The sequence below is a fragment of the Streptomyces sp. NPDC014801 genome (assembly GCF_043082085.1).
Lineage (GTDB): Bacteria > Actinomycetota > Actinomycetes > Streptomycetales > Streptomycetaceae > Streptomyces.
Map to the genome: position 1 here is coordinate 1 of NZ_JBIBXG010000021.1, position 55677 is coordinate 55677.

Sequence of the window (55677 nt, forward strand, 5' to 3'; positions counted from 1 at the left end):
CTGATCGCCTCGCAGGGCGACGTGGTACGCCGCCACGCCCTCATCGCCGCCGGCTGGCCGCACGGAGCGCAGGTCAGCGACAACACCCTCGACTCCTATGTGCGCAGGCTGCGGGCCAAGCTCGGTTCGCTGGGTGTGGCCGAGCACCTGGCGACCGTCCGCGGCGTGGGCTACCGATGGCAGTGACGGGATTCCGTAAGCGGGTCGTCGCGCTCACTGTGCTGATCGCCACCGCCGTGGTCGCGATCCTGGTCGTCGTCTCGCACGTGCTGCTGAGCCGGGTGACGGACACCGACGCGCACGAACTGGCGCGTACACGCGCCGAGGCGGTCGCGGCGAACGTCACCGCCAAAGGCGGCCGTGTCGTACTGACGGAGAGCGGCAGCGAGGCGCTGGACGAGGTCGCCTGGGTGTATGCCGACGGCCGGCTGATCGACGGGAACGTGCCGCCGAACGTGGTCGATCGCGTCGAGGAGCTGGCGGACTCGGGGCGATCACAGACCGCGTCGGTCGGCGATTACCTCCTGTACGCGCGGAAGGTCCCGATCCACGGCCACCACGCCATGGTGATCGCCCGGGTGGACCTCACGCCCTACGAGACATCCGAGCGGCGCAGCCTGACCTTGTCCCTGATACTGGGCGGCCTCACGATCCTCTTCGCCGGCGGTGTCGCACACCTCGTGCTGCGCCGCGCGCTGCGGGTCGTGCACGAGATGGCCGCCCTCGCCGACGACTGGGGCCGGCACGAACCCGGGCGCCGCTTCAACCTCGGCGACCCCCGCGACGAGTTCGGGGAACTGGGGCGGACCCTGGACCACCTCCTGGAGCGCGTCGAGACCGCGCTGGCGGACGAGCGCCGGCTCACCGACGAGATCGCCCACGAGCTGCGGACACCGCTCACGGTCCTGCGGGCCGAGGCGCAGCTGGCGCAGCTGTCCGGCGAACCGGTTCCGACGGAAGCGGTGCTGAGCGAGGCCGACCGCCTCGATGCGGCGATCACGACGCTTCTGCGTGCCGCGCGCGCACGGACGGACAAGGGGACCCGGTGTGATCTGCGGTCCGCCGCGCGGCAGGCGATCGCCGGCCGCGCGGTCGAGGTCGCCTTCCCCGAGAAGATGGAGGTCGCCGTGGCGGCCGACGTCGCCGTGGCGCTGCTGTCACCCCTGCTGGACAACGGCCTGCGGCATGCGAAGTCCCGAGTGTGGATCACCGCCCGCCTCCAGGGCAAGGCCATCGTGGTCGACGTCCTGGACGACGGCCCCGGATTCCATGCCGACGACGTCGAGCAGGTCTTCGAGGCGGGGGTGACCGGCGGCGGCGGGTACGGGCTGGGGCTGCCCGTGGTCCGGCGCATCGCCGCCTCGGCCGGTGTGGGGGTCCGCGCGATCGCAGACGGCCGCGGTCATGTCGAAGTGACACTCCCGGCCGCGCGGGCGACCGCGTAGTCAGGTTATGTGCAGCTTCCCCGCGTAAACCTCCCCGCATGACAACGACAACGGAAGCACGCACCCGCAGCGGGCGCCTCATGCTCAACAAGGTTCCCGAAGTCACCGTCTGGTTCTGGGTGATCAAGGTCCTGTGCACCACCGTCGGGGAGAGCTTCGCCGACTGGATCAACATGAAGCTGGGCGTCGGCCTGGTGAACACGGCCTGGATCTTCACCGCGGTGTTCGTGCTGGTCCTGGCGGTCCAGCTGCGGCTGAAGCGCTACGTTCCGTTTCCCTACTGGCTGACCGTGGTCGTCGTCAGCGTCACGGGCACCCTGTACACCGACATCCTGACCGACCAGCTGAACGTTCCGCTGTGGATCAGTTCCGCGGTCTTCTCGGTGCTGCTCGCGGTGGTCTTCGGCGTGTGGTGGGCGTGTGAGCGCACGCTGTCGATCCACTCGGTCACGACGCTTCCGCGGGAGTCGTTCTACTGGCTCGCCGTTCTCGTCACCTTCGCGCTCGGCACCGCGACCGGCGACTGGACCCTCGAGCTCACCGGCTGGAGCCCGGGCGTCTCGGTCCTGCTGCCGCTCGGCCTCATCGCGGCGATCACGCTGCTGTGGAAGTTCGGCGCCAGCCCGGTACTCTCCTTCTGGCTCGCCTACATCCTGACCCGCCCGCTCGGCGCGAACATCGGCGACTGGCTCGCCTCCCCCAAGGTCGCCCAGAACCCGGGCGACCCGACCGGTCTCGACCTGGGCACGTTCACCACCAGCCTGATCTTCCTCGGTCTGATTCTGGCGACGGTGGTCTACCTGACAGTGACGCGCTCGGACGTGACCGAGACTCACGAGGCGACCCACGCCGCAGCGGTCACCGGCAACCCGCGCAAGGAGCGCACCGCGCTGGCCGGCTTCGGACTGCTCGCCGTCGCCACCGCGGGCCTGCTGGCCTGGGCCCACGGCCAGCCGCACGCCGGCCCGGCGCCGGAGGAGGACAACACCTCCGCCGTCCAGATGGATCCCGGCCAGGCGGTGAAGAAGTTCCCGCCCGCGAAGGTCGCCGCACTGAAGACCCTCGTGTCCACCTCACTCAAGGACGCACGCTCGGGGAACACAGCCGCGGCGCACGCTGCCGCCCAGAAGCTGCGTGACCTGTGGGACGCCGACCAGGCATCGCTGCAACCGCTGGACCAGACCGGCTGGACCTTCATCGACGCCCAGATGGACAAGGTGCTGGGGACCTTCGGCATCGATCACGCGAATCCGCCGATGCCGCCCGCGCAGCAGGAGAAGGAACTGAACACCCTCCTGACGGACATGGGCTGACACTGCCCGGCCGCGCGGCAGGCGGGGCAGATGACCTGGGCATGGGACCCATAGCGCACGGTGAGTCCCTGGCAGGGCGCGCAGTCGCCGACTTGGCTCGGTCGGCAGCCGAGGATCAGCGCCGCGGTGGCCCGGTCCGTACCAGTGGCAACAGCGGCCCGCGGGATGAACGGGTACCGCGCGCTTCTGCTGGCTGATGGCCTCCGCGTCGGGTCTGCACGCCTTGTGACTGCAGGGCGTTGGCCTTCGGCGCGAGGCATGTTCGCCCGGCTTCCCCGCCGAAAGGGAAGCCAGGCGCTGGCGCAGGCTATCTGGGCGTGCCAAAGGGCGGCTGGCAGTGTGCTGAGATCGGCTCGCCCGGCTCGTTCATCCCGCCGGCCGCTGCTGTGGGGTGAGCGCCGCAGCGGCCGGGGATCATCACACCTCTCGATTCGCTCTCGATCGCAGAACCAGGTCATTCCAGTTTATTCCGCCCATATGAGAGTGCCACCCCCTGCACCATGGCTGCGCGTAGCCCTGTGGGCTGTACCCGCCACTCGGACGCTGCCCTAAAAGAGGCACGTCAGGCGGGTGAGGGAAAGCATGGGCGGCATGGAGCCTCGGCTGCGCTGTGACGACGCGCTGCTCATCCTCGGGGGCGAGGAGATCGCCGTGGAGGTTGATCTCGGGCTCGTCCTGCCGGGCCGCGGCTTCTGGGGCGGTGTCCTGCGCCGGATCCCTGCCAGCCTGGCCGCCGAGGTGCAGACGGCCGACGAAGTGCGCCTGCGCCTGTCCAATGGCCAAGAGCGCCGTATCCGCCCCCTGACAGGCCGCGGCGACAGCTTGTCCGCAGTGTTTCTGGGGGAGGGGGGCTGTGCCGTTTTGATGCACAGGCGCCCGGCGTCGCTGTGACGACGTGAGGGTCCCGCTGGCCGCCGCCGTCGGGGACCGCCGTCGACGACGGCCGGGGATCTTCACACCACCCGGTTCATCCATGACAGAACGGGTGATTCCATTTTATTGCGGGCGTGGGGGAGTGCCAGCAGCGAACAGGCGGGGCGCTGAGGGTGCGGGCCCCGGGAAAGATCGGCCATGACAGCTCCGGGGCCCGCTGGTGTGGAGTTGCCCGTTCAACGATGCGGCGCTGCAAGAGGTCACACCCTGAGGGTGAGGACACATGCAGCCGGTCTTTGGAAAGCTCGCCGTCATGGATTCGCGGCCGGTGAGCGTCGAGCCGCCCAACGGTCAGGGCGGCCGCCTGGTGCGCATTGACGGTGCGCCCGTCGGTCAGGCCTACGGCCTGTGGGACCTGGTCGTCTTCCTCCACCGCGCCGGACTGAGCGACGGCCTCGCGAACGAGGACGAGATCGCAGCGTCCGACCAGGTCGAGTGGCTCGGCTTCGGCCCCGAGCGATGGGAGCCCTGACCCGCGCCTGCTGACCCCCTGAAGGCCGGCCCAACCCGGCCTGGAGCGTGACCATGCCCCCGCACCGAGGGTGCGGGGGCATGGTCATACGCGCGGACGGTTACGCGCGGCGGACTGGTGAAGAGGCAGTGTTCCACCCCTGCACTATTCGAGGCCGGAAGCGAGTGCTGAGAGTCTCGTCCTCTGCGGTCGCAGGGGACGGGCACCGTCCTGCCGGGCAGCCGTTACCGGGTGCCCGGCAGGGTCTGGTCAGTTCTCGGCCTTGATCTTCTTCATGGTGAGGTGGGACTCCAGGCGCAGGACGGCGGGGTGGCCGGTGAGCTTGTCCATGAGGAAGGACTCGTAGGCGGCGTTGTCGGCGACCGCGACGCGGATGAAGTAGTGCGGGCTTCCGTACATCCGGCGTAGCTCGACGACCTCGTCGTGGGCCGCGATCGTGGCCTCGAACTCCTCGATCGTCTTGCGGGTCTGGGCGTAGATCTCGACGTTGACGAGGACTTCCATGCCCCGGCCGGTCACCTCGGGGTCGATGACGGCCCGGTAGCCGGTGATGACGCCTGCGTCCTCCAGCCGCTTGACCCGCCGCAGGCACGGTGGCGGTGTCAGGCCCACTCGCCGAGCGAGTTCGACGTTGGTCAGCCGACCGTCCTGCCGCAGGTGAAACAGAATGTCTCTGTCGATCGCATCCAGAGGTACTTCATTGCTCACGCGAGCATTCTACGGGCCTGATCGGCAACCATATGAGGCGCATTTCTTCCTAGCATTGCGGCATGGGAACACATCCGGTCGGGGTCGCCGACCCTCTTCGGCCTGCCCGCGCACCGCACCGGCCGCGGTCCGAAGTCCTGGCCGCCTTGAAGGACTCCGCCTCGGTCGGCCTGGGCCTGTTCCCGATGGGACTGGCCTTCGGCATGCTGGCCACCCACTCCGGACTGCCCCGGTGGACCGCACCCCTCTTCTCCGCCGTGATGTACACCGGCACGCTGGAGTTCCTGCTCATCCCCATGGTCATCGCGAACGCCCCGCTGCTCACGGTCGCCCTGACGACGCTGCTGGTCAACGGCCGGCACGCGTTCTACGCGCTGTCCTTCCCCCTGCACCGCGTCAACGGCCGCCTCGCCAGGCTCTACAGCACCTTCGCGCTGAGCGACGAGGCGTACGCCATGACCACCGGCGGTCAAGCCGGCACCTGGTCCAGCAGGCGCATGGTGTCCTTCCAGGCGTTCAACCACCTCTACTGCGTCATCGGCGCCCTCGCCGGTTCCCTGCTCGGCTCGCTGATCCCGCCGCGCATCACCGGCCTGGACTTCGCCATGACCGCCCTGCTGGCCGTCCTGGCCCTGGACGCCATCCGCGACCGCCGCCACGACCTGCCCACCCCGGCCCTCGCCCTGCTGGCCGCCCTCATCGCCCGCCTGCTCGCACCCCAGCAGATGCTGCTGTGCGCCTTCGGCCTGTTCACCGGCGGCCTTCTCCTGCGCCACTTCACCACCCGCACCAGGACCAGCCATGCCTGACACCCGCTACCTGCTCGCCGTCGCCGCCGTCTGCTGCGCGATCACCTGGGGACTGCGGGCCCTGCCTTTCACCGCCCTGACCCCACTGCGCTCCAACAAGGCTGTGCAGTACCTCAGCACCCGCATGCCCGCCGGCGTCATGGTCATCCTCAGCCTCTACACCCTGCGCACCCTGCCCTTCACCGAGGCCCGGGCCGTCGCACCCCTGGCGGGCCTGACGGTCACCGTCGCCCTGCACCTGTGGCGCCGCAACGCCCTGCTCAGCGTCTTCGCCGGCACCGCGGTCTGCGTCGCCCTCTCCAGCACCCTCTTCGTCCCCTGACCGGCCCCCGGACCCGCTCGCCACGATGGCCAGCCCTTCCGGGACACAACAACCGCGACTCCACCCAGAATGAGGAGCGATTTCCCGTGCAGAACATGGCGGTCAAGGTCGTGGTGACACCCCTGCTCATAGGCGGTGCCAGCCTCGCCGGGCGCCGCTTCGGCCACCAGATCGGCGGCTGGCTCGTCGCCCTGCCCCTGACCTCCGGGCCCGTCGCGTTCTTCCTCGCCACCGACCACGGCACCACCTTCGCCGGCCACGCCGCCACCGGCATGCTCGCCGGCACCATCTCCCAGCTCGCCTTCGCCCTCGCCTACCGCGTCCTCGCCCCCCGCGGCATCCCTCGCGCGTTCACCACCGGCTGCGTCGCCTTCGCCGCGGCCACCACCGCCCTGGCCTTCCTGAACTGGCCCGCCGTCCCCACGTTCCTGCTCGTCGCAGCCGCCCTCGCCGCCAGCATCGTCCTCATCCCGCGCACCGGCCCCACCACCGATCCCGCCGAAGCCACGAACCCTCCGGGCTGGGACATCCCGCTGCGCATGACCGTGGCCACCCGTCATGGGCATCATCGCCCTCGCCCCGCTCATCGGCCCCCACCTGGCCGGACTGCTCTCTCCGTTCCCCGTCTTCGGCGTCGTCATGGCCGTCTTCACCCACCACGCCCACGGCCCCGGAGCCGCCGCAGCCGTCCTCGACGGACTCGTCATGGGACTCGCCGCACCCACCGTCTTCTTCCTCACCCTCGCCATCACCCTCCCCCCGCTCGGCCTGCCCGCCTTCGCCGTCGCATCCCTCGCCGCCCTGGCCACTCAGGCCGCAACCATGTTCGCCATCCCCCACGACGTCGGCACCGCCACCCGTTAAACAGCACGACATCCGCAGACGCGATCACCAGCCAGTCGTCGCTGCTGAAGACGTCGAGCCCACTCACGATTGAGACGACGTCAGGTGCCCGGTTGCGTGATTGCGCGAGCGGCGAGGTAGTCCGCCCAGCTGTCCTGTGCGAAGCGGGCCCACCTGTGCGCAGCGTCAGGGTGAATGCCGAAGAGGTCGCTCGCAATGATCGGGGGCAGGCCGGCGACCGCTTCGATCACGGAGGTGTTGCGTCCGCGTCAGCAGCAGGAGCGATGAGACCGGCGAGCGCCCCCGCCGCGACAGCAGCTGTCATCAGTCGTGTCATAACTGCTCCCCCACCTACGGGGACAGGGCACGGACGATCACCCGCAAGGGGTGCAGCACCTGGCAGCCACGCAAAAGGCCGGCGCCCTCAGTCCGCCGAAGCGGGTGGCACGGGCGCCGGCCAACCGAAACCCAGCCGAAGCAGGGAGTCACCACCCAGTGTACGGGGTGCGGCGCCCCCTTACCGCCCCCAAAGCGCATGCCACGGCCACAAGCCACCCTGCGGTGAGGCGCGGCGAAATTTGGACCCTCCCCGACGGCTGCGACGTTGCTGATCGTCTCCCTGAGCGGCCTCGAAGAGGCCTACGGCGCGGTACTCGCGATCGTCCTGCACCCCTCAGGCCGTTACCCCGATACAGCCATGTCCGTCGTGGTGGGTGATCCCGTCCCGGCGACCGCCGTCGCCGTCAACCTCCAGCAGCTGCGCAGCACGCGCTTCGAGGGCGCGACCTGCCGCGGCCCGGTCCCCGCCGAGACCATGGCCCGTGTCGACCAGGCGCTGCGCGCCGTCCTTGACCTGTAGTCGCAGACCGGTTTAGGCCGGCCGGCGAGTGCCTGCAGACCTGGACGACGTATTCGACTGCCCGTCATGCTGATCGGATGTTGCGAGGTGGATGGCGACCGTGGCGGAAGCGCCGACCCGTGCAGGAGCAGGGGGTGGCCGCGCGGATGAAAGAGTTCTACGACTCGCTCACGAAGCAGGAGAGGGCGTCCCTGCAAGAAGTCGCACGCAAGTATGGCCGTGAGCTCTATGGCCGCTACGAGACACTCCTGAGCGAGAAGGCCACTTCGACCTCCCCCTACTACGTAGGCCTGTCCTCTGAGATGGGAAGCTTCACGCATGTCACCAAGCGGGTCGTTCTGGTCACAGACACGATGCTGCTGTCCGATCACGGCGTGGGAGCAGTCCACGAAGTCGGGTACAGCCGTCGAGTGACCGGAACAGCGACGCTACCCCCGCACGGGGCGGGGGAGCCCGGCATGCAAATCTCCCACTACGAGGATTACCGCTACGGGATGGTGACGAAGGATCTCGCCGAGTTAGGGCAGTGGCTCCTCGACGCCGAACCTCTGCTGCGCAGTGGTCTCGTCTGGTACGGGCCGGTCTTCGTACGAGGGGAGACCGGAGACGGTACGACCGTGTTCGGTGAGCACAGCCCGGCCGGCCCGTTGCCTTCATTCCAGAGCAGTTCGATCGACTACCTCGTGAGACACGGGCGAGCTGTGGATCTGTCGAGAGCCAAGCCCCTCGCCAGCCGGGTGGTCCGGCCGATCCTGGAGATCGACCTGCCCTTCATCGACGGGCTCAACCTGAGCGACTTCGCTCAGGTCACCAGCGAGGAGTTCGACTCCTACCGCCAGTACCGCGACTTCATGCGCTCCCGGCTCCTCGAACTCGACGACGCGCTGGAAGCGGTCGACTCCCAGGTGGCCGTGGAACGCGTCGCGCTCTCCATTCGAGAAGAAGTGAACGCGGCCACCGCGGAGATGAGGAAGACGACCCGGTCCGAGGCCCTGAGCCGCTCCGGTGCCGTGCTGGGCACCACAAGCGCCATCCTGGCTGCCGTCCGCCCCGAGGCGCTCCAAGGAGCGCTCGCGACCAGCGCAACCCTTGCGGCTGGAGCAACTGGCCTGTGGCCTACGATCCAGGCATTCGCAGAAGGCAGGACGAAAAACACTCAGGGCAAGTGGCACTACGTCTGGGTCCTGCAGAGGAGAGCTGCTCGCTGACCGCTGAGTCCTGCCGAGCTGTTCTTCGCAGTGCTGGCCGCAAGGGCACCGGCCGTTTCAGGGCCACCCGGTCGGCTGTGAAGCCGGAATGGCCTGACCGGTACTCGGGCGCAGGGCGGCGAAATGGCTGGCGCCCTTAGGGCCTGTCCGATGGGTCGTATGAGCTGATCAGCGCCGTGGCCTAGTGTTCGTTGAACGAAGGGGGCCGCATGTCACGCGATAGAGCCGTAGCAGAGGCGGGGATGAGGGGGATCACGTTTCCTGCCTGGCACGGAGAGCACTACGTGACCCTGGCTGAGGTGCTGGTTCGGCTCGGCAGCTTCGGCCTGGACCTGACGTGGCGCATTGAGTTCGGCGAGATCGTCGATCCTCGCTGTGTCGAGATGGAGAGACGGTCCGCCGACGCCGGCATGGACACGTTGACGCTGTTGTCGTTGACGACCCCCTTCCTCCAGTTGATCGACGCCGTAGCACGTGGGTTCGCCGGGGACGAGCTGGTGCTCGTCCTGACCGAGTTCGACAGCTCCTCGTGGGATGTCAGGGCTGTCGACGAGCGCGTACTCACCGAACTTCGCCAGCACTACCCGGGTGCCGAGGATCTCTGAACAGGGCATTTCACTCCGGACGCAGCCATATGCGGATCGCCGCGACGGTGACCGTTCCGTGGAAGACGTACGCCCGTTTGTCGAAGCGCGTGGCGACGGCCCGGAAGTTCTTGAGCCGGTTGATGGTCCGCTCGACTTCGTTGCGGCGGCGGTAGATCGCCTTGTCGAACCCTGTGGGTCGACCGCCTTGGCTGCCGCGGCGCCGACGGTTGGCCCGCTGGTCTCTCGGCTCGGGGATCGTGTGCTTGATCTGACGTCTGCGCAGGTGACGCCGGTTGCGGCGTGACGAGTACGCCTTATCCCCTCCAACATGGTCAGGCCGGGTGCGCGGTCGTCCACCAGCCTGCCGGGGCACGCGGATCTCTTCCAGGACGGGAATCATCTGCGGTGTATCCCCCCACTGGCCGGGCGTGATGACAAACCCGAGCGGGCGACACCCGCCTTCCCCGGCAAGGTGGATCTTGCTTGTGAGCCCACCTCGCGAGCGTCCCAGGGCCTCATCGGGACGGTGACGTGCCGGGCTCCTGCGCCGACCCGGGTTCTTCGGGGCACGGGTGGAGGCGCCGGCCGCATGCTGATGAGCGCGGCATGTCGTGGAATCGACACTGACCATGCTCCAGTCGATCCGGCCCTCGGCATCGGCGTCGGCCTGGACGGCCCGCAGGATTCTCTCCCACGTGCCGTCCGCCGACCACCTGCGATGACGGTCGTGGACCGTCTTCCAACTACCGAAGCAGGGAGGCAGGTCCCGCCAGGGGAGGCCGGTCCGCTGCCGGAAGAGAATCCCGCTACCTCGCAGCCATCACCCTCGCCAGCACACTCCTCTGGCTGAGACGTGATCGACAAGACGCTGCCTAGGGGCACCGTCCATGCTCACGACGCTACGGCGCCGCCGCCCCCAGCGCCCGGGGACACCGGCCGGACAGCGGGCCGCGCCCGCCTGGCGGGCGGACGCGGCAGTCCGCCGCCCTGCTGGGCGTCGCGGGAGGGGGCCAGCGCGCTGCGGTGCGCGATGCGCAGACCCTGTTGCGGCCACTGATACGCGCGGGTGCCCTTCGAGCCGGATCCCTCAGCATCCACCAGCACCTGGTAGACGACGCGGCCGTCGGACCAGACCTGCCTGGTCCCTACCTCGGCCCGCCGCCAGCGCCCCGCCGACATCACCCACAGGGCTGGCGGATCTGTCGGATGCCAGGTCCACACGATGGGCTCGCGCCCGTCCTCCGGGCGCCACGGCCGAGCCGGCACCGCATCCGGAACCGCGCCGCTCATCAGCGTGAGCCGCACAGGATCAGGACGATGAGCAGTAAGAACGTGGCCGAGCAGGAGGCTGTCGAGTCGGCAGCGGCTGTGCCGGCGACGGCCGTGGATGACCAGCTGATCGACGAGCTGGTGAGCAGGGCCCAGGCCGAGGGTCTGCAACTGACCGGTGTGGGCTGCTGCAGCAGCTGACCAAGCGGCTGCTGGAGTCCGCTCTTGAGGGCGAGATCACCGAGCACCTCGGCTATGACAAGCACGATCCGGCGGGCAAAGACGGTGGCAACTCCCGCAACGGCAAACGCTCCAAGACCGTGCTGACCGATGTGGGGCGTTGTGGGTGCTGTTTCGGCGTGTGGTGCCGCCTACTGAGGTCAAGCGTCCGCAGGGCGTGGGCCGGTCGTCGGGCAGGTGACCGTGAAGCTCTGGCCGCGATCATCTTCGTGGCGACGTCGGGCTGCACTTGGCGGCAGCTGCCGCCGGTGTTCGGACCGGCCTGGCCCACGGTCTACTGGTGCTTCGCCCAGTGGAGCCGGGGCCGGGTCTGGGCCCGGTTGTATCGGGTCGTGCTCGATGAACTCGGTGCCCGACGTGAGCTTGACTGGTCGCGGTGCGCGATCGACTCGGTCAGCGTCAGGGCTGCAAAAGGGGGCCTTTGACGGGACCGAATCCGACCGATCGCGGCAAGCTGGGATCGAAGAACCACCTGATCACCGATCGCAACGGGCTGCCGTTGTCTCTGGGTATCTCCGGTGCGAACATGCACGACAGTCTGGCCTGGAGCCGCTCGTGCGCGGGATCCCGCCCATCCGCTCCCGCTGCGGCCCGCGCCGTCGGCGCCCGACGACAAGGGCTACGACTACGACCACTGAGTCGATGGCTTCGCAGCCGTGAGATCTGTCACTGCATCGCCCGCAAAGGCGTCGAGTCCTCACAGCGGCTCGGCCGTCACCGGTGGGTGGTAGAGCGGACCGTGTCCTGGCTGGCTGGCCGGATGCTGACCGCGGAGAGGATCTGGGGCTCTCTGACCTCGTCGTTTCGCTATAACTGGCGGCAGGGGTCGTGATAGCGTTCAAGTAGTACAAATGACTGAGTCAATTCCGGGAGGGTTGGATGGCGCACGTGTCGGCTGATGCTCGGCGGGAACAGCTGATCGAGGCGGCTGTGCGGGTGATCGCTCGCGAGGGTGCCGACAGGGCCACCACCCGGAAGATCGCCGAGGAGGCGAGGGCGCCTCTCGCTTCCCTCCACTACTGCTTCCAGAACAAGGAAAACCTCCTGCTCGCCGTCTTCACGCAACTCTCCGGAGAGATGCCAGTCGAGGCCGATCCGCCCGAGGACGAGAACGTGAGCCTGGGGCAGGTCATGGAGCGGCGCATGACGCGCGCCATGCAGTGGACGGTGGAGAACCCCCTCCGCGTGCGGGCCATGATCGAGGTCACCCTGTGGGCCGAGCGCAACGACCCTGAGCTTTCCGTCACCTTCTACGAGGGCTTCTTCAAGTCGTCGGAGGCGGACCTGCGCTCGTCCGGGACGGCGCTCCCGGACGAGGAGCTGCAGTCGCTGGTGAGGGTCGGGATGTCCATCGTCGACGGCCTCTCGCTGCAGTTGCTCACGAACGGGGACAAGGAGCGCGCGCTGCGCGACACGGCGACCGCCTGCGCGATGCTGAAGGCCTTCCTGGACGAGAGCGAGCGCAACACCGTCTGACCGCGCGGCGTTGTCGGACGCCGGAGCGGTTGCGGAAACACCGTCGCCAAGAGCGCATCTGTCCTTCGGGCACAGCCTTAATCCAGCTGTATGCAGGAGAGTTGGCCGTCGGCGTACTGGCGGCGGAGGACCTTCTTGTCGATTTTCCCCACGCTGGTCCTGGGGATCTCGGCGACGACGGCCCAGCGTTCCGGGAGCTGCCACTTGGCCCAGTTCCCGGCCAGGTGTTCCCTCAGCGCCGCGGCGTCGGCCGGCTCACCGTCCCTCAACACGATGGCCGCGCAGGGTCGTTCGTCCCAGCGCTCGTCGGGTACGCCGAAGACGGCCGCCTCGGCGACGGCGGGGTGCGCCATGATGTCGTTCTCCATGTCGATGGAGGAGATCCATTCGCCACCGGACTTGATCACGTCCTTCGCGCGGTCGACGAGGGTGAGGAACCCGTCGGGGCTGATCCGGCCGACGTCACCGGTACGCAGCCATCCGTCGTCGAACGATTCGGCTTCGACCGGCTCGTCGCTCGGGCTGTAGTAAGACCCCGTGATCCAGGGGCCTTTCACCTCCAGTTCACCGATCGACTTCCCGTCGTGGGGTACGGGAGCGCCGTCGTCGCCCTTGAGGCGGAACTCCATCAGCGGCGCGAACCTGCCTTGGCTCATCCTGTAGCGCCACAGGTCATCACCGGTCGCACCGGCGGGCGGGTGGGCGACTGTGCCCACGGACGACGTCTCGGTCATCCCCCAGGCGTGGACGACCCTGATCCGGTGCTTTTCTTCGAAGGTTTTCATCAGCGTGGGCGGCAGGGCCGATCCGCCCACGACGACCTCACGGAGGTGGGTGATGTCCTGCGGGTGGGTGGCGAGCCTGGCGGCAAGCCCCGTCCAGACGGTCGGTACGGCGGCGGCGTGGGTCGGCCGCTCCGCCTCCATCATGGCAAGCAGCGGCTCGGGCTGCAGAAAGCGGTCGGGCATGAGGAGCGACGCCCCGGAGAGCATGGACGCGAACGGCAGACTCCACGCGTTGATATGGAACATCGGCACGATCGCCAGGCATCTGTCGCGTGTCGACAGCCCCATCGCGGCCGGAGTGGTCACGTGCATCGCGTGCAGGAAGAGCGAACGGTGGGAGTACACCACGCCTTTGGGGTCGCCGGTCGTGCCCGAGGTGTAGCACATCGCCGCAGCCGAGCGTTCGTCGAGCACAGGGAAGTCGTACACGTCGGGCCGGGCCTCGAGGAGCGCCTCGTAGCTGTGCACCTCGACCCCGCGGGGCGCACGGAGGCCGGCCGCTTCACCGTTCACGACTATCACGTGGCGCACGGTGCGGAGCCGGGGGAGAGCTTCCTCGAGAGCGGACGTGAGCGATCCGTCCACGAACACCACGCGGTCCTCGGCGTGGTTGGCGACGAACACGAGCTGCTCGAGGGAGAGGCGGATGTTCAGGGCGTGCAGGACCGCGCCCATGGCGGGGACCGTGACGTAGGCCTCCATGTGCTCGGTGTTGTTCCACATGAACGTGGCCACCCGGTCGGAAGCGTTGACCCCGAGGCCGCGTAGGGCATTCGCCAACCGCGCCGCGCGTGCGCCGAGTTCACCGAACGTGCGGCGACGTGCCGCCGATCCCGTCCAGGTCGTGACGGTGGCGTCGGCGTGTACGGAGGCCGCGTGTCGCAGCAGTTTGGCGAGTGACAGCGGCCCGTCCTGCATCGTGCTCAGCATTCCTTGCTCCTTGGCTGGGGGCGCCGGGTCGGCGACGAGAGGTGCGCAGCAGCTGGGCCTGCCCGGCCACGGATGAAGAGGAGGAAGAGATCGACGCGGCCGGGGTTGACGCTGGCCCAAATGTGAGCGAATGATTTGGACAACAGATCTAGTCATGTGACTCTACTCAACTTTGCGAGGCCGTCGCAATGCCCTGACGAAGGGCGGCCGGGGTGCCCGGCCATGTGCTGCGGAGCAGGCCCGACGTGCTGAAACGCATTGTGTGATCAAGGTTGGAAGTGACTTGTGGACCGAACCATCGAGCACGTCGACGTAGTGATCGTCGGCGCCGGCCTCTCAGGTATCGCGGCAGCGGTCGAGCTGAAGGCGCAGCACCCCGGCCGATCGTTCGTGATGCTCGAGGCGCGCGCCGACATCGGGGGCACGTGGGACCTGTTCCGGTACCCCGGGATCCGGTCCGACAGCGACATGTTCACGTTGGGGTACGGCTTCAAGCCGTGGACCGCCGAGAAGTCGATCGCCTCCGGCGAGGCCATCCTCGACTACCTGAACGAGGCCGCCGACGAAAACGGCCTGAGGCCGCACATCCGCCTCGAACACCGGGTCCTCGGCGCCGACTGGTCGCATGACGACCGCTCCTGGACCCTGGAGATCGCAGGCCCCACCGGTCGTACGTCCGTGGCCTGCTCGTACCTCTACATGGCTGCGGGCTACTACGATCACGACCGCGGCCATATGCCGGAGTTCCCAGGCCAGGAGGCATTCCGTGGACTGATCGTCCATCCGCAGAAGTGGCCGGCCGAACTGGACTGCACCGGAAAGCGCGTCGTCGTCATCGGATCCGGCGCCACCGCGATCACACTCGTTCCGGCCCTTGCGCGGGCCGCTTCGAAGGTCACGATGGTGCAGCGGTCGCCTTCCTACGTGGCCATCGACTCCGATGTCGACGAGCAGGCCAACCGGCTGCGCGCGGACGTGGGAAGCCAGGAGGCGTTCCGACGGATCCGCCTGCGCAACCTCCAGGACCAGCAGGCGAGGTACCAGTTCGCCCGCATGAACCCCGAGGCCTTCAAGAAGCCCCTCTTCGACGACATAGAGCAGATCGTCGGCCGCGGCTGCCGTGAGAGGCACTTCACCCCTGCCTACGAGCCCTGGGACCAGCGCCTGTGCCTGGTGCCCAACGGGGACCTCTTCCACGCCATCCGGGACGGCAGGGCGGACGTGGTGACGGGGCACATCGAGACCTTCACCGAGGACGGCCTTCGCATGACCTCCGGCGAGGAGGTGCAGGCCGACGTGATCGTGACCGCGACCGGCCTGCAACTCGTCACCCTGGGGAAGATCCGGTTCAGCATCGGCGGCGAGCCGATCGACTTCTCGAAGACCTTCACGTACAAAGGGGTCGCGTTCGGCGGGGTCCCGAACCTCCTGATGGCCTTCGGTTACCTCAACTCTTCCTGGACGCTCCGCCTCGAGCTGGTCAACCGGTTCTGGAGCTCGTTGCTCAGCAGGATGGACGAGCTGGGTGCCACGGTCGTCACGCCGGTTCTGCGCGACGAGGACCAGGGCATGATGAGGGAGCCCTGGCTCAAGGACGTCTCCTCGGGCTACCTCGTACGCCACATGGACGAGATGCCGGCCCAGGGCGACCGCGAGCCGTGGGTCAATCCCCAGGTCCATGAGCAATTGGAGAACCTCCTGAGCGCCCCTTTCGAGGACGGTGTTCTGCGCTTCGCATAGCTCCACGGACGGCCAGTTTCCATGCGGCCATGTGGTTGACACCCACGCTTTACCGGCACTACCTTCAGGTCAAATGACTCAGTCGGTTGAGCCGGTCATTTGGGCGTGATTTCGTGAACGGCGCCGGCCCTCGTGTCCGGCCGTCAATGATTGAGGTGAGTGCCCGTGAATGGCGCTGTGAGAATCGAGACCGAGACGGATCCGACTCCGCTCGTCCTCTCGCTGGCGAGGGTTCTTCGCGAGAGTGCGGAAATTTCCGAACTCCGTGATCTGCTTTCGGGCTTGACCGGTGCCGTGGCTCTGAGGTCGGGGCTCGACTCCCAGGCCGCGACCCTGGCCTTCGCGGACGGTGGCGTGCACGTGCACCACGGCGTGGACGAGGGGCTCGAAGCGATCCCCCTCGTGCCCTTTTCCGAGTACGCGCTCGCTACGACGCACGACTCGCTCGCCTCGGCGGTCGAGCAGCTTCTGAACCCGCCGCTCCCGGCGTGGCGTGACGCCGCGTCGTCCTTCTGGGCGGCGAACCAGGGCTCAAAGGGGTTCCCCGAGGGGCTCCGCGTCGTCTGCCAGACAGAGGGGCGGGAGGCCCGCTTCGGGGAGGACTCGGGGGCGGTGTACGAGGTGCATGGCCCCGCGGACGCGCTGGCTGCGGCGTTCAGCGGCCGCGGTGACTCCTTTCTTTTCGCCATCGCGGCCGGCGTCACGGTCGTCGGCGGGGTGGGGCAACTGTCGGCGATGTGCGGCGCGCACTGGAAGGTGAGATTCGGTGGCTGAAATGACCATGGACGAGCTCGACCGCTGGCTGAGTGAACACGGCATCACTTCGGTCGAGATCCAGGCGACCAACCTCGATGGCGTATTCGTCGGAAAGACGCTGTCACGGGAGAAGTTCCTGAGTGGTATCGAACAGGGATTCGCCTTCGCGGACGTCGTGTTCGGCAACGATCTGGACAGTGTCCCGGCGGTCGGTATGGCCTTCCCTTCCTGGCGCGGCGAAATGGAGGATGTTTTCCTTCGCCCCGACCTCCACACGATCTGCGTGTGGAAGCCGGGCAAGGCGGCCGTTATCGGCGACTTCTGGACCCATGACGGCACCCCGGTCTCCGTCTGTCCGCGCAACCTGCTGCGCCGGGTCGCGGCCGACGCCCGGCAACTCGGTTTCACGGTCGACACCGCCGTCGAGATCGAAGCGACCGTCTTCGAGGAGTCGATACGCGAAGCCCGCGCCAAGGGCTACGAGAACCTCACTCCGCTCGGCGGCACCAGCGGTAGCGCCTACGTGCTCGCCAGGGACGCGGCATGGCGCGCGTACCTGGAGCGGGTGGAGGAGCGGCTGCGGGACATCGGCATCGACTGGGAGGCCTGGAACGACGAGGCCGCCGCAGGCCAGGTCGAGGTCAACGTCGCGGTGGGCGATGTCGTCGCGGTCGCGGACCGGTGGGCCCGGTGCCGCCAGGTGATGCGCGAGGTGGGCCACGAGCTCGGGCGGACCGTGACGTTCATGGCGAAGTGGTCGGACGCCTGGGGCCAGGCGTCGCACCTGAACATCTCCCTGGGGACACAGGAGGGGAACGCCTTCTACAGCCCCGACGGCGCCTCCGCGGTCATGGGCCGGTTCATCGGCGGCCTGATGCCGGCGATGGCGGGCACGACGTCGATCGCCCTTCCCTTCATCACCTCCTATCGCCGGCTCGTCCCCGCCGAGGGACCGCCCACGACCGTCACGTGGGGAGTCGGCAACAAGACGACCGCGGTGCGCGCCGTCGTGGGCCACCCGAAGCAGTCCCGGATCGAGTACCGCGTGCCCGGTTCGGACGCCAACATGTACCTGGTCAGCGCGGCCGTCCTCGGCGCCGGCCTCTTCGGGGTCCGCAACGGACTCGAACCGCCCGCCCCCTTCACCGGCATGGCCTGGTTCCTCCCCGACGGGGAGCTGATCCCGGCGAGCATCAGCCAGGCCACCGCCGCCCTGGAGGCCGACAAGATCCTCCCCGAGGCGCTCGGCCAGGAGTTCGTCGACTACTGGCTCGGCACGCGCCGCTGGGAGTGGATGTCGTTCCACACCATGGGCGGGGGCGACCCGGACTGCGGGATCACGCCGTGGGAGCGCAACCGATACTTCGAGCTCGCATGAGCACCCGGATCACAGCCGCCGTCCTGAACACGGCGCCGGGCCTCCTCGAGATCGAGGAGCTCGTGATCGACGACCCCGGACCGCACGAGGTCCTGGTGAAGGTGGCGTACGCCGGTCTGTGCCACTCGGACCTGCACGAGATCGACGGAACCTTCGAGTCGCAGCCGCCGATCGTCCTCGGTCACGAGGCGGTCGGCCGGGTCGTGGCCGTCGGAGCGGGCGTCTCGGAGTTCGCTCCGGGGGACGCGGTCGTGACGTGTCTGTCCGTGCACTGCGGCACCTGCGAGTACTGCGTGACCGGGCGACAGACCCTGTGCATGAACCGTGCACGGCTCCAACAAAGGCGGCCCCGGCCGCGGTTGACCAAGCCCGACGGCCGGCCGGTGCGGCCGACCGCCGGCATCGGCGCCTTCGCGGAGATGACCCTCGTCCACAAGAACGGCCTGGTCGCCGTCCCGGACGACATCCGCCCGGAGACGGCGAGCGTGCTCGGTTGCGCCGTCACCACAGGCATGGGCGCGGTCCTGCACAGCGCCTCAGTGCACACCGGGCAGATCGTCGCCGTGATCGGCCTCGGCGGGGTCGGCTTCGCCGCCGTCCAAGCCGCACGACTGGCGGGCGCGGCGCAGATCATCGGGATCGATGTCGTGCCCGGCAAGCTGGACCGGGCCGTCCGGTTCGGCGCGACCCACGTCGTCAACGCGAGAGAAGCCGACCCGGTCGCGGCGGTACGGGAGATCACCGGAACCGGCGTGCACCACGCGTTCGAGGCGGTCGGCTCGGGCGCCACGGCCGGGCAGGCGTTCGCCATGCTCCGGCCGGGGGGCACCGCCACCGTGATGGGCATGATCCCGGACTCACAGCCGGTTCGGATCCGAGGGGCGGAGCTGTTCCTGGAGGAGAAACGCATTCAGGGCTCGTTCATGGGCTCCAACCACTTCAAGGTCGACATCCCGCTGTACGCGCACTTCAACCGCGTGGGCCTGCTCCAGCTCGACGATCTCGTCACCACCCGGTGCGACCTGGCCACCATCAACGACGGATTCAAGGCCTTGGCGTCCGGTCAGGAGATTCGCGTCGTCGCCCGGGTCGGAGAGATGTGAACATGAAGCCGCTGATCGGAATCACGGGCCGCCGCCTGAGCCTGGGCATGGTGAAACGGACATCCCGCCGCTTCCAAAACCAGTTCACCGACTCGTACTTCAGCGCGTTCGGCGACAACGTGGCCGCCGCGGGCGGCATCCCGGTCAACCTGCCGTTCCGGGCCGACGCCGAAGCCGTCGTCGATCGCCTCGACGGACTCGTCGTCACCGGCGGGCAGGACGTCCACCCCTCCCGATGGGGCGGCAGCGCCCGGGTCGACCCCACGGTCGACCCGCGGTGGGACCACGATGCGCCGGACCTCGCACGAGACGAGTACGAGGCGGCCCTGATCACGGCCGCGCTCCGGGCGAACGTGCCGATCCTCGGCGTCTGCCGAGGCCACCAGCTGCTCAACGTCGTGCTCGGCGGCACCCTCGTCGAACACATAGAAGAGGACCGGATCGTCCACGCGTCCCAGAACCACGCACCGGACGACGGCGACGGTGAACACATCGTCAGCTTCACGCCAGGAACCCTCGCCCACACGCTCTACGGGCCCCAGCGCGTCGTCAACTCCTGGCACCACCAGGCGGTCGACCGTCTGGGCCGGGGACTCAGCGTCATGGGCACCACCGCGGACGGTGTCGTCGAGGCCATCAGGCTCGACGACAGCCCGGTGGTGGGGGTGCAGTGGCATCCCGAGTGGATGGCCTCGTCGGACCCCCTCTTCGACTGGCTCGTCGCCGTTTCGGCGACGAGCGCCCCCAGCCCCGCCCTGAAGGGAGGCGCGACGTGGTGAACACGGAGCGGACGGGCACCGCGCGGTCGCTGGACGACTGGCTCGCGCTCAAGAGCCGGCTGAGCCTGCCGCGCGGCATGTGGGTCAACGGCGAATGGGCCGCATCGCGGTCCGGCCGGACGGCAGCGGTCATCAGCCCGCGCGACGGACTGCCGTTCGCGGAGGTCCCCAGTGCGGCACGCGACGACGTGGACAGGGCCGTCCAAGGCGCCAAGGAGGCGTTCTCGTCCCGGGTCTGGGCGGGCCTTGAGCCACGCGAACGCGGAGCCGTGCTGATCCGCTGGGCCGACCTGCTCGACCAGCACCGCGACGAACTGGCCCTGCTGGTCGCGCTGGAGATGGGCAAGCCGGTCACGGTGGCATGGTCCGTCGAACTGCGCACCGCCATCAACACGGTCCGCTGGTACGGCGAACTCGCGGACAAGCTGATGGACGAGTCCCCGCGGGGCCGCAACGGTTCCGTCGCCCTGGTGACGCGGGAGCCGCTGGGGGTGGTCGGCGCGATCACGCCGTGGAACTTCCCGATGACGCTGTCGATGTTCAAGATCCCCGCCGCACTGGTCTCGGGAAACAGCGTCGTCGTCAAGCCCGCCACGCAGACGCCCCTCTCCCTCCTGCGCGCGGCGGAACTCTCCGCCGAGGCAGGCCTGCCGGCCGGAGTGCTCCAGGTACTCACCGGCAGCGGCGCGACGGTCGGCTCGGCGCTGGCCCTGCACAACGACGTCGCCACGGTGACCTTCACCGGCTCGACCGAGGTCGGAAAGCAACTGCTGACCTACGCCGGGCAGTCCAACGCGAAGCCGGTCTGGCTGGAGCTGGGAGGCAAGTCCCCCAACCTCGTGTTCCCCGACGCACCGGACCTGGACGAGGCGGCGCGGATGGCCGCCTGGGCGATCTCCTTCAACAGCGGGCAGATGTGCACGGCCGGTTCACGGCTTCTCGTGCACGAGGACATCCGCGACGACCTGGTCGCCAGGGTCGTGGACCACCTCGGCCGACACAGGGTCGGCGACCCGCTGGACCCGGAGACCACGATGGGGCCGCTGGCGTACGAGCGGCACCGTGACGACGTCCTGGACGAGGTGCGCAAGGGCATCGCCGAGGGGACCCGACTCGTCCTCGGATCGGACCGGAAGAGGACCGACGGCCTGTACGTGGACCCGGTGGTCTTCGTGGACGTGGACCAGGACAGCCGCCTCGCCCAGCACGAGATCTTCGGCCCCGTCCTGGCGGTCACGACGTTCCGGGACGACGCGGAGGCCGTCGCGATCGCCAACAACTCCGACTACGGACTCGGGTCCGCGATCTGGACCGGCGACCTCGCCCGGGCCCACCGGCTGTCGCGGGACATCCAGGCCGGCCTGGTCTGGGTCAACTGCTACGAGGAGGGCGACAGCTCGGTGCCGTTCGGTGGCCGGAAACTCTCCGGCCACGGGGCGGACCGGAGCCTCCACGGCCTGGAGAAGTTCACGACCTTGAAGACGACCTGGATCGAACTCGCCTGACCGGTCGCGCAGTCGATGCGCAGCCATGTACAGCCGGCGGGAAGAGCCGCAACGCCCGCGGTTGACCGAATGGTCGAGCAACCGGGGTTCGAGTGGAGGAAGAGGACACATGACAGCACAGAAGAAGGCCCAGGCCCTGACGTCGGTGGCGGCCGACACGTCGGCCGAGGAGATCCTGAAGATCGTGGCCCGCGACGGCGGCGTCATCATCAAGGGCCTCTTGACGCAGGACCAGATCGACCGCTTCAACGCCGAGATCGATCCGCCCCTGCAGGCGCTTCGCCCGGGCTCGACCCACGAGAACGAGCTCGTGGCCGAGTTCCACGGCAGCAACACCAAGCGACTCACGAACCTGGTCACGCACAGCCCCACGTTCCGCAACGAGATCATCGACCACCCCTTGGTCCACGAGATCAGCGACCAGGTGTTCCTCGAGGAGTCCGGCACGTACTGGATGACCACCGCGCAGGTCATCGAGATCGGCCCCGGCAACAAGGCCCAGATGCTGCACCGGGACCTGGAGAACTGGTTCCCGTTCATCGGCATGGGACCCAGCGGCCCGGAGGTCACCGTCAACTTCTTGGTCGCCCTGACCGACTTCACCGAGGAGAACGGCGCCACCCGCGTCATCCCCGGAAGCAACCACTGGAGCGACTTCGAGGACCGGGGCACTCCCGAGCAGACGATTCCCGCGGTCATGAAGGCCGGAGACGTCCTGTTCATCAGCGGCAAGACCGCGCACGGCGGAGGGGCGAACCAGACCGACGACCAGTACCGGCGGGCCGTGGCCTTCACGTTCAACGCGGGCTATCTCACCGGCGAGGAGGCCTACCCGTTTCTGGTCGACATGGAGATCGCCAGGACGCTCTCGCCGCGTGTTCAGCGCGTGCTCGGCTTCCGCTCCCAGTACCCGACGGGCTCGCCCGGCCTGTGGCAGGTCGACTACGCCGACCTGGGCGACTACCTCAAGCTCTGAGAGCGGGCCGGTCGCCTCCCGCGGCCTCGCCGCCGACGCCTGAGGGCGAGACGTCCCGCAGGAGGCCTTGTGCGGGCCCACTGCGGGACGCCGGCGAGGCCTGCCTTTTGTCCCTGCCCCGTCGATCGACGAGGCACCGGAGACGGCGCCCGTTGTCCCGTGTGTGCCCGAAGGAGGCACTCGAACATGACCGAGGCAACCGGTGTCGTCGTCGGACTCGGCGCCACAGGCATCGCCATAGCCGGGTCACTGGTGAGCCGGCGCGACTGCGAACTGTTGGGCGCACTGGACATCGGGGTGGAGAAGGCCGGGGTGCCCCTCGCCGACCACGACGCGGGTGCGCCGCGCGTCCCCGTGGTCTCATCCGTCGCGCAGTTGCCGTCCGCGGATATGGCTGTCGTGGCCCCATCGCCCTGGATACACGCGATAGAACCGACCCTCACCGCCCTGATCGCGTGGGATGAACGTCGTGTCGATCTGCGAGGAGTTGCGGGATCCGACCCGGAGCCCCGCGCAGGCGGTGGCTCGCCTGGACCGGCTCGCGCGCGAACACGGTGTCTTCGTGCTCGGCAAACGGAACGCAAGGGGCAGCACACCGTCGTCGCCGCGGGAACCGTGTCGAGCGTCCTGCACCGGGCACGGGGACTGATGCGGGGCGAGCCCGTCATCGAGCCGGTCATCCGATTCGGCATCTCCGTCCCGGACGACCCCGTCGAACGGGGGGCGACGGACTCCTCGTCGTCGGCCGTGAGCAGACGATCGCCGTTGCAGTGCCCGGCGGGTTCGAGAGCTTCCTGTCCACCGTTGCCACGGCTTCGAACGCTGTGACCGCGGTCGTCGATGCGATGCCCGGTTTCCGCACCGTCGAGGTCCTGCCGGTGGGCGCCCTGGCCGGCAAAGGCGCGCGCACCGCGGCCTGAGACCCGTCATGCGGCGCCCGGTGGCACTGGGCGCCGAACCACCACCGGAACAGCGGTGCCTTCCCGGGCGACCGGATCCGGTGACCGAGAAGGGAAGAACATAGGATGGGCCTGGAGTCATCGCGCATCGCCTTCGAGCGAGCCCGGCGCAGCGTAGGGGGAGGGGTGGGCTCCGGCCTGCGCGCGGCGATGCGCCCGCATCCTCTCTTCGTGAGCAGATCGTTGGGAGCCCACGTCTGGGACCTGGACGGCGATCGCTACATCGACTACGTCATGGCGTGGGGGCCCCTCGTCCTGGGACACGGCGACCCCCGCGTGGTGGACGCCGTACGCGAGGCGGCCACGCGCATGCAGGTCGTCGGCACCAGCCACGTCCTCGAGTACGCGGCTGCCGAGGCCGTGCTGGAGGCGGTGCCGCACGGCGAGCGCCTGCTCTGGAGCAACACCGGGACCGAGGCGGTCCAGGTCGCGCTGCGCCTGGCGCGGGCGGCCACAGGGCGTCGGCGGGTCGTGAAGTTCGCCAGGAGCTACCACGGTTGGCACGACACGGTGTACGCGGGCTTGAGTGACACCGATGTGAGTGGGAGCGCCGCGCCGGCCAGCAGGGGCCAGAGTCCGAGTGTGCTCGACGACCTGGTGGTGGCGCGGTTCAACGACGTGGAGATGATCGACCGCATCCTCGCGGAGGCCGTCGAACGGGACATCGCCGCGGTGCTCATCGACCCGATCATGAGCAACGCCGGTGTCGAATCGCCCGCGCCGGACTTCCTGCAGACGTTGCGCTCCCGCTGCGACCGGCAGGGAGTGGTGCTCATCTACGATGAGGTGATCGCCGGCTTCCGGATCGCTCGTGGCGGCGCGGCCGAGTTCTTCGGGGTGCGGCCCGACCTCTCCGTCTTCGCCAAGGCCATGGCCGGCGGCTTCACCCAGAGCGCCGTCGTCGGTCGAGCGGACCTGATCGACCAGGTCACCGAGGGTGTGGTGCACGCCGGCACATTCAACGGGAATCCCGTCGCTTTGGCCGCCGTCCAGGCGACGATGGGTGTGCTCGCGGACCCCGCCGTCTATCGAACGCTGGAGAGCGTCTCCGCCCGGTTCGAGCTCGTGATCGGTGACCTGCTGGCTTCCGCCCCTCAAGCCGCCCGCCTCAAGCGAGTCGGTTCCCTGCTGCAGTTCGATCAGGCCAGCGATACCACCAGCCTCCACGGGGCCGGCGGTCTTTGGCCACGGATTCTGGAGGGGATGCTCGCATGCGGCGTGATGTTCATGCCCTCTGGCAAGATCTTCCTCAGCACCGCCCACAGCCAGAGGGACATCGACGCCACCGCCGACGCCCTCGAGAAGGTCCTGGGGCAGCTGGGAGGGGGCGCCCGCGGCTGAACGGCCGGACACGACCCCGGGGCCTGCTTCGCGTCGGCAGGTGACGGTCTTGGGCCGCTGCCGTACGCGAGGAGATCCCGTCCGCCTCAGTCCTTGGCGCCGACGAGGCGCAGGGCGAACTCGCCGTACTCCCACACCACGGCATCCTCCGTGCTCTCGCCGCTGGGTGGGTTGACGCCCTCGGCGCACGACGTGGCCCGGGAGTGGTCTCCGCACTCGCCGACAGCGGCGTTCCGGTGGCGCGCGCCGTCGCCCTCGGTGACGCTTAGGTGATGGGCGTGCCGTTCGCTCTGGTCGAGTACGGGGGACGGTGTCGTCATGCGTACCGAAGCACAACTGGGTTCGCGGCCTCATCAGTTGGTCGCCGACTGCGCCCAAGCGCCGGTGGACGTGCTCGCCCGGCTGCACGCCGTCGAGCCCGCCTCCGTCGGCCTTGACGGCTTCGGACGGTCCAAGCGCTACCTCGCCCGCCAGGTTGCCCGCTGGCGCGACCAGTGGCAGCGGGTCCGCACCCGCGATCTGCCCGACGTCGAGACCCTGCACACGCTCCTCGCGCAGGCCTGCATGCGCGAGAGTGGCGCCTTGATCGTGCACGGCGACTTCCGGATCGACAACGCCATCCTCGTCCATGACGACCCGTCACTGGTCCGCGGACTGGTGAACTGGGAGATGGCCACACTCGGTGATCCGCTCGCCGACCTCGGCCTGCACCTGGTCTGCGCCGACCCGGTTTTCGCGCCGGTGCTCGCGGGCCGGGCCGCCTCGACCAGCCCACGCCTGCTCGTCCCCGCCGACCTGGCCGAGCGCTACGCCGCCGCGAGCGGCCGCAGTTTGCAGAACCTCGGCTACTGCATCGCCCTCGGTTACCTCAAGATCGCGGTGATCGCCGAGAACATCCACGCCCGTGACCGCCAAGGCCTGACCCTCGGCTCCGGGTTCGAGAGCGTGGGCGACGCGCCCGCGCCTCTGAGCCGTGGCCGGACTGTGCGCCGGCGAGATGACAGCCGCCGTGCCCGAGGACCTGCTGAGGGGCTTCATCACGGAACGCAGTCCTCTCGGCATGCCGGGCCGGCAACACGAACGGGACACGGTGGTCCTCTTCCTGGCGTCGCCGGCCTCGGCGTACCTCACCGGAAGCACTCCTCGCCGTCGACGGCGGCATGGCCACTGAAGCCCCGCTTCGAGCCTGCGGGGCCCGACGTCTCAGGCCAGAACGGCGCGATCACCCGACTGAGCTTCGGTGCAGCAGAGTCGGGTGATCGGGAAGGCATGAGCGGAAGCGTCTGCAGCGGCAGTTACCGTTGCGAGCCAGGGGAGGGCTCGCTCACTTGGGGAGAACTCCTCCCGTGAAGACGTTGTGGAGGCTGGCAGCCGCGTCCACGACTGCCTCGGTGGCCTTGGTGAAGGTGCCGACCTCGGTGAAGAACCCGTGGAACACGCCCGGATAGCGGCGGCACAGCACGGGGACGCCCTCTTCCTCCAGCCGCTGTGCGTACGCCTCCGCGTCGTCGCGCAACGGGTCCACTTCCGCGGTGATGACGTGGGCGGGGGCGAGACCGGCCAGGGTCGTCGCCCGGAGGGGTGTCAGGAGCGGATCGGGGGCAACGTCCCCGTCGCCCACGTACTGACGCCGGAACCATTGCGCGTCGGCGGTCCCCAGCAAGGGGGCGTCCGCGAACTCGGTCCAGGAGGGGCGTTCGTAGGAGTCGTCCACCGCCGGGTAGGCGAGGACCTGGAGCGCGGGCTGGGGCAGTCCGCGGCTGCGCAGGTCCAGGCAGAGCACTGCTGCCAGACCGCCGCCGGCCGAATCGCCGCCGACCGCGATGCGGTGTCTGTCGATGCCGAGCACCGCCGCGTTCTCGACGAGCCAGGCGTGAGCTGCCCTGGTGTCGTCGACGGCCGCGGGGAACGGGTGTTCGGGGGCCAGTCGGTAGTCGACGGAGACCACGACGCACTCGGCGTGCAGACTGAAGAGACGGCACACCTCGTCGACTCCGTCCAGACTGCCGACCGTGAAGCCTCCGCCGTGGAGGTAAAGCAGGCAGGGCAGCCCGGTGTCTTCCGTGCGGGGCGTGTGCGGCCGATACGTCCGAACCGGCACCGAGTGTTTCACCCCGACCGGGTCGGTCCAGGTCGCGTGCTCGTCGGCTACGGATGCGACGCGGGTGAGTCGGGGCGGTGGCTGGGGGGCGGTGAACCTCCGCACTCCCTCGACCCCGAGGGTGTGCAGCGGTTGGGGGAGCACCTCGGCCAGAGAGTCGGCCGCCGGGAGCGATTCGGCATCGAGGAGCCTGCGCCATCCGGGTGGGGAATCCGCTCCGGTCTTCGCGGGCCCTTGCCCGGCCGGGTTGCCGTCCGCGGCGGGAGAGGTTGCCGAGGGCTGGACGGGAGGAGTAGTCACAGGGGTGCTCCTTGTGCAGGGACCGTGGCATGACCTTGCCCATAAGACATGATCGAGCGACTAGGTCATCTGTTCAACTTTTGGCATGGGTCTGTCACGGGCTTTGCCGGCGGGCTCTGCGGCCGAACGGAGCGTTGCTCGGGCCTGAGGCGGTCGGGCAGAACGGAGCAGGGCGACCGAGGGCGCTCGTCCCCGAAGACGTCCGGGAGCGAGCGCCCTCGCCGTGGTCGGACGGGGAGGACAGGCCTGTCGGGTCAGTTCATGTCCTTCACCAACTTCGAGACGAAAGAGAGTCCCTGGCCGGTGCGTGAGGCCGAGAGGTCGCCGTCGAGCGGGGTGATGGTCGCGTAGCCGTCCCTCAGGAGGCGGTGGTCGACGTCGTTCCGGTCCGATCCGGCGTTGACGGCGGAGACGTCGTAGTCCCCGTCCTCCCGGAGCGTGTACGTGGTCGGGAAGGGGTCGATGGTGTCGAACTTCGCCGCCCTGGCCCCCTTGAGGCCGTGGAAGGGGTAGTTGACGTTGAGGCCCAGGCCTTCGGGCAGGAGCCGCCGGCAGTCCTCGGACGACTCCTGCAGAGTGCGCAGGAGCTTGACCACGAAGGCCGATGTGCCCTCGAAGTCCGGCGAGTGCGTGGCGTCCTCGGCGTAGTCCCAAGGAGATTCGGAGCTGACGGCGATCGAGGGGACACCGCGATCCATGGCGGTGGTGGCCGCGCCGACCGTTCCCGAGTGGTTGGTCACGCGGGAAGTGTTCTGCCCGTAGTTGGCGCCGGACACCACGACATCCGGGTACCGGTCGGAGGGGAGCGTGTGGAGTGCGAACGCCACCGCGTCGGCAGGGGTGCCGTCGACGGCGAGGATGCGGTCGTCCCGTGCCACCGGCCGGGACACCTCCAGCACCCCGTCGTACGCGATCCGGGCGCCCATGCCGGACTGGTTCTTCAGGGGGGCGACCATCGTCACTCGCTGGCCGTCGCCCTTGAGTGCTCTGTAGACCGCCTGGATGCCTGGTGCCGACCAGCCGTCGTCATTGGTCAGGAGCACGTCGAGGGGGCCTGTGCAGGCAGGGCGCGCCTTGGTTGCGGTGGCCGCACGGCTCTCTCCGTCCGTCGCGGCGGCGACGGAGGGCCCGGCCACGCCGAGTGCCGCCAGACCGATAACGAAGCCCGCCGTCCTGCCTCGTCGATTCATCTTGTGTTCTCCGATCCTCGGGATGAAAGCGCCCCTCCCCGGGGCGGGTTGCCCGCCTGGACGTTCGGCAGGTGAGGCTGGGGTGGGCCAGAGCCGGTGCGGTGGTCGGGAGGACCTACGCGCTCTGCTTCATCAGGGCTTTGAACGCGCCGGGGTGGCGGGTTGAGGACAGCGCCGTCGCGGCGAGAATGCCGGCCGGGAAGGCGGCTGCGATCAGGTATCCCACCGTGTAGAGGTGGGACTGCGGCACGCCGGGGACCTCGGGGATGTACGCGAGGGACAAGACGGTCGTGGTGACGGCGGCGCCGAAAGCGGAGCCGATCATCATCGTCGTGGCCGGGATACCGGCGGCCATCCCGGCCTGGTCCTCGTCCACCACCAGCTGCGGAACCGCGAACGAGCCGCTGTAGCCGGCGCGGCTGCCGAGACCGACGAGGGCCGAGCCGACGAGGTACTGCCACGTGTGGTCGTGGGCGAACGCGAGCCACACGAGTCCGAGGCCGCACAGTGCCGCGCCCGCGGCCAGTACGGCGCCGGGGCGTCCCTGCTGCACCACGTGTTCCGCCGCCTTGCCGCTGATGAACATGGTCAGCGCGAACGGCAGCATGAGCAGGCTCGTCCCGAGCGCGTCGGTGCCGAAGCCGTAGCCGACCTCCAACGGGGTCTGCGTGTAGTAGCTGACCAGCAGGACGAAGGCCGCGTCAACGGCGCCGAACAGGAAGGACGCCACGCACGCCGTCGTGGCGTACGGCCGCTTCAGCAGCGCGAGGTCGAAGACCGGGGCGGCCGACCGGCGCTGCGCCAGGACCCAGGCGAGTCCGGCGACGACTCCGACGGCGAGCAGCAGATAGCACGCGTTGCCCCAGTCGCTGATCTGTGCCATTGAGAGCAGCACCAGCGTCACCCAGGCGATCATCCACGCCGTGCCCCACACGCCGATCCGCGCGGAGGAGGCGGGGTGCGAGCGCGGAACCACCGCCACAAGCGCCGCCGTGGTTGCCGCGAACGCCGCTGCCAGGAGGTAGAAGAACGTCGACAACGACAGGTACTTCACCGTCAGACCGCCGCCCACCATGCCGACGACGACCCCGGTTCCGGTGGCCATGATCAGGATGCTGACCGCGGTGGCCACCGAGGCGCCGGAGAGGTGGCGGCGGAGGAAGCCGACCGGGAGCATCTGCGCCGCGCTGCCGAAGCCGAGCATGGCCGAACCGGCGAGCAGTGCCGGGTACGTGTCGGCGACGGCGGGGATCAATGCGCCCGCGGTGAGAACGACGCCGGACCACAGCAGCATCCTGCGGTCGTCGACGAGGTCCTGCAGGCGCGGGATGAGCACGAAGCCGGCACCGCTGCCCAGGAGCATCGCGGTGAGGACCCAGGTCACGGCCGAGACGTCGATGGAGTACTGCCTCTGCATCAGGGGCAGAAGGGGCCCCAGCATGAAGTTGACGGCGATGGTCACCGTGCACAGCAGCGCGGAGACGCTGATCAGTGCGCCCCGTTTGCCCGAGGACGGAGCTGCGACACCCGTTCCGGCGCTGAGCACGGCCTCGTTCGCTCTTGCCATCGTGAATCACTCCCGTGCGAGATGAGGGCCGTCGCCTCGGGCAGAGCCCGGTGGTGGCGGCGTGTGAGGGTGGGTCTCGAGGTGCGCGGCAGGGCTCCGCCGCGGCCATGGCAGGACCGCTGCCGGTGCGGACGGCTGTGGAGCACCGCGTACCGCGCCGTCGCCGCTGTGCGTAAGCGCGTCACCGGCCGTCTGGGAAGGAGCCGCCTTCGGCGTGCCATCACTTGGCCTCCCGCCCGGTGTCGGTGAGGACCTTGCTCTGCGCGGAGAAGGCGAGTCCGGCGAATCCCGCTCGCTCGGCGAGTTCGAGGTTCTCGACAACCGCCCCGATCACCCGGGCGCTGTAACCCGCGGCACGCATGCTGGTCAGCGTGGCCCGGGCGCCCTCGGCGAAGGTCTTCAGGGTCGCCTGGTCGGTCTCGTGGCAGTCGTGCGCGATCGCCTCCGCAGTCTCCGGCGTCACCGCCTCCAGCAGGGAGATCACCTGCGCTGTCGTCGAGGCCAACGCCCTCGGGGTCAGGCCCTGGTCGATCGCGTAGGTCACCGCCTCGACGTAGGCGCTCAGGGCCGCGATGAAGAACGTGCCGACCATGCTTCCCTCCAGCACTCCGGCGCCGCGCACCCCGTCGGAAAGGTGCTGCGAGGCTCCCCCGAGGCTCATGAAGACGTCCTGGTGCTCCTCCCAGAGCGCGGCCGGACCGGACACGGCGACCATTCCGTGCGGAGAGCCGATGTCCTTGGGGTAGGAGCCGATGAATCCGTCGAGGTAAGCAGCGCCCCGCTCGCCCGCCCAGCGCGCCATTTCCTCGGCCTCGTCGGCCGACCCGCTGCCGAGGTTGGCCAACGTGGTGGTGCCCCAGTCGGTGACCGGCTGGAGCGCCGAGCGCGTGCTCTCGTAGGTGTTGGTACAGGCGATGCAGAGTCTCGCCGCGGGCACCGCTTCGACGGGTGAATCCACGGGCGAGACGCCGGACTCGGCGAGCGCGAGCGCCCGTTCCGGCGAACGGTTCCACGCGGCTACGGAATAGCCCCGTGCGGCGAGGGTGCGCGCGAGTGCGGAGCCCATCAGCCCGCAGCCGATGACCAGAACGTCGTACTGCTTCGTGCTGCCCATGAGCCAGTTCCTCTCGATGCCTGCCAATGCGTTCGTCACTTCCGGTCGGCGGGGCGCGCGCACCTCGGGCCCACCTCGCCGGCGTCCCGCACGCCGACGCGACCATCCGGTGCGATGCGACGTGCAAACCGACGGCGACGGGTTACGGCACCACCGGGGAACGCAGACCGACCGGTCGGGACGGCTCCTTCTGCTTTGACCTTGATGGCTGGGACCGTCGACCGGCCAGGGCACGTCAGCGCGGGTTCGAGGGAGACGTGGTGTAGTTCGCACCTTGCGGCATCCGGTTGGGACCGGGCACTGTGCCCCGTTCCCTTCCACGCCTACGATCGCGGTGCATGAAGATGCTGTGGCCCAACCCGTCCGAGCGGGTGTGCGAGCTGATCCGACAAGTCGCCGAGAGCCTGCTGCCGGTGCCGGACGAGGTCGTCGACCAGGTGTGGCAGGCATCGCAACGCGAGGCGCGGCAGCGTGCGTACGTCGACGATCCTGTGCTGTCGGAGGCGGACCGGCGCCTCTGCAAGGCCAACATGACGCATTGGCTCGTGTCCAACATGCAGGCACCCGGCCGCCGGGTGACTCCGGCCAGGGACCGCGAGATGCTGATCATCGCCAGGGACCTGGTGCTGCGCGGCATGGACTTGAACGAACTCGGGTCCTGGCGTGCCGCCCAGCGGGTCGGGTGGGGGCTGTGGGTCGACCAGTGCTTCGCCGTGACCGACGACCGCGATGAGCTGCGCGAGCTGATGGAGGTGTCCGCCAACTCGCTGACGACCTACATCGACGACTCCATCGCCGCGGTCGGAAGCTACGCCGACGAAATCCGCGCAGAAGTGGACTTCGGTGCCCAAGCACAGCGGTACACGACGGTCCAGCTGCTGCTCCAGGGCGCGCGTATCAGCCGCTCCCGTGCGGAGGAGCAGCTCCGTTATCCGCTGGCGGGGCATCACGTCGCGGCGATCCTGTGGGTCGATTCGCCGGCCGATGCGCATGAGCTCGAGCGAGCCGCCGAGTACGTCATGTGGACGTGCGGTGCGACCCGCCGCCTGACCCTGCCGCCGAGCACATCCGCGCTCTGGTTGTGGCTGCCCGTTGCCGAGGTGCCGCCGACGGCCGATGTTCTGCACATCCTTGAGAAGACCCCCGGCGTACGCGCGACGCTCGGCCGCCCCGGATCGGGCCTCCCGGGGTTCCGGCAGAGTCACCTGGACGCCGCCGCGGCACAGCGGCTTCTCGCCCGGATCGGTTCACCCAGGCAGGTCGTCCGCTACGAGGACGTGCACCTCGTCGACCTGCTCACGGCCGACCTGAGCCAGGCCGAGGAGTTCGTGGCCCGCACGCTCGGCGATCTGGCGGACGCGGACCCGGTCCTGCAGGTCACGGTGCGCACGTACGTCGCTGAGGGATACAGCGTCTCCAAAACCGCAGACCGGTTGTTCGCCCACCGCAACACCATCGACCGGCGCCTCGCCAAGGCCCGCACCATGCTGCCGCGGTCCCTTGACCACGACCCGACCAGCATTTCGGCCGCGCTCATGCTGGTGGAACTCCGACAGGGCCAGAGCTCCGGTTGTTGACCGATCGCCGGTATTGGCTGATGGGAGTGCCGGGGGTGGTGCCGCTGCGCTGAGGTACGGATACGAGCCGGGCATGCAGCAGTCCCTTAGCGAACGTCAGCTTGCCTGGGTGGGTACGACGACACCGGCAGGCTGCACGCGGTCGGCCGCACCGCGCCCCTGCGCACGTACGCCGTACACGAACTCGCGGAGCAGAGGTGCCGGCCGCGCCCGGGCATCCGCGGCAAGGCGGCCGCCTAACGTTGTCGTGGTGGTCGAGGACGCCCCTGGATGTAAGGGCTGGCCAAAGGCGGGTCCGGTGGCTGAGATCGCCGTGGACATGGTCGAAAGCGGTGTGTGTGGCGCCGACCCGGTCGGGCTTGTGCGGCCGCGCCAGGACATGGCGCCAGGGGTTGTGCCGGTCTTCGGCCAGGGCCCCGTTCCCTCACCCTGAGGGGAACAGTCGAGGAGATCGAGCGCGGTGTCGGGCCGGCTGGTGCCCGGCGTTGAATGCGTGCGTGCGTGCGCGGTGCGGGCAGATCTGCGGGACTTGTCCGCCCGGCGGTGGGCTGGTCATTTCAGCGTATGGAGGATGGCGATGGCGATGCACGCGAAGATGCCGAAGGTGGTGAGTGCGATGCCGAGGGGCTGGGCCAGGCCGGGCCGGCGGTGGTGGGCGCAGCCGAGGCAGGTGGCGGGCGTGACCACGGGTGACCGGCCCGGGCCCTGGATCCTGGCGCGGTTCCGATGGGTCGCTGCTGACAGCCCTCACCTTCCCACGCCCGGTCGCGGTCGTTGTCACGGGCCTGGGACGGGCTGCGCGGTGTCCCGGTCTGCCTGGGTGGGCCCGTCGATACTCAGTTGCGGTGTGGGGCGGCTGAATCCCCTGGTGAGCCATAGGAGGTGAGCGCAGCCTGCGGCGAGCCAGCAGCCGCCGATGGTGAGTGCGGCGGTGCTGAGCCGGGTGAGGAGGTAGACGGTCACGCAGGTGCCGAGGGCGGGTACGACGACGTATCCGAGCACGCCGGCACGGCGGGTGGCGCGGTGCCGGATGTAGTGGACGATGACGCACACGTTGACGACGGTGAAGCCGAGGAATGCGCCGAAGTTGATGAACGACGTGGCCGTGGCCAGGGAGATGTTCAGGCCGAGCACACACATGGCTGCGGTGATCAGGATGCAGTAGACGGGCGTCGTGGTCCGCGTGTTCAGCGCACCGAACACGCGTTTGGGCAGGGCGCCGTCGCGGCCCATGATGTACATCAGCCGGCTGGAGCTGAGCTGCACGGCGAGGCCCGAGGCGAACCCGCCGACGATTCCGGCGAGATTGGTCCAGTCGGCGAAGGTCTGTCCGCCGACCTCGAGGGACATCGTGTAGGCAACGATCTCCGGGTTGTCGAACACGCCACCGGGGTGAACGAGTTGCATGACGTACGCCACCGCGGCGAACAGCAGGCCGCCGATCGCGATGACGAGGACGACCGCGCGCGGGATGGTGCGCGGGGCGTCCCGCGTCTCCTCGGAGAGCGTGGTCACGGCGTCGAAGCCGAGATAGGAGTAGGCGGCAACGGCGGCGGCGGCCGAGATGCCGGCGAGGCTGGAGGCGGGGTTCCACACAGGCGCGGTGTACGACGCGGGCGCGTGGTGGGCCAGGTGCACCAGGCAGTAGGCGACGAACAGCAGCACCAGGAAGACGGCCAGCGAGGTCAGCAGCTTGTTCACGCGGTCGGTCAGGGTGAGCCCGATGATGTTGACGAGGGTGGTCAGGCCGGCGTTGATCAGCATCCACGCCCATACGGGGACGGCCGGGAACTGCGCGTTCAGGTACAGCGACTGCACCAGCCAGGCCACCATGGGCAGGAACAGGTAGTCCAGAAGTACGGCCCAGCCGACGAGGAAGCCGACAGGGGCGCCGATGAGCTTGCGGGCGTAGAAGTAGGCCGAGCCGGAGAGCGGGTAGTGCCGGGCCATCTTGGCGTAGCTCAGGGCGGTGAGGAACATCGCGCCCGTGGCCACGAGGAACGCTGTCGGGGCGGTTCCGGCGCTGGCTTCGGAGATGACGCCGAAGACGACCATCACCAGACCGGGCGACATGTAGGCGAGACCGAACGTCACGACCGAGGCCAGGGAGAGCCGGCCGGTCAGCTGTTCCTGCTGGCTCATCGGGCGCCGCTCCTGTCGGCGGGGCGCAGCGCGGCCGGGGTCTCGGGGGACGGCGCCGGGCGCCAGGTCGCCGGATCGATCCGGCCGCCGTACAGCGGCAGCTCCAGGGGAGTGTCGCCGGGCTGGAAATGGTCCCAGGGCCAGGAGTCACCGCTGGTGCCGAACTTCCGGGCGGCGGGGACGCGGTCGAAGTCGACGATGCTGACCAGGGTGACGTCCTCCGCTGCGGCGGAGGAGACCTGGATGTGCCCCTCGGGGTCGATGAGCAGGCTGCGGCCGTGGGCGGTGGGGGCGGCCGCGTTGACGCTGGCCACCCAGACCTGGTTGACGATCGCGTTGGCCTGGTTGACGGGGATCTCCTGGGCGCGCCCGGCGGTCGGTGTCTGCACGACGTTGATCACCAGTTCGGCGCCCATCCACGCCAGGTGCCGGGTCAGCTCCGGGTACCAGCTGTCATAGCAGACGGACAGGCCGACCCTGCCGTAGCCGGGCATGTCGAAGACGACGAACTCCCGTCCGGGGCGCACCGGTTCGTACGGCCGCCAGGTGAAGATCTTGCGGTAGCGCGCGACCAGGTCGCCGTCGGGGCCGTAGACGACCGCCGTGTTGTACACGCTGCCGTCCTGCGCCCGCTCCAGCACGGTGCCCGGGACCAGCCAGATGCCCAGCTCCCGCGCCAGCGCCCCGAGCGCCTTGCCGCGTGGGCCGTCCAGTGGCTCGGCGTACGCGGTGTACAGCTCCTCCTCGGTCAGGGTCTCGGTGTCCTTCGAGTAGAGGTGGGCTTCAGGGTAGACGACGAGGTCGGCGCGGTCGGGTGATTTCATGCGCCGCCGCAGGCTCTCGGCGAACTGCTCGAAGGACTCGGCTGGGGCCTGGACGAGGGCCAGGCGCAGGTGTCGGCTCATGAGGTTCCTGACAAGTCGAAGTCGGGGGGACGGCTGATCGGCGGCCCGTGATCGGCGGCGCGATGGGACCAAGGAACCGGACTCCAACGATGTTGTCAACACTGTTGGCATTTCTGTTCGCGCCGATTGGTAAGGTCGGCTCACGGCATCCGGGGGCCGTTCACCACGATCTCGCCCCCGGATGCCGACAGCGCCACCGATCGAGGAGACCCATGGCGAAGAAGACGGCGGCCGCCGCCCACGTCAAGCAGCCCGAGGCTGCCGGGCCCGAGCGCGGCGGACGGCGTGAACGCAGAATCGTGCGGCAGGAGGCCGCCCTGGACGCGGCCTTCCTGCTCGCCGAGCGGGAGGGCGCAGGCGGCCTGACCATGCGCCGGCTCAGCCAGCAGCTGGACGTCGACGTGACCGTGCTCTACCGGCTGTTCCGGGACAAGGACGAACTGCTGCTCGCGCTGTGCGAGCGCACGCTGGAGATGATCCTCGACGAGATCGGCGAGCCGTCCCCGGAAGACCCCTGGCAGGACACACTGCGCCGTATCGCCGAGGCGACCTGGCGGGTCCAGACACGGTTCCCGGCGATCACCGTACTCACCTTCGCCCGCACCACGGGCGGCCCGGCGGAACGCCGCCTGGTCGAACTCCAGCTCGCCACCCTCGCCCGCGCAGGCCTCTGTGCCACCGACACCGTGACCTTCTACCGGACCTTCGTCGACACCACCCTGGGCCTGTGCGCCCACTCCGCGGCCCTCAGCTCGCTGGATCCCCAGGCGCGTGAAAAGGACACCACCACCTGGGCCCGCGTCTACGCCCGTCTGCCGGAGGGTGAATACCCGGCGACTCACGCCCACGCCACGCAGCTGAGGGAGGTGGACCCCAAGGCGCTGTACGACACAGCGGTGGAAGCGATCCTGTCGGCGGTCGAACGGGCGACGGCGGAACCATCCGTGTGAAAGAGCTCCGACTCTGACACCCGCACCGCCCGACGCAAGACGCTGCGGCGCTGCGGCGGCCCCTCGTGCAGACCCCATCCCCTACCGGGAGCGCGTCGCGCAACGTACTGAGACCGTGTCCTATGTGGTGAGGCGGACGAGTCTCTTATAGCAGCACAGGGCGGCGGCGAGGCCGAGAAAGGCCAGGTCGTTCCGGGGGTTGCGCTCGTAGCGAGGGCTGAGTCGTCGGTAGCCGGACAGCCAGGAGATAGTCCGCTCGACGACCCACCGGCGACGGCCCAATCGTTCGCTGGACTCGATGCCTTTGCGTGCGATCCGCACGCCGATGCGCTTGCCGCGTAACCATTTCCGCAGGTGAGGCACGTCGTACGCCTTGTCCGCATGGAGGCGCTGGGGCTTGAAGTGGCGGCCGCGGTGGGGGTCGTGTCTCGTTTGGTTGCCGGCCACCATCGGTTTCAGCCCTTCGCTGTCGTGGACGTTGGCGGCTGAGATGCCGACGACCAGGGACGCGACTCGCCGTCGATGCAGATCGCCGTGTGCGTACCGATCGATGTGAGTTCCGAGTGGTTGCAGGAGAACCGGCTACGGCTGGCCGGTGTCCGGAAGGCGGTCACAGACTCCTTGTAGCGGCTGCAAGGTGTGAGCACCTTCGTGTGGCTGGTGTGATCACGGCGTCGGAGCCGACCTAGATCTTCCCGTTCACATGAGGCAGGGCCATGATCGTGGTGGGCGATGCGGCTCATTCGTCGACGATATGGATCGAAGCGACGGTGCTGCCATGAGCGTCGATCTAGCGGGGTCGGCCCGGGCCACGCTGTTGTCATGTGGCAAGGAGGAACGCCAGGAGGCACATGATGCTCACAGAGAGCAGGGTGAACGCCTGGTATTTCCGAGGGAACTCATATTGCGTCCTCTTTGTTCCGTTTCGCATCTCTTCGCCGTATTGCAGGAAGAGCCTCCTGAACGGGAGAAGCCCGATCGCCAGACCGGCCCATGCGAACGAGTACAGCACCAGCATCTGACGGGCGTCCCAGTGCTGTGCCTGGGCCTGGCCGATCGCGACCATTCCGGCGCAGCAAGCGAGGGAGACACCGAGGAACACCAGCGTCAGGGCGCGTACCTTCATCCATCTGTCCACGGCGAAGCAGAGCAGGAAGGTGGAGAAGGCCGACATGATGAGCAGGTAGGCCAAGGGGAGTCGGGCAAGCATGGTTGGTCCCATCGGTGGTCAGGGGCCGACGGACGGCCCGTCGGCCCCTGAAGTACTGTCGGCTCAGCTGCTCAGAGTAGAAACCCGAGCAGGCCGGTGACGGGCGATATGAGATCGTGCCCGAACTGTGTGATCTTGGTGGCTAAAGGGTGTTGCACAAGGCCGTGATCAAGCAGCCTGAAGCGGGCGGCTGGGCTTGGCGGTCACGCGGCGAGGGCGAGGTTGTGCATGCGGGCGACGGCCTGGACCGCGTGGTGGAGGCCGTCGCCGCGTTGTAGTTCTTCATCCGGGAGAAGACGTGCTCGACGCGTGCACGGACCTCACAGTGGGCGGCGTTGTCCTCTTCCTCGCCTTTCAGCAGTGCTCGTCCGGGGCGTTTGCGATGCGGGACGATCAAGCCTGTGTTGATGTAGGCGCCGTCGCCGAGCACGGTCACACACTCGCAGTGCTCGGCCAGACCGGAGTTGCGCCATGCTCTGGCTTCGGCGGTGTTGCCAGGCACAGGACGGGCGGCCGCCACCACGAGGCGGGTCTCCGCATCGACGATGACCTGCACGTTTGCCGAAAACCGGTAGTTCCGGGAGGAGGCACCCACGCCGCGGTCGCGGACCGGGATAAGGGTGCCATCCACGATCCACACCCGGTCCGGGGCGTCTGCAGAGCGGGAGAGCGGCTCGAGCGCGAGCAGCGGTCCCAGCCGCTGGATTACACGGCAGACGGTGGACGAGGAGACGCCGAACAACGGGCCCAGCTGCCGCATGGTCAGATTGGTGCGGTAGTACACCGCGACCATCAACACCCGCTCGGCCAGCGGCAACGACCACGGCCAGCCACGCAGCGTGCCGTTGCCGCCCCGCTCCCGCACCACCTTCAACAGACCCGAAAACTGCGTCATCCGCAGCCCAGTGAACGTCTCCACCCACACCCGTTCAGCACGTAACACCGCGGCCATACCTAGGAGATGCCCAGCTCACGGCCTTGTGCAACACCCTTTAGCTTCGTGACGCCGAGGGCCCCGATCCACTTCGACTGACCGAAGGTGACAACGCCCAGCGCCGCACTCGCCAGGGAACTCCTCAACTGAGGACTGTCCAGTCCCCAGCCGATGCCGGTGAAGATGGCTTCGTTCACGTCAAGCGGCTCTGGCTCAACTTCTGTGGTCCATAACTGTGGGTCACTGGTCATATGTCGAAGAGGGCTTCCTCTTGTGGCGGGATCGGAGGGTCGAGAACGTCGCGGAGGCGGGCGATGTCTCGGCGCCATCTCGGCCCGTCCGTGGCCTCGTCCCACAGCTCGGCGATTTCAGATCGCTCGTCGACTACTCGGTTCAGGGCGCCGACGGCGAGCGTCCGAAAGTCTGCGGGCAACTCCGGCAGCGGCTCCGATGGGCCGTAGATCGAGCACGTGGGTTCGCCGTCAGGGTGCTGTGCGACCACCAGGGTTGCTGCGGCAACTGCTCGCTCGGCGTCGGCAGTGATCAGGTAGTCCGAAGGGTCGGCGGCGCGTTTGAGGACTCTACGGATCATGGACTCGCGTTCTTCCATGGTTGCCTCGTCCAGGTCGTCGGCAAAATCGGCGGCGGTGTCATTGTCGAAGGGGCCGATGTCCCAGGTGCCCATATCTCTCCTCGCGCGATCGTCTCGGGATCGTCGCACTGGCCACCGACAGTGAGGTCAGAAGGCAAGCAGCACCCGCTTGCGCAGGCGCTTGAAGCCTGCGCGTCCGTACATCTGCCGTTTGATCATTTTGATGCGGTTGACGCGGCCTTCTACTGCGCCCGAGCTCCAGGGCAGGCTCAATCCGGCGATGACGGCGTCGAGGTCGCGGTCGATGCCGGCGGCTTAGGGCCTGTCCGATGGGTCCGCGGAGTGACCTTCGTCAGCTCCTAAGCTGTGGCGCTATGGAGAACCAGCTCACCCATGAGGCCAGTGCCTTCATCAATTTTCGGAGCTACAGGTTCCGAGAGCCGAGGTCACACGGCTACAGGTGGGTCGACCTCAAACACCTGCGGTCCCCTGCTGAGTCCGGCAATGCCCAGGAACTGCTCGCGGCGCTCATTGGGCATGAACCGTTCCGAGATGACTATGCGGGCGGCGGAGTCCTGCCGGAGGGTTCCAGGCATGGCCCGTATTGGCTGAGGCTGGTAACCCCCGATGCCTACGAAGCCGTCAGTCGGGAAAAGAGCGCGCACATCCTGCGGGATTGGGTGAACCAGTTCGGGGACGTGCCTTACGAGCTGGAGGCGGATCTGCAGCAGGAGGTGTTCGACCGCTTGGTGGCGGCCGACCAGATCTACTACCTGAGCAGGCTCGAGGATGAGGCCATTCATGACTGGGGGCGTGTGCACGAGGACTTCCACGAGTTCGTGCTCATCGACCGCTCAGCTGGACGGATCACTCTCCTCGTCGCGGCCGACGACTGAGTCGGTGGGCATGGTTGCTGTGGAAGGGCATCTGAGGAATCAGGGGCGGAGCCACAGGGGAAGCGCTGCCAGAGTCACCGTGCCGTGGAATACGTAGGCTCTTTTGTCGTACCGAGTCGCTACAGCCCTGGATCCTTTGAGCGCGTTGATGCACCGTTCGACCTCGTTTCTGCGGGCATACCGGGACCGGTCGAAAGCAGTAGGGCGACCGCCTCGGCTCCCGCGTCGTCGGCGGTTGGCCCGTTGGTCTCGACGCTCGGGGATCGTGTGCTGGATCTGCCGTCGTCGCAGATACTGGCGTTTCGACGCGAGCTGTATGCCTTGTCCCCGCATACGTGGTCCGGTCTCGTACGTGGACGGCCACCGGCTGTACGCGGAACGCGGATGCGATCCAAGACCGTGATCAACTGCAGAGCGTTACCCCACTGTCCTTGGGTTTTCAGAACTGACAGTGGACGTCGGCTCCCGTCACTGGCCAGGTGAATCTTCGTCGTCAGTCCACCCCGCGAGCGGCCGACCGCCTCGTCGGAGCGATGCCTTGCGGGACGGCGGCGTTGCCCCGGCACTCGGGGCGGCCGGCGACGAGCCCCGGCCGCGTGCTGATGAGCTCGGCACACTGTGGAGTCCACGCAGGTCCCGCCAAGGCACGCCAGTCCGCAACCGGAAGAGAATTCCATTGATCACCCGCCGATGACAGTGCCAACGCCCGCCTCGCCCGACGTTCGTCGGCAGATGCGGTTCCAGCTGAACCCACTCGGCATCGGAGAAATCACCACGCCCCACATCAAGCGGAACGATTCACCCCTCAATGAGTCACTCGACCCGTCGGACACGGCCTAGTTGTGCTGTTCGGATAGGTTGGTGACGCGGCTGGCTGGTGGGTGGCCGCCGATGCCGGTGTGGGGTCGGTGGTAGTTGTACCAGTGAAGCCAGTCGGGACACGCGGCCTGTCGTTCGGCGTCGCAGGTGTAGGGCCGGATGTAGGCCCACCCCTCGAGCAGGGTGCGGTGGAAGCGTTCGACCTTGCCGTTGGTCTGCGGGCGCCAGGGCCTTGTCCAGCGGGGGCTGATGCCCAGCTCGCGGCAGGTGTCGCGCCAGGTGTTCTTGGTGTAGGCCCAGGCGTTGTCGGTCAGGACCCGCTCGACGGTGACGCCCTGGGCGGCGAACCAGGCGGCCGCTCGTCGCAGAAAGGCTGCGCAGGTGGGGGCGGTCTCGTCGGGCAGGTCCTCGGTGTAGGCGAGGCGGGTGTGGTCGTCCAGGGCGGTGTGCAGGCAGGCGTATCCGACGCCGCCTGCGCGCTTCTTGTTCGGGCTGCCGGCCGCCCGGCCGAGGACCTTGTGGCCGCCGCCGTCGGGGATGCGGCCGAGCTTCTTGACGTCGATGTGGACCAGTTCCCCGGGCCGGGCGCGTTCGTAGCGGCGCACGGGCTCGCCGGTGGCCCGGTCGCAGGCGGCCAGGGCGGGCAGGCCGTGGCGGACGAGGATGCGGTGGGCGGTGGAGGCGGCGACGCCGGTCCGGGCGGCCAGCCGCACCGGCCCGATCCGATGCTCGTGCCGCAGCCGCACGACCTGCAGTTCGACCGCGGCGGGCGTCTGGCGCAGGCTGTGGTGGGGGCGGCTGGAGCGGTCGTGCATCCCGGCCTCGCCCAGTTTGCGGTAGCGGCTCGCCCAGCGGGCGGCGGTGGTGTGGCTGACCTGGAAGCGTTCCGCGGCCCGCCGCAGCGGCCAGCCGCCGTCCACGACACACCGGGCCAGACGCAGCCTCCCGGTCGCGGTCAGCGGGGCATTACGGTGGGACACGAGGGCCTCCTGCGGTCAGGTGCAGATGTCGCAATCCACACCGAACCCAGAAGGCCCTCACCCGTTCGAGCACCCAGCAGGGTGTCACCAACGTCCCGGGACAGCACACCTAGTGGCTCAGGTTGAGAGAGGCATAGCCCCGAAAGGGGAGAATCCCGATGACGTCGAACGCGACGCTGGCCTAGCGTTCCGCCCATGACCTCCCCGGACGACGACACCGACGACAAGGCTAGCGTGACCATCCGCTGCCAGGACAACGCCTCTGTCGGCGTGACTTTCTGCGATCGGTTCAGCTTCGACGCGGACTCTGTGCACTATGCCGTCGAGCTGCGGGCCCCGGGCCTGACCGCTCGCGTCAGCGAGGTTGTCGCCTGGATCTGGGACAGCGATCTCACCACGTTCCTGGAAGTGCTCGCCGCGGACTACCGGGGATGGGACGGCGAACGGAGCTGGCAGACCAACGACCGAGACCTGACAGTGTCGGCCGTCTTCCGTTCCGGCGGCCACGTTGGGCTGACCTGGGCCTTGCGGCCCTGGCCACAGGCCGCCGGCGGCTGGGGAGCCTCCGTGACCACCTGGCTGGAGGCCGGCGAGCAGACGGCTTCCCTGGCAGCCCACGTCCGGCACTTCCTCACCGGGGAGCAGCAGTGACAGCCAGCCTGCGCATCTCCTGGACGCTGGGGGCACACGGATGGGCCGACTGCACACTTGAGGATCATCACGGCAAGGCTGAGCTCACCGCGTCCTACATCACCAATGCGCCCGAGCAGTTCCTGACCGCGGTGGCCCGGCTCGTCGCGGGTGAGACAGAGACCCGTGCCCAGTTCGAGGCCGAGCCGACTGCCTACCGGTGGATCTTCTACCGCGAAGGCAAGGACATCTGGATCCGCGTGCTAGAACTGCGCGACGGCAGCGATCACGACAACAAGGGAACCGAGATCTGGTCCAGTCAGCTCGGCATCGACCAGCTCGCCCGCGCGGTGATCCGCTGCTTCGACGAGGTCGCACAGACCCATGGCGAGAGTGGCTACAGAGGCAAGTGGGGCGAGCACTTCCCCCGAACCGAACTCGAAGCCCTCAGACGCCTCTGGCGCACTCACCAGCATCCCCAAGACACGTAATCCGGACAGCGCACACTGCTCTGGTTGAGCGAGACGAGTCAGTCTGTCCCGTCTCAGTCAACCTGAACCACCCCAGGTCAGCGCATCGTGCTGGTCCACCTCAACAGAGACGGGACAGCCCTATAGGAGTCGCGGTGACGGTGGTCGGGCCGTAGACCAGACGTATGGTGCTGCGGCCGCCGGTGGAGCCGATGCTGGCGCAGGCCCGTGACAGGGTGCCTGCGCCTGGGGCGCTGCCCGGCCGTCTGATCTTTCAGCCGAAGTTCGACGGTTATCGCGCGCTGCTGTTCACTGGCCCTGTACGGCTTCAGTCCCGTCGGGGCAGCCTGATCCAGGCCCGTTTCCCCGAGCTGGTGGATGCGGCCGCGGGCCTGCCCGAGGGCCTGGTCCTCGACGGTGTTACGTGACCTGCAAGGGTGTCTCAGGTGCTCGGTGTCTCATGTGACTTGTCCCCGGCCGGCCCCTTCAGCTTGACTCTGTCGGGGATCTTGGAGTTGCTGAGGTCAACTGGACAGGGTTCGCCAGGACTTCAGCCGGGGGATCTCGCGCTGGTCGAGGTAGTTCTGGAATGCAGTCGGTCGGCGGGCCTGGGGATTTCCCGGGTCGGTGGCAGTCCGCTGAGGCGTTCGATGTTGACGGCGATAGCCGTCAGGACGTGCTGGATGTGGGCCTTTCCCTGTCCTCGGTAGCGGCAGCGGCGCATGCCGTGCCCGTGGGCGAACTCGTTGACCGTGCCCTCCACTCCGGAGCGGACCGCATAGCGGGTCTTCCATTCGGACGTCTGTTGCTCGGTGCGGACGCGGAGTTGCAGGTCGCGGAGTTCTCGTGGGGGAAACCCCACGCTGGGGGCGCTGTCGGCGGTGGTGGTGCACTGGGTGCGGGCCGGGCACGGGCGGCACTGACTCTCGGTGAACCTGGCCACGATCAGCGGGGCCGCGGTGGGCGAGGAGGTCGAGTAGGGGCCGTGCCAGCCCGCGCTGACCTGCCCATGCGGGCAGGTGACCCGCTGACGGTCGTAGTCGATGTGGAAGTCGTCCCGGGCGAAGCCCTCGTTCCGGCGGTGTTGGTGGGTGGGGTTGCTGCGGAGCTGGCCGGAGACAGTGACATGGTGTGCACGGCTGGCATGTTCCAGGTGAGGCAGGGAGGTGTAGCCGGCGTCGACCAGCAACTCCCGCAGAAAGCGGTTCAGTTGCAGGTCATACGAGCCGTCCCCTGCCAAAATGAACGGCTGACCCTCGCGGACACCTACACGGTCCAGCACAGCCACCGGGCCAACAGGACCCAGGCAGCTCTCCGAACGAGCCCGGCTCGTCGTGCACAGGTCCGCGATCACGGCACCGCCCCCCATCCCGCTCGTTGACTTCGAACCCGTCCACCATCGCGAAGCCGAAGCACAGGTGCCTTTTCTCCGCTCAGGAACCACTCACGCTGGTGATCTGCTGACGGACCAGCAGCTGTTGATGAGACACATGTGGTAGCTCACATAAATGGCGAGCTGGTCGTGTGGGCGGGGGAGGGGGTGTCGTTCGAGGCGTTGCAGCGGCGCGCGGCCGCCGGCCACCTCAGCGCACCCGTCCTCGCCCGGGAGCTGCCCGCCCATCTGATCGTGTTCGACGTCCTCCAGGCCGACGGCCGCGAGCTGTTGCAGGCCCCGTATGTAGAGCGCCGCGCCCGCCTGGAACAGCTCTTCACCGACCACGATCTGCACGCGTCGTGGGCGCGGTGTCCCGAGACGGACGACCCGGCGACGGGGCAGGAATGGCTCACGTCCTGGACCCGCGTCCCCGGCGTGGAAGGGCTCATCATCCGGGGCACCGAGCAGCACTACCTGCGCGGCGCCCGCGTCCTGTACAAAGTTCGCCGCGACACCACCGAAGCCATCATCGGCGCCATCACCGGAAGCCTGCAGCACCCCCAGACACTCATCCTGGGCCGCTACGACGACACCGGCCACCTGCGCCTGGTCGGCCGCAGCACACCCCTCCGCAAGGACGCCGCACGCCAGCTCGCCGAGCGGCTGACGCCGGCCGCGCCCGGGCATCCCTGGGAGGGCGTGCGCTTTCACGTCGTCATGGGGATCCAGCAGGACGCTCGACGTGACCCTGGTAGAGCCGGGCCTGGTCGCCGAGATCGCGGTCGACACCGCTCGGGAACGCGGCGCATGGCGCCGCCCCGTCCGCTACGCGCGGCTGCGCCTGGACGTGACGGTCGCGGACGTGCCCGCGTTCGGCCAGGGCGCACTGCCGGCCGCCGGGTGATCAGCCAGATTGCGCGTCTGCGGCCTGCCCGGCCGCGCGGCAGGAAAGCCGGGCAGGGCCGCGCGGCTTGCATGGGGTCCAGCCGGTTCGCCTTCCGCCTGGAGTTCGGTCGCACCGTTTCGGGTGGGCTCGGCGCGGCCGACGGTGGAAGGCGGCGTGGTGCGCGGTGACGCCGTGGGCTGGCCGGTCTGGCGTCCGCGCGCAGGTTTCGCGCGGGCTAGGGTTCCAGCTCCAGGCAGAGCCCGACCTGGTGCCCGCCAGCTCGGCCCTGCACGGGTGTCGTGGCGCTGCTTCCGTGCGTGGTGATCGGCACGCTGGTGGTGGACAGGGCGGCGTAGGCCTGGGCGAGCTGGGCGAGGGCGGCGGCGGCCTCACCGGGATGCTTGTCCACGACTGTCTTGGCTTCCTGCGCGATGGCGGTCAGGAGCGCCTCGCGCGCTTCGACGGCGGCGGGAACTTCGCGGACTTTGATCACACCTGCCGGGTTGGGCTCGTCGGCTGTGACGTCGCGGATCTCCATGTCTCTCCTTTGCTCGCACCAGGATGCGGGCCTGGCGGGCCGTCAGGCCCAGACGCTGGTTTGCCGGGGAGCAAGTCTGTCAGGGCTGGCCGCTTTTCAGCGCGAGGGCCGCAGCGTGGCTCGGGTCTGGGACAACCGCGACAGTGCGGCAGTGCGTGATGAACAGCTGCGGGGCGCCCTGTGTGTGAGCGCTGGCGCAGGGCCGCTTCGGCCGGGCAATTCGGGGGCTCACGGCACGGATATGGCGTTGCGTGTCGGTGCCGCCTTCGTGCTCCGCGCGGGGCGGGCCGGCGCACCCGGGGAACCGGGGCGCTGGCCCGTGCACCGCTGCCGGGCTAGGAAACGACGATGGAGAAGCCGGCGTCTGCGTAGGTGCCGGATGTGCCCGTGTTCACGAGGAACGTGTCGGTGCGGTTTCCGCAGGCGCTGTTCGGTTGCATCGCGATGCGGACGCCGTAGTCGAAGGCGCGGTACTGGAGGGTGGCGGTGGGGACGAGCTTGCGGTGTCCGGGTTGTCCTCCAGCTGGACGCAGTAGTGCCCTGCGGAGGGCTTGGTGACTTGTTCGATACCGGCCAACTGCGTCTGGACGGCCGCAGCACACCCTTCCGCAAGGACGCCGCTCGCCAGCTCGCCGAGCGGCTGGCGCCGGCCAGGGCGCACTGGCGGTCGCCGGGTGATCAGCCGGATTGCCCGCTGGTGTCCTGGCCGGCTGCGCGGCAGGAGGGGCAGATGACCTGAGGATGGGACCCGTAGCGCACGGTGAGTTACTGGCAGCGCGCGCAGTGGCCCACCTGGCTCGGGCGGCAGCCCAGGATCGGCGCCGCGGTGGCCCGGTCCGTCGTGGGGTCGATACGCCTGGGCGCATCGTTCATGCCCACGACCGTACGACGCTCGCCGCACCGGGCGCTCTGCGACCGCGTACAACCAGGCCGCGGCCGCCGGGGCGTGACTGCTATGCCGCCATCTCGTTGACCTGAGCAGATCCTCCCCTCTAGTCGGCCCCGGGAATGTCATGGCTGAACCCCGGGGCCGACCGCTGCGAAACCGGCCTCGACGTCGCGCACCGGCCCGCCAGCCGCGCCTTACGCTCGGCGTATGAGTGCTGAGGAGATCCCCGAGCCGGTGCCGGCCCGTTCGTGGCGGCCGGAGGACGGCCCTCGCCCCAAGGTGCCACCTGGGCGGCCGGGAGTGAGCCCGCTCTCATGGTGTGGTCCGACGGGCGCTGGCGGTACGCCTCGATCATGGCCCGCCAGGGCTGGGCCGAGGGCCGTGTCTTCTACCAGGTGCACGTCGACCTGCTCGGCGACGCCAGGGTCAGCCACCGCATGTACCAGTGGCCGCAGCCGGGCCTGCGCGCCGTACGCGGCCCGCAGCACCGACCCGCCCCGGACGCCGGCAGCATGCCGCGCGCCCCTCGACACACAGTCTGACGACGATGCAGCCCAGGGCCAGGCCGGCGCTCGGCGAACAGCTGGGGGAGGACGATGCCCCGCGCCAGATGGTGCGGGGCATCGTCGCATGCGCGGCGGTTACGCGCGGCGCAGGCACGTCTCCGGGACCTGGCCTCCGGGCACGATCCGCCAGAGGTTCCCTGCGCGGCCGCAGGCCCGGTAGGCGGGCCCGCCGTTGTCGGTGCGCGCCACGGCGACGATGCAGGAGCGGACCTGCTCGCCCTTGCGCAGGTAGTGATGGATCGGCGTGTGCATCGTGGCGGCCGGCCCGTCGTATGGGCCGGGGCGCCGTACGGCGACGCGCTCAACGGCGCGCCAGGTGGTGGTGCACGGCTTGGCCGGAGCGGTGGGAGCAGCCGTGGGAGCTGCTTCGGCTGCTGGAGCGATCAGGGCTGCAACGAGCCCGGCCACGATGGCAGATGTCATCAGTCGTGTCATACCTGCCCGGCCCCGACCCGCCGGCCAGGGCACGGACGATCACCCGCAAGGGGCGCCGCCCAGCCGCAGCGGTCAGTCGCTGAGGGCTTCTTCGGCGGTTTCGCGGATGTCGATGACGGTGTCGACGCCGACCAGCTGCAGGGTGCGCAGCACGGCAGGCTGGACGGCGGCCAGGTGCAGCCAGCCGCCGGCAGTGGTGTGCGAGCGGTGGGCGTGGAGGAGGATGTTGAGTCCGCTGGAGTCCATGAAGGTCACGTGCCGCAGGTCCACCACGGTGCGGGGGCGGGGCGCGCCGGCCGGGTCGAGGGCATTGCGCAGTGCCCGGCCCGTCTGGTGGTCGATCTCCCCGGCCACGGACAGGACACGGACATCCCCTGAGGCAGTGGCCGTGACAGCCAGCTTGCCTCGTTCCACCGATGGTCCGGCACCCGTCATGTCGTCCTCAGCCATAGCCGTGATCCTTGCACAGCCGCACTGGTGCCAACACCGTTGCCCGCAGGTCAGGGCGTGATGCCTGCCCGTGACGCACGTTACGCAGGCATATCAGGCGTCGGTCGCCAATGAGCGGGTAAGCGGGCGAGGACGAACGGGGTGACGAAGGCGGCCGGGATGGAACGAGCAGCAGTGAGCGAGAACGAGACCACGTCCGGGCCGCCGGCCATCCAGACCACCATGGCGCTGGACGGGGACGGCATGGTCATCGCCCAGGCCCGGCACCTGGCCGCCGACTTCCTCATCCGCGTCCAGGCCGAACACGGCCTGCCCGTCTCCCAGCGGGCCATGGACCTTGCCCAGCTCGTCGTCAGCGAACTGGTCACCAACGCCGTCAAGTACGCCCCCGGTCCCGTCCTGCTCGACCTGCGCGTCATGGGCGGCCTCATAGAGATCGCCGTCTGGGACTCCGACCCCGTCCTCCCCATCGCCCGGGCCGCGGACGTCGGCCGGGTCGGCCAGCACGGCCTCGAAATCGTCATGGCGGTCGCCCAGGGTTTCGAAGCCCAGCGTGAACCGGTCGGCAAACGCATCACCGCCCGCCTCGCCCTGGCCGACGACCCCGGCGGCGACATCACCGGACGCCAACCCCACTGACACCCGCCGCGCACCCGGGCGCCCACCCAAGCGGCGCCAGACCAAAAAGGCCGGCGCCTTCAGTCCGCCGAAGCGGGTGGCACGGGCACCGGCCAACCGAAACCCAGCCGAAGCAGGGAGTCACCACACAGTGCACGGGGGGGTGCCGAGACAAGCCCCAAAGGGGCCACGGGATGATCTTGAAACGCCCTCAAGAGGTGCTGGCCCCGGTGTCCTGGCTCAGCCACCAGCCGCAAAGTAGCTACGAGTGACGCTCAGGCCGTGGGTCGATGAGGGTGCTGGCGCGGTTCTCGTACTCGCGGCGGGCTTTGCGCTGTGCCGGGATCGCCGGGGTGCCCTGGGTGCCGTCGAGGGGCTGGCAGTGGTCGAGGAGCTGGCGGTGGACCGCGGGCGTGGCGCTGACGCGCAGGGTGTAGCCCTGGCCGCGCCGTACGGTCACGCCCTGGTCGAGCGCGGCCCGCTCGGCGTCGTCCAGTTCGGCGGCATGCAGGAAGTCAGCGACCTTGCCCGGCATGTCGAGGGTGACCGGCAGCTCCGGGGCCGGGGCGCCAGGGTCGGCGGCGACGTGCTCGGGCAGGAGGTCGGCGACGGCGGTGCGGATGGCGCCGCGGCTGACGTGGTGATCGCGGGCCAGGCCAGCGATGGACTGGCCGCCCAGGTACGCGGCGCGTACGGCGGCGGCCTTCGCCGCCGTGACGACGGGGCGGCGCCCACCCTTGCTGCCCTTCGCCTCGGCGGCCCGCAGCCCGTCGTACGTCAGCTCGCGCTGGAGGTCGCGCTGGAGGTCGCGCTGGAGTTCGCCGGCGGCGGCGAGGGTCTGCACCATGAACTTCACGGTGGACAGCAGTTCTGCGGTGCGCGGGTGTCGGGCGGTGAGGTCCATGGCGGAGAAGGCGCCGTCGTGGATGCGCAGGGCGAGGCGGTCGCGGTGGAGGACGTCGAGCACGTCGAGGATGTGCCCGGTGCCGCGTACGAGGCGGAACATCTCGGAGATGTGCACGGTGTCGCCCGGCCGCGCGTAGGTGAGCAGCTCGCTGAACTTCGGTCGTTCCAGCGGGCGAAGGCGACTGGAGGTGCCGGGGTCCTCCTCGAAGACGACCGGGTCTTCGATCCCGGGCTCGGCGAGGACGAGGTTCTGACGGTCGGTCGACTGCCGGTCGGTCGACACCCGCTTGTAGACCAGGTTGGCCATGCCGCCCCCGTGTCTGTCGGCGGATCAGGCCCTAGCTGTCAGCAAACCCTGTCATCAGCCGTCACCGGATCTCATGGGATCGGAGCCCCGAAAAGTCCGGGTCCATTGGACGCTCACCGCGCCTGTCGGCATTCGTTCGTTTGCCGACACCAAACACGCACCCTAACGCGGTGAATCCCGGAAGCGGTTGCCCTGACCGAACTACGTCAGGGGTGGAGTCGCAGGAGTTTGGCGAGCAGCGCGGAGAGTTGCTCGCGTTCGGCTGGGGTGAGGTCCGCGAAGGTGTCGTCGAGGAACTCGGGTACCGCGTCCTCGGCGCGGGCGAGGAGTCGGTGGCCTGAGTCGGTGATCGTGACGGCGTAGGCGCGGCGATCGCTCGCGTCGCGTTCGCGCCGTACGTGCCCCGCCTGCTCCAGACCGTCGCAGATGCCGACCATGACGCTGCGGTCGATGCGCAGTTGGTCACTCAGGGCCCGCTGCGAGCTGGGGCCGACCTCGGCGAGCATCTTGAGCACCAGATGCTGCCCGACGCCGATCCCGGACTCGTTCGCCCGGGCCTCTGCGGCGCGGGCGACGACAGTCGAGGCCCGGCACAGCGCGATGTCCAGGCGCTCCGCGGCAAGCGTCGGAAAGTAGCTGGCCTCGCGGTATGCGGTCTTGGGCGGCATGCCCACCTCCTTTGCGTACGCGGCAGTCACTCGTCAACCCTACCAGGATTCATCTGTCCACAGATTGTTTGCGCACCCCTCATTAGATTTGTATGCTCGCAGATCATCTGATGACAGATGGTCTGTGTGAAGATGGAGGTCTGGCATGGTCAAGCCCGACGGCCGCAGGCAATTGGCCCTGTTACTGCTCTGCACCGCGGTGTTCCTGGACTCGATGGATCTGTCGCTGATGGGGGTCGCCCTGCCCGCCATCGGACGTGACCTGTCGCTGTCGGAGGGCACGCTCCAGTGGCTCGTGTCGGGATACGCGGTTACCTACGGCGGCTTCCTGCTGCTGGGCGGCCGTCTGGCCGATCTGTTCGGCCGCCGCCGCATGTTCCTGGTCTCGCTCGCGGTCTTCGCTGCAGCGAGCCTGGTCGGCGGGCTGCTCTCGGAGGGATGGCTGCTGGTCATCACACGGGTGGTCAAGGGACTGGCCGCGGCACTGACCGCGCCAGCCGCCCTTTCCCTGATCACCACGACGTTCACTGAGAGCTCTCAGCGCAATCGGGCCCTGGGCGTCTACGCACTGGCGGGCGCCACCGGCTACAGCGGCGGCCTCATTGCCTCCGGGCTGCTCACCGAAGTCAGCTGGCGGCTGGTGTTCTTCCTCCCGGTGCCGATCGCCCTGCTGGTGCTGATCGTCGCTCCGATGGCGCTGCCGGAAGGCGGGCGGCCCGACCGAGCGGGCCGGAAATTCGACGCCGCCGGCGCGGTCGCGGTCACGGCGGGAGTGCTGTCGCTGGTGTACGCGCTGGCCGAGACCAGTTGGCCCGCCGGGGTGGCTGCCGCGGTGCTCCTGGCCGGTTTCGTGCTGGTCGAGCGGCGGCAGCGGTCTCCGCTCGTTCCGCTGCGGCTCTTCCGGTCGCGCACCGTTTCCGGCGCCAACCTCGCCGCGCTGGCCTGGGCCTGCGCGACCATCGGTTGGCAGTTCGCCGCAGTCCTCTACCTCCAGCAGGTCCGCGGCTACGGCGCACTGGAGACCGGTCTGGGCATCGTCCCCATGGGTGTGGCCATCATGGTGACCGCCAATTTCGTCGGACGGCTGATCGGCCGGTGGGGGCTGGGCCGGACCGCGGCTGTGGGGATGCTGGTCCAGGCCGCCGGGATCCTGCTGTTCCTGCGGGCCGGCACGGACGCCGGCTACGCCGGTGTGCTGCTGCCGGCGCTGGTGGTGCACGGCGTGGGCAACGGCCTGTCCTTTCCCAGTCTCAACATCGCGGCGGTCAGCGCTCTCCCCGATGACCAGCAGGGCCTGGCGTCCGGGCTGATCACCTCCGCCGTCCAGATCGGGGCGGGCATCGGCGTCGCCGTGCTGGCCTCACTCATGGCCGCCACCGCGCCCGGCATCGACGGCTACCGGGTCGCCTTCCTCACGGCAGGCTGCTTCTCCCTCGTCGGCGCCGCCCTGGCCCACTTCGGACTGCGCGTGCATACCCGGGACGCCGAGGCACCGGCCCCTGCCTGACCGACCACCCCACGACGCCCACCGACCCCTACATACGAAACAGAGGAAGCGGCCGTGACTTTGGATCTGACCCCCGACCAACTCCTGTCGACCACCCGCGCCGTGCGCAAACGCCTTGACCTGGACCGCCCGGTCCCGCGCTCCCTGATCGAGGAGTGCGTTGATTTGGCCACACAGGCGCCGACCGGCCGCAACCGCCAGCGCTGGCACTTCATCGTCGTCACCGAAGACGCCCAGCGGCAGGCCGTGGCGGACATCTTCCTGCGCGCCCTACCACTGGCCACCGGGCACCCCCTGACCGAACGCGATGCGTGGCGCATGAACTACCACCCCAGCTCCACCGAGCGTGTCTTCGACGGCCTGCGCCACCTTGCCGCCAACATCCACCGGGTGCCCGCCTTCGTCATTCCTGGGGTGGAAGGACGCACCGACCACGCTCCGGTGACCGTGCAAGCGGGAGCGTGGGGCTCGATCCTGCCAGCAGTGTGGAGCTTCATGCTGGCCGCCCGGGCACGCGGCCTGGGCACCACCTGGACGACAGCGCAAGGACCACTGGAGCGGGAGTTGGCCGACGCCCTCGGCGTTCCGTACGACGACATCATGCTGGCCGCCTTCATCCCGCTGGCCTACACCATCGGCACCGACTTCAAACCGGCCCGCCGGATCCCCCGCGAACACGTCCTGCACTGGGACCGATGGGAACAGCGCTCCGCCGGGTCCACGCCGTAGCGCACCGCTGCCTTTGCCGCCCGCAGCATGTCACGCAGTTCCTCCACTTCGGGCCCCGTCCTCCTCTGGCCGACGGGGCCCGGGCACGGCTGGCCCACGGTCGAGGCCCGGGCGCTCAGGGCTCCAAGATCATCCCGTGGCCCCTTTGGGGCTTACCTCGGCGATCCCCCTAGCGGGGATCGCGTGCCCCACGCGCCGGGCATTGGGACGGCCGGGGAGCAGCATCCGGTCGACGGCCGCCGCGATCACCTCCGGATCGGCGTCCGTGGTCACCGGCTGAGCCTCAGCCGCCGTGGCGCTCGTCCGCTGATGGCAGTCGGGCACCCCGGTCCGTCGGCTGGCGTGGTTCCGGCAGCGTTGGTGGCTCCTGCGGCGCAGCCAGCACACCCTTTGCCGGCGTCCGGTCGTTGGGACCGGTCATGAAGAAGATCATCACTCTCGCCGGCCTGCCACTCGCTGCCCTGGCTATGTCCGCCCCGGCCGCCCACGCCGACAACGGCTCGGACTTCGGGTCCGGCGTCAACGCCGCGAACAACTGGGACTTCAGCGCGGCATCAGTCTGCTTCCAGGAACTGGCCGTCGTCCCCGTCGGCGGCGCCTCGCTGGGCAACACCGTGAACCACTGCGTGAACGGCAACGTTCTCGACCGCTCCTAATCGGCGAGCGTGTCCCCTAGCCGGCGCAGGGTCAGCACGGCCAGCCGTGCTGACCCTGCGCCGGCGTTCTCGAAGACGGCGACTGCCGGATCGAGAACATCGATCAGCCGGTCCTGCCGGTCGTCGTAGGTGGCGTCGTGCAGAACGGCACGGAAGGCGGGGCCGTCCCAGGGGGAGCGGGCCGGCCCGTCGGCGAGCACCCGCTCGGCCTCTGATGGCTCCCAAGAGCCTGCGTCGTACTCGGCGAGGAGGGTGCAGGCGTCCCGCTCCACGGCTTCGGTCATCACGACGATCGTCACGGCCGGTCCAACGGCACGAGGGAGGGCGACATCGCTGTGCTCGGCTATCACGGATGTGTCCAGCGGGTGCTGTCAGGCCCGGGTGGTGTCTCAGCAGCAACAGGGAGAGGTGGCAGACCGCCGCACCGCAGCCGACGCGGCGAGGAGGCAGGCCGCGCGTCTCCTCGCTTTCGGGTTTCGCCAAGAAGGCACTTCTGACCGCCGGGTGGCGTCCGGTCCGGGTGAGCAGCAGGAATCGACCCGGCTCCGCCTCGCTTGGAGCGTGTCTCTCTGGCACGCTCCGGGCGCTTGTCCGATGGGCGGGCGCTGGTGCGTGGCGGGAGCGGGGGCGAACCGCTGAAGCGTGCCACGGGTGCCTCGCGTCGCTCGTGATCGAGAACAAGACAGCCACCATGGACGGGCGCGTCGGGCCGAGGGCTCCCGGCCGGTCAAGGGCCTCTGCGTATCGGGCAAGTGTCACGCCGAGGCGGTCACAGAGAGAGTGTGCCCGGTCGGCAGGTCGAACCCGTGTCCCCCACACAGGTGCATCGCGCAACCTAGTAACTACTGTCTGTATTCGATCTAGTGCGCTCAGTGACTATCTCTTTATGGTCAAAGCGACGCCAACGCCGTATCCCTGGAGGATTCGTGGCACGCTTCCGCACTCGCCTGGCCCTGCTCGGCTCGGCCGCCGCTCTCGCCGCCGGCGCCCTCGTCCCCGCACAGTTCACCGGGGCCCAACCCGCCGCCGCGGCCGAGGAGCACCAGTGGGTCGCCCTGGGCGACTCCTACACCGCCGGGGTCATCCAGGCCGCGGGTAACACCTTTGAAGTCCCGCGCGACGGCTGCGAGCGCACCGACCGGTCCTACCCCCAGGTCATCGACCGCGACCTCTACGGTCTCTTCGAGCTGACCAACGTCAGCTGCGGCGCCGCCACCATCGAGAACGTCACCGACACACCCCAGCAACCGATCGGCCGGCACATGCCGCCCCTCTCCGAGGACCCGGACTACCCCTTCCCTGAAGTGCCGCCCCAGTCCCAGGCGGTGGGCCCCGACACCGACGTCATCACCGTCGGCGCGGGCGGAAACACTCTCGGCTTCGCCGACATCCTCATGAAGTGCCCGCAGCTGGGCAGCGAAAGCGACGGCAAGGGCACCCCTTGCAAGGGCGCCCTGGGCGCCGGTATCCCTGCCCGGCTGAAGAAGGTGCGCCAGGAGTACGACCGGATGCTCACCGTGCTCCACGAGCGCGCCCCGCACGCGAAGATCCTGGCCGTCGGCTACCCCACGATCGTCCCCAAGGACACATCGAAGTGCGGCTACGGCGACCTGACGAAGTTCGGCACGATCACCCAGGGCGACCTGGACTGGCTGCGCAAGGACGTCCTGGAACCACTCAACAAGGCCATCGACGACTCCACTGGCACGCAGGACGCCGCCGGCTTCGTCGACCTCTACACCTCCTCCAGCAGCCACAGCGTCTGCGACGACAGCAAGTGGGTCGAAGGCTTCGTCACGCTCCCCGACCAGCTGTCCTTCGTGCACCCCAACGCCCTCGGCCACCGCAACGCCGCCGACCACGTCGAAGAAGCCATGCTCAATGCCACCGTCTGACCAGGCGCCTGAGCAGGCCAAGAGGCCCCGAACGGCCCGGAGGGTGATGGCTGTTCTGTCCGGCTGCCCGGCAGCCGCCGGACAGGCCCTGCGGGCGTAACGGTGCCTGACTTACCCAAGATCGCTCGCCGCACGAGGC

Annotated in this window: 57 protein-coding genes and 6 pseudogenes; 38 read left to right on the forward strand and 25 right to left on the reverse strand. The window is 68.9% G+C overall.

Features of this window, described 5'->3' with window-relative positions:
* The 5 genes from ACF1AL_RS37300 to ACF1AL_RS37320 form a co-directional block, all read left to right on the forward strand.
* Positions 1-186, forward strand: a 186-nt coding sequence (locus ACF1AL_RS37300; RefSeq protein ID WP_391780896.1) for a helix-turn-helix domain-containing protein, incomplete at its 5' end; no start/stop codon positions are given.
* The gene (locus ACF1AL_RS37305) at positions 177-1445 is read left to right on the forward strand and encodes a sensor histidine kinase (protein ID WP_391780897.1); all 1269 of its coding nucleotides are present in this window, start codon (positions 177-179) and stop codon (positions 1443-1445) included. The genes ACF1AL_RS37300 and ACF1AL_RS37305, both read left to right, overlap by 10 nt.
* A 38-nt stretch (positions 1446-1483) precedes the next feature.
* Positions 1484-2758 (forward strand): hypothetical protein, encoded by a 1275-nt coding sequence (locus ACF1AL_RS37310; RefSeq protein WP_391780898.1) that lies wholly within the window; start codon positions 1484-1486, stop codon positions 2756-2758.
* A 582-nt stretch (positions 2759-3340) separates the two neighbouring features.
* Complete coding sequence (locus tag ACF1AL_RS37315) at positions 3341-3649, forward strand: hypothetical protein (protein ID WP_391780899.1); 309 nt, start codon at positions 3341-3343, stop codon at positions 3647-3649.
* 265 nt (positions 3650-3914) lie between these two features.
* Positions 3915-4163 carry a hypothetical protein gene (locus tag ACF1AL_RS37320; RefSeq protein WP_391828709.1) on the forward strand — a complete coding sequence of 83 codons (249 nt, stop codon included), beginning with the start codon at positions 3915-3917 and terminating at the stop codon, positions 4161-4163.
* Between the two features lie 249 nt (positions 4164-4412).
* Here the strand turns inward: ACF1AL_RS37320 and ACF1AL_RS37325 are convergent, their stop codons facing one another.
* On the reverse strand, positions 4413-4871 hold the full coding sequence (locus tag ACF1AL_RS37325; RefSeq protein WP_391780901.1) for an Lrp/AsnC family transcriptional regulator: 459 nt from the start codon (positions 4869-4871) through the stop codon (positions 4413-4415).
* A 62-nt stretch (positions 4872-4933) separates the two neighbouring features.
* Between ACF1AL_RS37325 and ACF1AL_RS37330 the strand changes: the two genes are divergently transcribed.
* The 6 genes from ACF1AL_RS37330 to ACF1AL_RS37355 all read left to right on the forward strand — a co-directional run bounded on the left by ACF1AL_RS37330 (position 4934) and on the right by ACF1AL_RS37355 (position 9517).
* Positions 4934-5680 carry an AzlC family ABC transporter permease gene (locus tag ACF1AL_RS37330; protein WP_391780902.1) on the forward strand — a complete coding sequence of 249 codons (747 nt, stop codon included), beginning with the start codon at positions 4934-4936 and terminating at the stop codon, positions 5678-5680.
* Entirely contained in the window at positions 5673-6002 is a 330-nt protein-coding gene (locus tag ACF1AL_RS37335) for a branched-chain amino acid transporter permease (protein WP_391780903.1), read from the forward strand. Before ACF1AL_RS37330 ends, ACF1AL_RS37335 begins: the two co-directional genes overlap by 8 nt.
* Before the next feature lie 558 nt (positions 6003-6560).
* Positions 6561-6866 (forward strand): hypothetical protein, encoded by a 306-nt coding sequence (locus ACF1AL_RS37340; RefSeq protein ID WP_391780904.1) that lies wholly within the window; start codon positions 6561-6563, stop codon positions 6864-6866.
* 583 nt (positions 6867-7449) lie between these two features.
* Positions 7450-7704, forward strand: a complete 255-nt coding sequence (locus tag ACF1AL_RS37345; RefSeq protein ID WP_391780905.1) for a hypothetical protein — start codon at positions 7450-7452, stop codon at positions 7702-7704.
* Positions 7705-7838: 134 nt separating this feature from the next.
* Positions 7839-8912 (forward strand): hypothetical protein, encoded by a 1074-nt coding sequence (locus ACF1AL_RS37350; protein WP_391780906.1) that lies wholly within the window; start codon positions 7839-7841, stop codon positions 8910-8912.
* A 284-nt stretch (positions 8913-9196) separates the two neighbouring features.
* Positions 9197-9517 (forward strand): hypothetical protein, encoded by a 321-nt coding sequence (locus tag ACF1AL_RS37355; RefSeq protein ID WP_391780907.1) that lies wholly within the window; start codon positions 9197-9199, stop codon positions 9515-9517.
* A 10-nt stretch (positions 9518-9527) separates the two neighbouring features.
* Here the strand turns inward: ACF1AL_RS37355 and ACF1AL_RS37360 are convergent.
* Positions 9528-10307: pseudogene (locus tag ACF1AL_RS37360) on the reverse strand (IS5 family transposase); the annotation flags it as partial.
* A 509-nt stretch (positions 10308-10816) separates the two neighbouring features.
* Between ACF1AL_RS37360 and ACF1AL_RS37365 the strand changes: the two are divergent.
* From ACF1AL_RS37365 to ACF1AL_RS37375, 3 genes and pseudogenes are all read left to right on the forward strand, one after another.
* Positions 10817-11106 (forward strand): annotated as a pseudogene (locus ACF1AL_RS37365) (transposase); the annotation flags it as partial.
* Positions 11107-11108: 2 nt separating this feature from the next.
* Positions 11109-11765: pseudogene (locus tag ACF1AL_RS37370) on the forward strand (IS5 family transposase); the annotation flags it as partial.
* 131 nt (positions 11766-11896) lie between these two features.
* Positions 11897-12484 carry a TetR/AcrR family transcriptional regulator gene (locus ACF1AL_RS37375; protein WP_391828711.1) on the forward strand — a complete coding sequence of 196 codons (588 nt, stop codon included), beginning with the start codon at positions 11897-11899 and terminating at the stop codon, positions 12482-12484.
* A 77-nt stretch (positions 12485-12561) separates the two neighbouring features.
* Here ACF1AL_RS37375 and ACF1AL_RS37380 read toward each other — a convergent pair whose 3' ends face one another.
* A complete protein-coding gene (locus ACF1AL_RS37380) occupies positions 12562-14199 on the reverse strand; it encodes a long-chain fatty acid--CoA ligase (RefSeq protein WP_391780909.1) in 1638 nt (545 codons plus the stop codon).
* A gap of 315 nt (positions 14200-14514) precedes the next feature.
* On the opposite strand from ACF1AL_RS37380, the gene ACF1AL_RS37385 reads away from it, so the two are divergent.
* The 9 genes from ACF1AL_RS37385 (at position 14515) to ACF1AL_RS37425 (ending at position 24736) form a co-directional block, all read left to right on the forward strand.
* On the forward strand, positions 14515-15939 hold the full coding sequence (locus ACF1AL_RS37385) for a flavin-containing monooxygenase (RefSeq protein WP_391828713.1): 1425 nt from the start codon (positions 14515-14517) through the stop codon (positions 15937-15939).
* Between the two features lie 177 nt (positions 15940-16116).
* On the forward strand, positions 16117-16713 hold the full coding sequence (locus ACF1AL_RS37390; RefSeq protein WP_391780911.1) for a hypothetical protein: 597 nt from the start codon (positions 16117-16119) through the stop codon (positions 16711-16713).
* A 1-nt stretch (position 16714) separates the two neighbouring features.
* Positions 16715-18073 carry a glutamine synthetase family protein gene (locus ACF1AL_RS37395; protein WP_391781035.1) on the forward strand — a complete coding sequence of 453 codons (1359 nt, stop codon included), beginning with the start codon at positions 16715-16717 and terminating at the stop codon, positions 18071-18073.
* On the forward strand, positions 18070-19176 hold the full coding sequence (locus tag ACF1AL_RS37400; RefSeq protein WP_391780912.1) for a Zn-dependent alcohol dehydrogenase: 1107 nt from the start codon (positions 18070-18072) through the stop codon (positions 19174-19176). The genes ACF1AL_RS37395 and ACF1AL_RS37400 overlap by 4 nt, the downstream gene beginning before the upstream one ends.
* A gap of 2 nt (positions 19177-19178) precedes the next feature.
* Positions 19179-19955, forward strand: coding sequence for a gamma-glutamyl-gamma-aminobutyrate hydrolase family protein (locus ACF1AL_RS37405; protein WP_391780913.1), 777 nt, complete (start codon positions 19179-19181; stop codon positions 19953-19955).
* Between the two features lie 77 nt (positions 19956-20032).
* Positions 20033-21460 carry an aldehyde dehydrogenase family protein gene (locus ACF1AL_RS37410; protein ID WP_391781036.1) on the forward strand — a complete coding sequence of 476 codons (1428 nt, stop codon included), beginning with the start codon at positions 20033-20035 and terminating at the stop codon, positions 21458-21460.
* 109 nt (positions 21461-21569) lie between these two features.
* On the forward strand, positions 21570-22436 hold the full coding sequence (locus tag ACF1AL_RS37415; protein ID WP_391780914.1) for a phytanoyl-CoA dioxygenase family protein: 867 nt from the start codon (positions 21570-21572) through the stop codon (positions 22434-22436).
* Positions 22437-23206: 770 nt separating this feature from the next.
* The gene (locus tag ACF1AL_RS37420; protein WP_391780915.1) at positions 23207-23356 is read left to right on the forward strand and encodes a hypothetical protein; all 150 of its coding nucleotides are present in this window, start codon (positions 23207-23209) and stop codon (positions 23354-23356) included.
* A gap of 105 nt (positions 23357-23461) precedes the next feature.
* Positions 23462-24736 (forward strand): aspartate aminotransferase family protein, encoded by a 1275-nt coding sequence (locus ACF1AL_RS37425; protein WP_391780916.1) that lies wholly within the window; start codon positions 23462-23464, stop codon positions 24734-24736.
* An 86-nt stretch (positions 24737-24822) separates the two neighbouring features.
* Here the strand turns inward: ACF1AL_RS37425 and ACF1AL_RS37430 are convergent, their stop codons facing one another.
* Positions 24823-25056, reverse strand: coding sequence for a hypothetical protein (locus ACF1AL_RS37430; protein WP_391780917.1), 234 nt, complete (start codon positions 25054-25056; stop codon positions 24823-24825).
* Between ACF1AL_RS37430 and ACF1AL_RS37435 the strand changes: the two genes are divergently transcribed.
* On the forward strand, positions 25055-26086 hold the full coding sequence (locus ACF1AL_RS37435; protein WP_391780918.1) for a phosphotransferase family protein: 1032 nt from the start codon (positions 25055-25057) through the stop codon (positions 26084-26086). The genes ACF1AL_RS37430 and ACF1AL_RS37435 overlap by 2 nt on opposite strands.
* Here the strand turns inward: ACF1AL_RS37435 and ACF1AL_RS37440 are convergent.
* From ACF1AL_RS37440 to ACF1AL_RS37455, 4 genes are all read right to left on the reverse strand, one after another.
* Entirely contained in the window at positions 26061-27137 is a 1077-nt protein-coding gene (locus ACF1AL_RS37440; RefSeq protein WP_391780919.1) for an alpha/beta hydrolase, read from the reverse strand. The genes ACF1AL_RS37435 and ACF1AL_RS37440 overlap by 26 nt on opposite strands.
* Before the next feature lie 254 nt (positions 27138-27391).
* Positions 27392-28180, reverse strand: coding sequence for a 5'/3'-nucleotidase SurE (gene surE / locus ACF1AL_RS37445; protein WP_391780920.1), 789 nt, complete (start codon positions 28178-28180; stop codon positions 27392-27394).
* A 262-nt stretch (positions 28181-28442) separates the two neighbouring features.
* A complete protein-coding gene (locus ACF1AL_RS37450; protein WP_391780921.1) occupies positions 28443-29894 on the reverse strand; it encodes an MFS transporter in 1452 nt (483 codons plus the stop codon).
* 220 nt (positions 29895-30114) lie between these two features.
* Positions 30115-31008, reverse strand: a complete 894-nt coding sequence (locus ACF1AL_RS37455; protein ID WP_391780922.1) for an NAD(P)-binding domain-containing protein — start codon at positions 31006-31008, stop codon at positions 30115-30117.
* 338 nt (positions 31009-31346) lie between these two features.
* Between ACF1AL_RS37455 and ACF1AL_RS37460 the strand changes: the two genes are divergently transcribed.
* Positions 31347-32585 carry a PucR family transcriptional regulator gene (locus ACF1AL_RS37460; RefSeq protein ID WP_391780923.1) on the forward strand — a complete coding sequence of 413 codons (1239 nt, stop codon included), beginning with the start codon at positions 31347-31349 and terminating at the stop codon, positions 32583-32585.
* A 777-nt stretch (positions 32586-33362) separates the two neighbouring features.
* Here the strand turns inward: ACF1AL_RS37460 and ACF1AL_RS37465 are convergent.
* Both ACF1AL_RS37465 and ACF1AL_RS37470 read right to left on the reverse strand, forming a co-directional pair.
* Positions 33363-34727: an APC family permease gene (locus ACF1AL_RS37465; RefSeq protein WP_391780924.1), complete on the reverse strand. Its 1365-nt coding sequence runs from the start codon at positions 34725-34727 to the stop codon at positions 33363-33365.
* Positions 34724-35632, reverse strand: a complete 909-nt coding sequence (locus ACF1AL_RS37470) for a carbon-nitrogen hydrolase family protein (protein ID WP_391780925.1) — start codon at positions 35630-35632, stop codon at positions 34724-34726. Before ACF1AL_RS37470 ends, ACF1AL_RS37465 begins: the two co-directional genes overlap by 4 nt.
* Positions 35633-35844: 212 nt before the next feature.
* Between ACF1AL_RS37470 and ACF1AL_RS37475 the strand changes: the two genes are divergently transcribed.
* Positions 35845-36582 carry a TetR/AcrR family transcriptional regulator gene (locus ACF1AL_RS37475; protein WP_391780926.1) on the forward strand — a complete coding sequence of 246 codons (738 nt, stop codon included), beginning with the start codon at positions 35845-35847 and terminating at the stop codon, positions 36580-36582.
* A gap of 120 nt (positions 36583-36702) precedes the next feature.
* Here the strand turns inward: ACF1AL_RS37475 and ACF1AL_RS37480 are convergent.
* The 6 genes and pseudogenes from ACF1AL_RS37480 to ACF1AL_RS37505 form a co-directional block, all read right to left on the reverse strand.
* A pseudogene (locus ACF1AL_RS37480) lies at positions 36703-37086 on the reverse strand (transposase); the annotation flags it as partial.
* Positions 37087-37402: 316 nt separating this feature from the next.
* On the reverse strand, positions 37403-37774 hold the full coding sequence (locus ACF1AL_RS37485) for a hypothetical protein (RefSeq protein WP_391780927.1): 372 nt from the start codon (positions 37772-37774) through the stop codon (positions 37403-37405).
* Positions 37775-37995: 221 nt separating this feature from the next.
* Positions 37996-38744 (reverse strand): annotated as a pseudogene (locus tag ACF1AL_RS37490) (transposase family protein).
* A 2-nt stretch (positions 38745-38746) separates the two neighbouring features.
* Positions 38747-38923, reverse strand: a complete 177-nt coding sequence (locus tag ACF1AL_RS37495) for a hypothetical protein (RefSeq protein WP_391780928.1) — start codon at positions 38921-38923, stop codon at positions 38747-38749.
* 50 nt (positions 38924-38973) lie between these two features.
* Positions 38974-39411, reverse strand: a complete 438-nt coding sequence (locus ACF1AL_RS37500; RefSeq protein WP_391780929.1) for a DUF4259 domain-containing protein — start codon at positions 39409-39411, stop codon at positions 38974-38976.
* A gap of 54 nt (positions 39412-39465) precedes the next feature.
* Positions 39466-39591: a hypothetical protein gene (locus ACF1AL_RS37505; RefSeq protein WP_391781045.1), complete on the reverse strand. Its 126-nt coding sequence runs from the start codon at positions 39589-39591 to the stop codon at positions 39466-39468.
* Between the two features lie 101 nt (positions 39592-39692).
* On the opposite strand from ACF1AL_RS37505, the gene ACF1AL_RS37510 reads away from it, so the two are divergent.
* On the forward strand, positions 39693-40214 hold the full coding sequence (locus ACF1AL_RS37510; protein WP_391780930.1) for a hypothetical protein: 522 nt from the start codon (positions 39693-39695) through the stop codon (positions 40212-40214).
* A 39-nt stretch (positions 40215-40253) separates the two neighbouring features.
* On the opposite strand, the pseudogene ACF1AL_RS37515 reads toward ACF1AL_RS37510, so the two are convergent.
* Both ACF1AL_RS37515 and ACF1AL_RS37520 read right to left on the reverse strand, forming a co-directional pair.
* Positions 40254-40997 (reverse strand): annotated as a pseudogene (locus tag ACF1AL_RS37515) (IS5 family transposase).
* A gap of 53 nt (positions 40998-41050) precedes the next feature.
* Positions 41051-42013: an IS481 family transposase gene (locus ACF1AL_RS37520; protein WP_391780931.1), complete on the reverse strand. Its 963-nt coding sequence runs from the start codon at positions 42011-42013 to the stop codon at positions 41051-41053.
* Between the two features lie 195 nt (positions 42014-42208).
* On the opposite strand from ACF1AL_RS37520, the gene ACF1AL_RS37525 reads away from it, so the two are divergent.
* The 3 genes from ACF1AL_RS37525 to ACF1AL_RS37535 all read left to right on the forward strand — a co-directional run bounded on the left by ACF1AL_RS37525 (position 42209) and on the right by ACF1AL_RS37535 (position 43541).
* Positions 42209-42664, forward strand: coding sequence for a DUF6228 family protein (locus ACF1AL_RS37525; protein ID WP_391780932.1), 456 nt, complete (start codon positions 42209-42211; stop codon positions 42662-42664).
* On the forward strand, positions 42661-43134 hold the full coding sequence (locus tag ACF1AL_RS37530) for a hypothetical protein (protein WP_391780933.1): 474 nt from the start codon (positions 42661-42663) through the stop codon (positions 43132-43134). Before ACF1AL_RS37525 ends, ACF1AL_RS37530 begins: the two co-directional genes overlap by 4 nt.
* 164 nt (positions 43135-43298) lie before the next feature.
* Entirely contained in the window at positions 43299-43541 is a 243-nt protein-coding gene (locus ACF1AL_RS37535) for a hypothetical protein (RefSeq protein WP_391780934.1), read from the forward strand.
* 122 nt (positions 43542-43663) lie between these two features.
* Here ACF1AL_RS37535 and ACF1AL_RS37540 read toward each other — a convergent pair whose 3' ends face one another.
* Complete coding sequence (locus ACF1AL_RS37540) at positions 43664-44401, reverse strand: transposase (protein WP_391780935.1); 738 nt, start codon at positions 44399-44401, stop codon at positions 43664-43666.
* Between the two features lie 252 nt (positions 44402-44653).
* Here ACF1AL_RS37540 and ACF1AL_RS37545 point away from each other — a divergent pair, with 252 nt between their 5' ends.
* Positions 44654-45562: an ATP-dependent DNA ligase gene (locus ACF1AL_RS37545; RefSeq protein WP_391780936.1), complete on the forward strand. Its 909-nt coding sequence runs from the start codon at positions 44654-44656 to the stop codon at positions 45560-45562.
* A gap of 47 nt (positions 45563-45609) precedes the next feature.
* Here the strand turns inward: ACF1AL_RS37545 and ACF1AL_RS37550 are convergent, their stop codons facing one another.
* Complete coding sequence (locus tag ACF1AL_RS37550; protein WP_391780937.1) at positions 45610-45912, reverse strand: hypothetical protein; 303 nt, start codon at positions 45910-45912, stop codon at positions 45610-45612.
* Positions 45913-46471: 559 nt separating this feature from the next.
* Here ACF1AL_RS37550 and ACF1AL_RS37555 point away from each other — a divergent pair.
* Together ACF1AL_RS37555 and ACF1AL_RS37560 are read left to right on the forward strand one after the other, a co-directional pair.
* Positions 46472-46651: a hypothetical protein gene (locus ACF1AL_RS37555; RefSeq protein WP_391780938.1), complete on the forward strand. Its 180-nt coding sequence runs from the start codon at positions 46472-46474 to the stop codon at positions 46649-46651.
* 464 nt (positions 46652-47115) lie between these two features.
* Positions 47116-47343 carry a hypothetical protein gene (locus ACF1AL_RS37560; RefSeq protein ID WP_391780939.1) on the forward strand — a complete coding sequence of 76 codons (228 nt, stop codon included), beginning with the start codon at positions 47116-47118 and terminating at the stop codon, positions 47341-47343.
* Between the two features lie 99 nt (positions 47344-47442).
* On the opposite strand, the gene ACF1AL_RS37565 is transcribed toward ACF1AL_RS37560, so the two are convergent.
* Both ACF1AL_RS37565 and ACF1AL_RS37570 read right to left on the reverse strand, forming a co-directional pair.
* The gene (locus ACF1AL_RS37565; protein ID WP_391780940.1) at positions 47443-47790 is read right to left on the reverse strand and encodes a hypothetical protein; all 348 of its coding nucleotides are present in this window, start codon (positions 47788-47790) and stop codon (positions 47443-47445) included.
* Between the two features lie 84 nt (positions 47791-47874).
* Positions 47875-48252: an STAS domain-containing protein gene (locus ACF1AL_RS37570; protein WP_391780941.1), complete on the reverse strand. Its 378-nt coding sequence runs from the start codon at positions 48250-48252 to the stop codon at positions 47875-47877.
* Between the two features lie 159 nt (positions 48253-48411).
* On the opposite strand from ACF1AL_RS37570, the gene ACF1AL_RS37575 reads away from it, so the two are divergent.
* Positions 48412-48891, forward strand: a complete 480-nt coding sequence (locus ACF1AL_RS37575; protein WP_391706720.1) for an ATP-binding protein — start codon at positions 48412-48414, stop codon at positions 48889-48891.
* 241 nt (positions 48892-49132) lie between these two features.
* Here ACF1AL_RS37575 and ACF1AL_RS37580 read toward each other — a convergent pair whose 3' ends face one another.
* Both ACF1AL_RS37580 and ACF1AL_RS37585 read right to left on the reverse strand, forming a co-directional pair.
* The gene (locus tag ACF1AL_RS37580) at positions 49133-50083 is read right to left on the reverse strand and encodes a recombinase family protein (protein WP_391780942.1); all 951 of its coding nucleotides are present in this window, start codon (positions 50081-50083) and stop codon (positions 49133-49135) included.
* Positions 50084-50289: 206 nt separating this feature from the next.
* Entirely contained in the window at positions 50290-50751 is a 462-nt protein-coding gene (locus ACF1AL_RS37585; protein WP_391706714.1) for a MarR family winged helix-turn-helix transcriptional regulator, read from the reverse strand.
* A 145-nt stretch (positions 50752-50896) separates the two neighbouring features.
* Between ACF1AL_RS37585 and ACF1AL_RS37590 the strand changes: the two genes are divergently transcribed.
* The 3 genes from ACF1AL_RS37590 to ACF1AL_RS37600 all read left to right on the forward strand — a co-directional run bounded on the left by ACF1AL_RS37590 (position 50897) and on the right by ACF1AL_RS37600 (position 53643).
* Complete coding sequence (locus tag ACF1AL_RS37590; protein ID WP_391780943.1) at positions 50897-52258, forward strand: MFS transporter; 1362 nt, start codon at positions 50897-50899, stop codon at positions 52256-52258.
* 54 nt (positions 52259-52312) lie between these two features.
* Complete coding sequence (locus tag ACF1AL_RS37595; RefSeq protein WP_391706708.1) at positions 52313-52987, forward strand: nitroreductase family protein; 675 nt, start codon at positions 52313-52315, stop codon at positions 52985-52987.
* Between the two features lie 419 nt (positions 52988-53406).
* Complete coding sequence (locus ACF1AL_RS37600) at positions 53407-53643, forward strand: hypothetical protein (protein WP_391706705.1); 237 nt, start codon at positions 53407-53409, stop codon at positions 53641-53643.
* Here ACF1AL_RS37600 and ACF1AL_RS37605 read toward each other — a convergent pair.
* Entirely contained in the window at positions 53640-53927 is a 288-nt protein-coding gene (locus ACF1AL_RS37605; RefSeq protein ID WP_391706702.1) for a hypothetical protein, read from the reverse strand. The genes ACF1AL_RS37600 and ACF1AL_RS37605 overlap by 4 nt on opposite strands.
* 642 nt (positions 53928-54569) lie before the next feature.
* On the opposite strand from ACF1AL_RS37605, the gene ACF1AL_RS37610 reads away from it, so the two are divergent.
* Positions 54570-55538, forward strand: coding sequence for an SGNH/GDSL hydrolase family protein (locus ACF1AL_RS37610; protein WP_391780944.1), 969 nt, complete (start codon positions 54570-54572; stop codon positions 55536-55538).
* The last annotated feature ends 139 nt before the right edge of the window (positions 55539-55677 follow it).

Coding starts and splice junctions, on each gene's coding strand:
- ACF1AL_RS37305 (WP_391780897.1), top strand. CDS start 177: ATGGCAGTGACGGGATTCCGTAAGCGGGTCGTCGCGCTCACTGTGCTG.
- ACF1AL_RS37310 (WP_391780898.1), top strand. CDS start 1,484: ATGACAACGACAACGGAAGCACGCACCCGCAGCGGGCGCCTCATGCTC.
- ACF1AL_RS37315 (WP_391780899.1), top strand. CDS start 3,341: ATGGGCGGCATGGAGCCTCGGCTGCGCTGTGACGACGCGCTGCTCATC.
- ACF1AL_RS37320 (WP_391828709.1), top strand. CDS start 3,915: ATGCAGCCGGTCTTTGGAAAGCTCGCCGTCATGGATTCGCGGCCGGTG.
- ACF1AL_RS37330 (WP_391780902.1), top strand. CDS start 4,934: ATGGGAACACATCCGGTCGGGGTCGCCGACCCTCTTCGGCCTGCCCGC.
- ACF1AL_RS37335 (WP_391780903.1), top strand. CDS start 5,673: ATGCCTGACACCCGCTACCTGCTCGCCGTCGCCGCCGTCTGCTGCGCG.
- ACF1AL_RS37340 (WP_391780904.1), top strand. CDS start 6,561: ATGGGCATCATCGCCCTCGCCCCGCTCATCGGCCCCCACCTGGCCGGA.
- ACF1AL_RS37380 (WP_391780909.1), bottom strand. CDS start 14,199: ATGCTGAGCACGATGCAGGACGGGCCGCTGTCACTCGCCAAACTGCTG.
- ACF1AL_RS37395 (WP_391781035.1), top strand. CDS start 16,715: ATGACCATGGACGAGCTCGACCGCTGGCTGAGTGAACACGGCATCACT.
- ACF1AL_RS37400 (WP_391780912.1), top strand. CDS start 18,070: ATGAGCACCCGGATCACAGCCGCCGTCCTGAACACGGCGCCGGGCCTC.
- ACF1AL_RS37405 (WP_391780913.1), top strand. CDS start 19,179: ATGAAGCCGCTGATCGGAATCACGGGCCGCCGCCTGAGCCTGGGCATG.
- ACF1AL_RS37410 (WP_391781036.1), top strand. CDS start 20,033: ATGTGGGTCAACGGCGAATGGGCCGCATCGCGGTCCGGCCGGACGGCA.
- ACF1AL_RS37415 (WP_391780914.1), top strand. CDS start 21,570: ATGACAGCACAGAAGAAGGCCCAGGCCCTGACGTCGGTGGCGGCCGAC.
- ACF1AL_RS37425 (WP_391780916.1), top strand. CDS start 23,462: ATGGGCCTGGAGTCATCGCGCATCGCCTTCGAGCGAGCCCGGCGCAGC.
- ACF1AL_RS37435 (WP_391780918.1), top strand. CDS start 25,055: ATGCGTACCGAAGCACAACTGGGTTCGCGGCCTCATCAGTTGGTCGCC.
- ACF1AL_RS37430 (WP_391780917.1), bottom strand. CDS start 25,056: ATGACGACACCGTCCCCCGTACTCGACCAGAGCGAACGGCACGCCCAT.
- ACF1AL_RS37450 (WP_391780921.1), bottom strand. CDS start 29,894: ATGGCAAGAGCGAACGAGGCCGTGCTCAGCGCCGGAACGGGTGTCGCA.
- ACF1AL_RS37455 (WP_391780922.1), bottom strand. CDS start 31,008: ATGGGCAGCACGAAGCAGTACGACGTTCTGGTCATCGGCTGCGGGCTG.
- ACF1AL_RS37460 (WP_391780923.1), top strand. CDS start 31,347: ATGAAGATGCTGTGGCCCAACCCGTCCGAGCGGGTGTGCGAGCTGATC.
- ACF1AL_RS37465 (WP_391780924.1), bottom strand. CDS start 34,727: ATGAGCCAGCAGGAACAGCTGACCGGCCGGCTCTCCCTGGCCTCGGTC.
- ACF1AL_RS37470 (WP_391780925.1), bottom strand. CDS start 35,632: ATGAGCCGACACCTGCGCCTGGCCCTCGTCCAGGCCCCAGCCGAGTCC.
- ACF1AL_RS37475 (WP_391780926.1), top strand. CDS start 35,845: ATGGCGAAGAAGACGGCGGCCGCCGCCCACGTCAAGCAGCCCGAGGCT.
- ACF1AL_RS37500 (WP_391780929.1), bottom strand. CDS start 39,411: ATGGGCACCTGGGACATCGGCCCCTTCGACAATGACACCGCCGCCGAT.
- ACF1AL_RS37510 (WP_391780930.1), top strand. CDS start 39,693: ATGGAGAACCAGCTCACCCATGAGGCCAGTGCCTTCATCAATTTTCGG.
- ACF1AL_RS37525 (WP_391780932.1), top strand. CDS start 42,209: ATGACCTCCCCGGACGACGACACCGACGACAAGGCTAGCGTGACCATC.
- ACF1AL_RS37535 (WP_391780934.1), top strand. CDS start 43,299: ATGGTGCTGCGGCCGCCGGTGGAGCCGATGCTGGCGCAGGCCCGTGAC.
- ACF1AL_RS37550 (WP_391780937.1), bottom strand. CDS start 45,912: ATGGAGATCCGCGACGTCACAGCCGACGAGCCCAACCCGGCAGGTGTG.
- ACF1AL_RS37560 (WP_391780939.1), top strand. CDS start 47,116: ATGGTGTGGTCCGACGGGCGCTGGCGGTACGCCTCGATCATGGCCCGC.
- ACF1AL_RS37565 (WP_391780940.1), bottom strand. CDS start 47,790: ATGACATCTGCCATCGTGGCCGGGCTCGTTGCAGCCCTGATCGCTCCA.
- ACF1AL_RS37570 (WP_391780941.1), bottom strand. CDS start 48,252: ATGGCTGAGGACGACATGACGGGTGCCGGACCATCGGTGGAACGAGGC.
- ACF1AL_RS37575 (WP_391706720.1), top strand. CDS start 48,412: ATGGAACGAGCAGCAGTGAGCGAGAACGAGACCACGTCCGGGCCGCCG.
- ACF1AL_RS37580 (WP_391780942.1), bottom strand. CDS start 50,083: ATGGCCAACCTGGTCTACAAGCGGGTGTCGACCGACCGGCAGTCGACC.
- ACF1AL_RS37585 (WP_391706714.1), bottom strand. CDS start 50,751: ATGCCGCCCAAGACCGCATACCGCGAGGCCAGCTACTTTCCGACGCTT.
- ACF1AL_RS37590 (WP_391780943.1), top strand. CDS start 50,897: ATGGTCAAGCCCGACGGCCGCAGGCAATTGGCCCTGTTACTGCTCTGC.
- ACF1AL_RS37600 (WP_391706705.1), top strand. CDS start 53,407: ATGAAGAAGATCATCACTCTCGCCGGCCTGCCACTCGCTGCCCTGGCT.
- ACF1AL_RS37605 (WP_391706702.1), bottom strand. CDS start 53,927: ATGACCGAAGCCGTGGAGCGGGACGCCTGCACCCTCCTCGCCGAGTAC.